A 56,294-nucleotide genomic window follows, 5' to 3' on the forward strand; every position below is an offset into this window, starting at 1 on the left:
CAACATCCTGGCCAGAAAGCTGGCCAGGATCGCTTGGGGCGTCTTCAAGAGCGGCCGGGACTTTGACCCGGCCATGCTGAAAGTGGGTCAAGCCTGCTTCCAGCAGGCTTGACCACGAACATAGGATCTCGGCTCTACAGGGTGCTGCGCAGCCGCCTTACGCGTCGCGGTTGCCGCGACGCATCACGCGTTGTTTCTCGATCGCCCAGTCGCGGTCCTTGGCGGCATCGCGCTTGTCGTGGTTCTGCTTGCCCTTGGCCAGTGCGATCTCAAGCTTGATCTTGTTCTTGCTCCAGTACATCGCGGTAGGCACGATCGTGTAGCCGTCGCGCTCGACCTTGCCGATCAGCTTGTCGATCTCGTTCCGGTGCAGCAGCAGCTTGCGCTCGCGGCGGTCCTCGGCGACCACGTGGGTGGAGGCCTGGATCAACGGGGTGATCTGTGCACCGATCAGGTAGATCTCGCCGCGCTTCACATAGGCGTAGGCGTCGATGATGTTGCCACGGCCTGCGCGGATCGACTTGACCTCCCAGCCCTGCAGGGCGAGGCCGGCCTCGAAGCGCTCTTCGATGTGATACTCGTGGCGGGCACGCTTGTTCAACGCGATGGTTTTGTTGGCCGTCGCGCTCTTTGCTTTATCCTTGCCGCTGTTCTTGCTCATTTCCGTATTGTCTCCGATTCGGGCCCGCCCGGTCGATTGCCGAAACGTCCTGTATTCATGCCTACTATCCGCCGCAGCGCCCTGGTCGAACATTCGGCTGCGCGCATGTTCGACCTGGTCAACGATGTCCAGGCCTATCCGCGCCGTTTCCGCTGGTGTTCGGCCGCCCAGATCCTGGAGCAGGGCGAGGACCGCCTGGTGGCACGCCTGGACCTGGGCCTGGGTTCGTTCAGCACCTGGTTCCAGACCGAAAACACCCTGCAGCGCCCACACAGCATCGATATGCAGCTGCGCGATGGACCGTTCAAGCGGCTGCACGGCCGCTGGGAATTCCATGCGCTGGCCGAGGACGCCTGCAAGGTCACCCTCACCCTGGAGTTCGAGCCCAGCTCGCGCCTGCTCGGTCCGGCGCTGGCGATCGGCTTCCAGGGCCTGGCCGATCGGATGGTCAACGATTTCGTCCGCGTCGCCGACGAGGGCTGAGCGATGATCGAGGTCGAGGTGGTACTGGCCTGGCCGCAGCGGGTGCTGTCGTGCCGACTGAAACTTGAGGAGGGTGCCACCGTGGCCGACGCCATTGCCGCTGCGGCGCTGGAAGGCAGTGCCGATTGTCCGGCCGCTGCCGTGCACGGCGTCCTGGCGCGTCCGCAGCAGGTGCTGCTGGATGGCGACCGCGTCGAGCTGTTGCGCCCGCTGCTGGCCGATCCCAAGGACAACCGCCGGCGTCGCGCGCTCGGCGGTTGATCCCGGCAACCCGTCCCTGCGGACGGGGCTGGGCGCTTAACGGCCCTTCTTCTTCTTGTCCTTGGGCAGGTTGCGGCCGAACTGGCGCACGGTCTGCTGGGCCAGGGCCTTGTCGTTGCCCGGGAAGTAATCGCCCTCCCAGCGGGTCACGGTGTCATTCTCGAAGAACACCACGAAGTTCTTCACTTCGGTACGGCCCAGGCGGTTCACGCGCTGGCTGGACGTGTAGTCCCAGCGCTGGGCGTGGAACGGGTCGGGAATGGACGGGGTGCCCAGCAGCGCGGTGACCTGCTGCTTGCTCTGCCCGACCTGCAGCTTGGCCACGGCATCTTCCCGGATCAGGTTGCCCTGATAGATGGGTTGCTTGTAGATGATGCCGCACCCGGTGGTGGACAGGGCGACGGCGGCGACCAACAGGAGATTGCGCATCGGGACTGGCGGTTGGGGAAATCAAACCGATGATACACTCCCGGCGTGCCACCGCGACCCAATCCGAGGCAGCTGGCGCTAAATCGCCAATGAACGGAGACCTATGGAAACCCACGACCTGCGTAAAGTCGGCCTGAAGGTGACCCATCCGCGGATGCGGATCCTGGCGCTGCTCGAGCAGCGCAATGCCCAGCACCACCAGCATCACATGACCGCCGAGGACATCTACCGCCAGCTGCTCGAGCATGGCGACGAGATCGGCCTGGCGACCGTCTACCGGGTGCTGACCCAGTTCGAGGCTGCCGGCCTCGTGCTCAAGCACAATTTCGAGGGCGGCCAGGCCGTTTACGAACTGGACCGTGGTGGCCACCACGACCACATGGTCGACGTGGACAGCGGCAAGATCATCGAGTTCGAGAGCCATGAGATCGAGGAGCTGCAGCGCAAGATCGCGGCCGACCATGGCTACGAGCTGGAAGAGCACTCGCTGGTGCTGTACGTGCGCAAGAAGCGGAAGTAGGCCGTTCAGGCCCGCTGGATGCGACGAAACCCCGGGCCTGCCCGGGGTTTTTCGTTGCTTACGGTAGATTCCCGCCACGCCTGGATGATCCCATCAGGAGGTCCAGGTCCACCGCCTCGGCCATCGCCCGGTTCCCTGCATCACCCGGATGCAGGTGATCGCCGGAGTCGTAGGCGGCGGCCATCCGTAACGGCTCGGCCGGGTCGCGCAGCGCCGCGTCCAGGTCGATCACCGCGTCGAACGGGCTGTCCGTACGCAGCCAGGCATTGAGTTGCCGCCGCAGGGCGTCCTTGTCCGGGTGGTAGTAGTCGTCCAGCGGCGTGCCGGGCAGGGCACCAGCGAACGGTGGCAGGGTGGCGCCGATTATCCGCACACCACGCCTGCGGGCCTGTTCTGTCAGGGTGCGATAGCCCGCCTGCAGTTCGGCCAGCGTTGGCCTGGCCTGGCCCCGGGCGAACGCCGTGCCGGGCCAGCTGATGTCGTTGATGCCGATCAGCACGATGACGCTCGCCACGCCGGGTTGATCCAGTGCATCGCGCTGGAAACGGGCCAGGGCGGACTCACCCATGCCGTCGCTCAGCAGCCGATTGCCGGAAATGCCCGCATTGACCACCGCCACCCCGCGCGGGGCGAGGCGCGCGGCCAGATGGTCGGTCCAGCGCTGGTCCTGGTCGAGGCTGGCCGTGGCGCCATCGGTGATCGAGTCGCCGATCACCACCACGCTGCGCGCGCTGGCGTTGGCCTCGACCTCGATACCGGCCAGGAGCAGGCGCGCGGTGGTGCTGCTGGCAGCGCGCAGCGCCTGGGCCCGGCTCTGGTCGCCAGCGGCGATCCAGCTGGTCTGGCGACCGTCCCAATGGAACGTCTGGACCGCCGCCGGCCCCGGCACGAAGACACTGACCTGCAGCGCCTGCCGGTCATCCGTGGCAAGCGCCAGCGGATCGCTCAGCCGTTCCTGGCCGGGGCCGATCACCACGCTGGGCTGGCCGTCGAAGCTGAGCGGGTGAGGCGCGCCGCCCATGCGTGCGGAGATGCTGGCCGCTCCGATCCGCAACGGCTGGGTACCGTAGGCATTGCTCAGCCGCACCCGCAGCCGCGCCCCGCCCAGGCTGATGCGCGCGGTCTGGCGGAAAGTCTTGTCATGCAGCGCGGCCGGAACCAGGGTTGGGAAGAGGAAATCCGCGCCCCAGACCGGTTGCGGGCTGGCCTGCCAGCTGGCGACCCAGTGCGGGGCCGTGGCCGCGCTGGCAGCGCCGGACAGGGCAATCAATGCGGCGGCGGTGAACTGGCTCAAGCGGTTCATCGGGCAATCCCGGGAAGGAGGAATTGCCATGGTGATTCTCCGGCCATCTGTGAACTAGACTGCGTATGGACAATCATCTGTGAACTGGATTCATCGTCATGGCGCGACCCGACATCAACCGATCCGGCGAGCTGGAAGTGTTCGTGCGGGTCATCGAGACCGGCGGCTTCTCCGCCGCCGCGCGCACGCTCGACATGACGCCGTCTGCGGTGAGCAAGCTCGTGGCACGATTGGAGCAGCGGCTGGGCACGCGATTGCTGCAGCGATCCACCCGCCAACTGCAGCTGACCCCGGAAGGTTGCGCGTTCTACGAGCGGGGCCTGCGGGTGCTGGCCGATCTGGAAGAAGCAGAGCGCTGCGCCAGTGCCCATGCCGAACCGCGTGGACGCCTGCGGGTCAACTCCAACGTTCCGTTCGGCCAGCATTTCCTGTTGCCGCTGCTGCCGGCGTTCCTGGCGCGCAACCCGCAGGTGGGGGTGGACCTGACCCTCAATGATGAAGTGATCGACCTTCTGGAGCAGCGCACCGACGTTGCGGTAAGGGCCGGTCCGCTGAAGAGCTCCAGCCTGGTGGCGCGACGGCTGGGCGCGACGCGGATGATGATCGTGGCCGCGCCGGCGTACCTGCAGCGGCACGGGATGCCGCGCAACGCCGACGAACTGCAGTCGCACAACCGGCTGGACATCGGCCATGCGCGTGCGATGCAGGGCTGGCCGCTGCTGCAGGAGGGGCGAGAGCGGATGGTGCTGCCCAGCGGCAACGGCCGTGCCAGCAACGGCGATGCACTGCGCCAGCTGGTGCTGGGTGGTCTGGGCATGGCCCGCCTGGCCGCGTTCCAGGTGCAGGACGACGTCGCCGCCGGGCGCCTGCTGCCGGTGCTGGAAGAGGCCAATCCGGGTGACCTGGAAGAAGTGCACGCCGTGTTCCTGGGGCAGGGCGGTTACCTGCCGCTGCGGGTGCGCGCGTTCCTCGATTTCCTGGTGGAACAGGTCGATCTGACGCAGCCACGGGGGTAGGGCCGGCCGCTGGCCGGCAACCTCACGATCTTCGCCCACCCGTGTTGGGTTGCCGGCCAGCGCCCGGCACTACCGCGCGGAAGCCGGGCCTATGCCCGGCTCGGGCGGCGTTACACCTGCAGCAGCTTGCGCGCAGCGGCGCGCGCTTCCTTGCTCACTTCCACGCCACCCAGCATGCGCGCCAGCTCTTCTTCGCGCGCCTTGCTGTCCAGCTTTTCCACGGCGCTCTGGGTCATGCCTTCCACCGGCGCCTTGCTGACCCGGTAATGGGCATGGCCCTTGGAGGCGACCTGCGGCAGATGGGTCACGCACAGCACCTGGCGCTTCTCGCCCAGTGCGCGCAGCTTCTGGCCGACGATGTCGGCCACCGCGCCGCCGATGCCTGAATCCACTTCGTCGAACACCATCGTCGGCACCGCGTCCAGATCCAGCGCGGCCACTTCAATGGCCAGCGAGATGCGTGACAGTTCACCGCCCGAGGCCACCTTGCGCAGGGCGCGCGGCGGCTGGCCGGCGTTGGCGGCGACCAGGAACTCCACGCGTTCGGCGCCCTGTGGGTCGGGCTTGCCGGCGTCCTGGGGTTCCAGCTCGATCAGGAACTGGCCGCCGCCCATGCCCAGCTCGGCGATGATGCTGGTGGTGGTGGCCGACAGTTCGGCGGCGGCGCTGCGGCGGCTGGCGGTCAGCACTTCAGCCTGCACGCGCCAGGCGGCGGCGGCCTTGTCGATCTCGCCGGCCAGGCGCTGCAGGCGCTCGTCGGCGCCGCGCAGTTGCTCCACTTCGGCATGCATGCGCTCGCGTTGCGCGCCCAGCTCGTCCATCGGCACGCGGTGCTTGCGGGCCAGGTCGTGCAGGCGGCCGAGGCGGCGCTCGTTCTCCTCGAACTGTTCCGGGTCGGCATCCAGATCGTCGTGCACGCGGTCAAGCAGCGACAGGGCTTCGTGCAGCTGGATCGAGGCATTCTCGATCAGGCCGTCCACCTCGCCCAGCCGTGGGTCGTGTTCGATCAGGCGCGACAGCTCGTGGCGCACCTGCTGCAACAGGTCCAGCGCGGAGCTGCCGTCGTCACCGTTGAGCTGGTTGCTGGCCGCCTGGCAGGCACTCAGCAGGGCGCTGGCGTGGGCCTGGCGACGGTGGCTGGCGCCGAGTGCCGCGATCGATTCCGGCTCAAGGTCTTCCCGGTCCAGTTCGCGCAGCTGGTGCTCGAGGAAGCCGATCCGGTCACTGACGTCGCCCTGTTGCGACAGCGCCAGCGATTCATCGACCAGTGCCTGCCAGGCCGCGGCGGCGCGCCGTACCTGGCGGCGTTCGTTCTCGTTGCCGGCATAGGCATCCAGCAGCGCCAGCTGCGACGGGCGCGTCAGCAGGGCCTGCTGTTCGTGCTGGCCGTGGATCTCCACCAGCAACGAGGCCAGGTCGCCCAGCTGGGCCAGGGTCACCGGGCGGCCGTTGATCCAGGCCCGGGAACCGCCGTCGGCGCGGATCACGCGGCGCAGCTGGCATTGGTCCTCGTCGTCCAGCTCGTTGTCGGCCAGCCACTGGCGCGCAGCCTGAAGCTGGTCCAGCACGAACTCTGCGGAAAGCTCGGCGCGGGCGGCGCCATGGCGGACCACGCCGCTGTCGGCGCGCAGGCCGGACAGGAAGCCCAGCGCGTCGACCATCAGCGACTTGCCGGCGCCGGTCTCGCCTGAAACCACGGTCATGCCTGGCCCGAACTCCAGTTCGGTAGCGCGGACGACGGCGAAATCCTTGATCGAAAGATGTCTGAGCATGGGTAAGGGGGTATCAGCAGCCGCGCAACGCTAGCACGCGGGCGCGGGAGGTCCAATGACTTGCCAAGGTGATGCGCCGCCATTATCTAGTGTCCGTGTCTCACAGGTTGATTCCATGCACGGTTCTCCCGACCAGCTTGCCCCGCGTGCGCGCCATCTGCTGCGCACGCTGATCGCGCGTTATATCCAGGACGGTGAGCCGGTGGGCTCGCAGACGCTGGCACGCGTGGCCGGGCTGGAGGTCAGCCCGGCCACCATCCGCAACATCCTCGGCGACCTGGAGGACCTGGGCCTGCTGGCCTCGCCGCATACCTCGGCCGGGCGGGTACCGACCGCGCACGGCTACCGGGTATTCGTCGACAGCCTGCTGCAGATGCAGCCGCCGGGCGAGGGCGAGCTGGCCCGGCTGCGCCAGGAGCTGGCCGGCGGTGGCAGCACCCAGGCCCTGCTCGGCAGCGCTTCGGAACTGTTGTCGGCGATGAGCCACTTCGTCGGCGTGGTCAGCGCGCCGCGGCGGGAGCAGTTCGCCTTCCGCCAGATCGATTTCGTGGCGCTGGACGGACGGCGGGTGCTGGCGATCCTGGTGTTCGCCGACAACGAGGTACAGAACCGGGTCATCGAGACCCGGCAGGAGTTTGCGCCGGGGCAGCTGGAGCAGGTCGCCAACTACCTCAATGCGCATTTCGCCGGCCTGCCGCTGGCCGAGATCCGCACCCGCCTGCTGCTGGAACTGCGCGATGCCCGGTCCGAACTGGAACAGCTGCTGGCGCACAGCATCGAACTGGCCGAACAGGCCCTGCAGCCGCCGGCCGACGACATGCTGGTGGCCGGCCAGACCCGGCTGATGGGGGTGCAGGACCTGTCTGACCTGGAGCGCCTGCGCGAACTGTTCGAGCTGTTCTCCAGCAAGCGCGAGATCCTGCAGCTGCTGGAGCGGACCATCCAGGCGCCGGGCGTGCGCATCTTCATCGGCGAGGAGACCGGGATGATGCCGCTGCAGGGCGTCTCGCTGGTCACCGCCCCGTACACCGCCAACGGCCAGGTGCTGGGCGTGCTGGGCGTGATCGGTCCCAAGCGGATGGCCTACGACCGCGTGATCCCGCTGGTCCAGGCCACCGCCGATGTGCTCGGCGCGGCCTTTTCACCGGCCTCGCGCACGCCGGGAACATCCGACGCTTGAAACGCAGCATCCCGCCCACACTAGGGTGGTTGGAGGCGGAGTTTGACCGCCAGGGACCCAGACATGAACCACGAACAGCCAGATATCGAATCCCAGCAGAGTGCCGCCGATGCGGCCGCCACCGCCGGCGTCAACGACGAAGTCGAGCGCCTGCGCGCCGAAATCGAACAGGTCAAGGCCGATGCCCTGCGTGAGCGCGCCGACCTGGAGAACCAGCGCAAGCGCGTTGCCCGTGACATCGAACAGGCCCGCAAGTTCGCCAACGAGAAGCTGCTGGGCGATCTGCTCCCCGTGTTCGACAGCCTGGACGCCGGCCTGAAGGCCGCCGGCGACGACCCGCACCCGCTGCGCGAAGGCCTGGAGCTGACCTACAAGCAGCTGCTCAAGGTCGCTGCCGACAACGGCTTGGTCCTGCTGGACCCGATCGGCCAGCCATTCAACCCGGAACACCACCAGGCGATCAGCCAGGCCCCGACCCCGGGCGCCGCCCCGGGCAGCGTGGTGACCGTGTTCCAGAAGGGCTACCTGCTCAACGAGCGCCTGCTGCGGCCGGCGCTGGTGGTGGTGGCCGCCGAGTGATCCCGCGGGGCCGGGCGGCGGACAGCCACCGCCACCCGACCCGACGCTGAACGCGCCGGATGACCGGAAACACAGCGTTCGGAGGATGGCTTGAATGTTCCACGAGCCTCCCCCACATCGTATTCATCCACCGGCCGAACGGCCGGACTGACCCCAACAAGCATCCTCAGGAGTCTCCCCCATGGGCAAGATCATTGGTATCGACCTCGGCACCACCAACTCGTGCGTGGCGATCATGGACGGCGGCAAGGCCCGCGTCATCGAGAATTCGGAAGGCGATCGCACCACCCCGTCGATCGTCGCCTACACCAAGGACGGCGAAGTCCTGGTCGGTGCCTCGGCCAAGCGCCAGGCCGTGACCAACCCGAAGAACACCTTCTACGCGGTGAAGCGCCTGATCGGCCGCAAGTTCACCGATGGCGAGGTGCAGAAGGACATCGCCCACGTCCCGTACAGCATCCTGGCCCATGACAATGGCGACGCCTGGGTGGCCACCAGCGACGGCAAGAAGATGGCGCCGCAGGAAATCTCGGCCAAGGTGCTGGAAAAGATGAAGAAGACCGCCGAGGACTTCCTCGGTGAGAAGGTCACCGAAGCGGTCATCACCGTGCCGGCCTACTTCAACGACAGCCAGCGCCAGGCGACCAAGGACGCCGGCCGCATCGCCGGCCTGGACGTCAAGCGCATCATCAACGAGCCGACCGCGGCCGCGCTGGCCTATGGCCTGGACAAGGGCGACAACAAGGATCGCAAGATCGTGGTGTACGACCTGGGCGGCGGCACCTTCGACGTCTCGGTGATCGAGATCGCCAACGTCGACGGTGAAAAGCAGTTCGAAGTGCTGGCCACCAACGGCGACACCTTCCTGGGCGGCGAAGACTTCGACAACCGCGTCATCGAGTACCTGGTTGAAGAGTTCAACAAGGACCAGGGCATCGACCTGCGCAAGGACCCGCTGGCCCTGCAGCGCCTGAAGGACGCTGCCGAGCGCGCCAAGATCGAGCTGTCCAGCGCCCAGCAGACCGAAGTGAACCTGCCGTACGTCACTGCCGACGCGTCGGGTCCGAAGCACCTGAACATCAAGCTGACCCGCGCCAAGCTGGAAGCGCTGGTGGATGACCTGATCAGGAAGTCGATCGAGCCGTGCCGCGTCGCCCTGAACGATGCCGGCCTGCGTTCGAGCGACATCAGCGAAGTGATCCTGGTCGGCGGCCAGACCCGCATGCCGAAGGTGCAGCAGGCCGTGACCGAGTTCTTCGGCAAGGAACCGCGCAAGGACGTCAACCCGGACGAAGCCGTGGCACTGGGTGCGGCGATCCAGGGCGGCGTGCTGGGCGGCGACGTCAAGGACGTGCTGCTGCTGGACGTGACCCCGCTGTCGCTGGGCATCGAGACCATGGGTGGCGTGTTCACCAAGATCATCGAGAAGAACACCACCATCCCGACCAAGGCCTCGCAGGTGTTCTCCACCGCCGAGGACAACCAGTCGGCCGTGACCGTGCACGTGCTGCAGGGTGAGCGCGAACAGGCCCGCTTCAACAAGTCGCTGGCCAAGTTCGACCTGTCCGGCATCGAGCCGGCCCCGCGCGGTCTGCCGCAGGTGGAAGTGTCCTTCGACATCGACGCCAACGGCATCCTGCATGTGTCGGCCAAGGACAAGAAGACCAACAAGGAACAGAAGGTCGAGATCAAGGCCGGTTCGGGCCTGTCCGAGGAGGAGATCGCGCGCATGGTCGCCGACGCGGAAGCCAACCGCGAAGAAGACAAGAAGTTCCAGGAGCTGGTGCAGGCCCGCAACCAGGCCGACGCCCTGATCCACGGCACCCGCAGCGCGATCACCGAGCACGGCAGCAAGGTCGGCGGCGATGTCATCGGCAAGGTCGAGGCAGCGCTGGCTGACCTGGAAACCGCGATGAAGGGCGACGACAAGGCACAGATCGAAGCCAAGTCGAAGGCACTGGAAGAAGCTGGCCAGTCGCTGTTCGCTGCTGCTTCGGCCGACCAGGGCGGTGCCCCGGGTGCCGACGCCGGCAATGCCGGCAAGGCGCAGGACGACGTGGTCGACGCTGAGTTCACCGAAGTCAAGGACGACAAGAAGTCCTGATCCGGACCGACGCGGGACGCTGGCCACCAGCGTCCCGTTGTCGCATCAGGGTCCTGACCGCCCACCGGCGTGTCGGGGCGCCCGACGCAAGAGCGGACCTGGTTCCGCTCTTCCGCTTTGACGAATCCCGACGTTCCGGAACCCGATTCACGATATGAGCAAGCGCGATTACTACGAAGTGCTGGGCGTTGCCCGCACCGCCACCGACGAAGAGCTGAAGAAGGCCTACCGTCGCTGCGCGATGAAGTTCCACCCGGACCGCAACCCGGGCGATACGGCGGCCGAAGCCTCCTTCAAGGAGTGCAAGGAAGCCTACGAAGTACTGTCCGACGGCAACAAGCGCCGCATGTACGACAGCCACGGCCACGCCGCGTTCGAGCACGGCATGGGCGGCGGTGGTCCGGGCGGCCCGGACATGAACGATATCTTCGGCGATATCTTCGGCAACATCTTTGGTGGCGGCGGTGGTCCGCGCCAGGCCCGTCGCGGCGCCGACATCGGCTACGTGATGGAGCTGGACCTGGAAGAAGCCGTGCGCGGCGTCGAGCGCCGCATCGAGATTCCGACCCTGGCCGAGTGCAGCGACTGCGATGGCAGTGGCTCCGAGGACGGCAAGGTCGAGACCTGCAACGTCTGCCATGGCCGTGGCCAAGTGCGCATCCAGCGCGGCATCTTCGCCATGCAGCAGGCCTGCCACAACTGCGGCGGCCGTGGCCAGATCATCGCCAAGCCCTGCAAGACCTGCCATGGCAACGGCCGTGTCGAGGAAGACAAGGTGCTGTCAGTGAAGGTGCCGGCCGGCGTCGATACCGGTGACCGCATCCGCCTGCAGGGCGAGGGTGAAGCCGGGCCGGCCGGTACGCCGCCGGGCGACCTGTACGTGGAAGTGCGCGTGCGCGAGCATGCGATCTTCCAGCGCGATGGCGACGACCTGCACTGCGAAGTGCCGATCCGCATCTCGCAGGCGGCACTGGGTGACACCGTGCGCGTGGCCACGCTCGGCGGCGAGGCGGAGATCCGCATCCCGGCCGAGACCCAGACCGGCAAGCTGTTCCGCCTGCGTGGCAAGGGCGTACGTTCGGTGCGCAGCCGCAGCGAGGGTGACCTGTACTGCCGTGTGGTGGTGGAGACCCCGGTCAACCTCACCAACGAGCAGCGCAAGCTGCTGGAGCAGTTCGAAGCCACCTTCGTTGGTGAGGAAGCGCGCAAGCATTCGCCGAAGTCGGCCACCTTCATCGATGGCGTGAAGGGCTTCTGGGACCGCATGACGTCCTGAGTTCTCAACGCAAGCATTGAACGGTAGCGCCGGGCCATGCCCGGCGTTTTCGTATGCGGTCAGCGGAAAAACGCCGCAGGTGTCTGCCCCAGCTGCCGCTTGAACATGCTGGTGAACGCGCTTGGGCTGTCGTAACCCATCGCCAGCGCGACATCGATGACCTTGTCGCCGACGGCCAGCCGTTCCAGTGCGGCCAGCAGCCGCGCCTGTTGTCGCCACTGCCCGAAGGTCATGCCCAGTTCGCTGGCGAAATGGCGCTGGATGGTTTTCACGTCCACCTGCAGGGCCTGCGCCCAATCCTGCAGCGTGGCGTCGTCGCCGGGATGCTTCTGGATGTGCTGGCAGATCCGCTGCAGGCGCGGGTCGGTGGGCGAGGGCAGGTGCAGCGGCAGCACGTCCATGCGGTGCAGCTCGTCCAGCAGCAGGCGCACCACGCGGCCGTCGCGGCTGTCGTCCACATGCGCGGTCTCGATCAGGCTGGCGGCCAGCAGCAGCTCGCGCAGCAGCGGCGCCACCTGTACCGCGAACGCTTCGTCCGGCAGCTGCGGCGCGAAGTCCGGCTCCACGTACAGGCTGCGCATGTGTACTTCGGCGATGCAGTCCACCGCATGGGCCATGCCGGCCGGGACCCAGATCGCGCGGGTTGAAGGCACTACCCAGCGGCCGCCGTCTGCACGCACCACCATCAGTCCGGACATGGCGAACACCAGCTGGTGACGCCGGTGCCGGTGGGGCGCGATGTGGGTCCCGGGCTTGTAATGGCGGGCGCGGCAGGTCACTGGGCGGTGCACCGGAACCTCGTTCCACGGCGCGGTCTCGCGGACCTGGCAGGGGATGTCCTTTTTGCGATATGCCATGACCCGAACGCGGCAGAAGGGAGGGGGAGGTCACCGTAGCATGCGTGGCTCGCCCCCAACCTGACTGTATCCATGTCGACCCTGGCTTCTCCCGCAACCACCTCACGCCCGGTGGCCCCCGGCGTGCTGGCCGCCATCTCCACCTCGCATGTCGTCAACGACATGATGCAGTCGCTGATCCTGGCCATCTATCCAGTGATCAAGGGCGGCTTCAACCTCAGCTTCACCCAGATCGGCCTGATCACGCTGACCTACCAGCTCACCGCCTCGATCTTCCAGCCGTTGATCGGCATGGCTACCGACCGCCGCCCGGCGCCGTACTCGCTGCCGATCGGCATGGCCTCGACCCTGTGCGGCATGCTGCTGCTGGGCTTCGCACCGAACTACGCGGTGGTGCTGATGGCGGCGGCGATGGTCGGCATTGGTTCGGCCATCTTCCATCCGGAAGCCTCGCGCATCGCGCGGCTGGCCTCGGGCGGTCGCCATGGTTTCGCGCAGTCGGTGTTCCAGGTCGGTGGCAACTTCGGTACCGCGCTGGGCCCGCTGATTGCAGCGGCGGTGATCGTGCCGTATGGCCAGCATGCCGCATCGTGGTTTGCCGGCGCCGCCCTGATCGGCATCGCATTGCTGACCTATGTGGGCCGCTGGTATGCACTGCACCTGGGCACACCGCGTCCGGCCAGTACCGCGTCGATGGCCCTGCGGCATCCGTCGCGCACCGTGGCCAAGGTGCTGGCGATCCTGCTGGTGCTGATCTTCAGCAAATACTTCTACATGGCCAGCATCGGCAGCTACTTTACCTTCTACCTGATCCACCACTTCGGCATTCCGGTGGCACAGGCGCAGCTGCATCTGTTCGCGTTCCTGGTGGCATCCGCCGCCGGTGGCTTCCTCGGCGGCCCGCTGGGTGACCGCATCGGCCGCAAGCCGATCATCTGGACCTCGATCCTGGGCGTTGCGCCGTTCGCACTGATGCTGCCGCATGCCGATCTGTTCTGGACCACGGTGCTGGCGGTGCTGATCGGTTTCGTGCTGTCCTCTGCGTTCTCGGCCATCGTGGTCTATGCGCAGGAAATGATGCCGCACCGGATCGGCATGGTGTCCGGCCTGTTCTTCGGTTTCGCGTTCGGTATGGGCGGGCTGGGTGCCGCCGTGCTGGGCCTGCTGGCGGACAAGACCAGCATCGAGTACGTCTATCAGCTGACTGCGTTCCTGCCGCTGCTGGGCATCGTGGCGGCGTGGCTGCCGCCGTCGCGGCCTGCTGCTCACTGAGGGGTTTTGGTTTGCAGGGCTTGCAGCCCTGCACCCGCAGAGGCAACGGCAACAGCCGAAGCGCGCTATCCGTGGGGTGGCGGGGTGGGTCCGGTGGCGGGGGCCGCTGCAAGTACGTCCATGTAAGCTCGGTCGCCGCATCCATGCGGCTCACGCCCCCGCCACCGGACCCACCCCGCCTTCGACGGTTTTCCGCGATCTGTTGGAACAGCGTCCGGCACTGGTAGGTGTCGACCTTGGTCGACACGGTAGATCCATGCCATGCGTGGATGAATTCATTCGATATCTGACAGATGTGTCGACCAAGGTCGACACCCACCAACAGCCGCAGTTACCAACAGCCGCGTGAACCTGTCGAAGGCGGGGCGGTGTCGGAGTGCGGGGTGTCAGCCGCATGGATGCGGCTGCCAAGCCTACACGGACGTACTTGCGGCGTCCCCGCACTCCGACACCGCCCCGCCACCCCACGGATAGCTCGCTTTTGCCGTTGCCGTTGCCGTTGCCGTTGCTTGCAGCTTCGGCAGGTGCAGGGCTGCAAGCCCTGCCGAAAACCCCCTTGGGCGTAGAATGCGGCCATGAGCGAATCCCTTGATAACCACCTGGTCCACGGCCGCCGCCAGCGGCCCGACGGTCCGTCGCCGATCGATGTCATCTCGGTCCAGTCGCAACTCGTCTACGGTCATGCCGGCAACAGCGCGGCAATCCCGCCGATGCGCGCGCTGGGCGTGCGTGTGGCAAGCATTCCGACGGTGCTGCTCAGCAACGCGCCGTTCTACGACACCACGCGTGGCCGCGTGCTGCCGGCCGACTGGTTCGCCGACCTGCTGCTCGGCAGCCACGAGCGCGGCCTGCCGCAACGCGCGAAGATGCTGGTGTCCGGCTACTTCGGCAGCACCGCCAACGGTGCCGCCTTCGCCGACTGGCTGGACGCGATCCTGCCGGGCTGCCCGCAACTGCGTTATTGCCTGGACCCGGTGATCGGTGACACCCACACCGGCCCGTACGTGGAACCGGGCCTGGAAGCGATCTTCGCCGAGCGCCTGCTGCCCCATGCCTGGCTGGTGACCCCGAACGCCTTTGAACTCAATCGCCTGACCGGCATGCCAGCGCTGGCCGAGGCCGATGCCATCGCCGCCGCGCGCACGCTGCTGGATCGCGGCCCGCATTGGGTGATCGCGCACAGCGTGGGCGGCACCCCGGGTGAACTGGTAACCCTGGCCGTTGGCCGCGAGGAAACCTGGCGCTGGACCTCGCCGTTGCTGCCAGTGGACGTGGCAGGCACCGGTGATGTGCTGATGTCGCTGGTGGTGTCGTTCCTGCTGCGCGGCGAATCGATGCAGCAAGCTATCTCGCGCGCGATTGCCGGCACCCATGCGGCGCTGGAGGCGACCCTCGACAACGGCTTCGAAGAGTTCGACGTGATTGCTGCAGCGCCGGCGGCGCTGGCCGAAGGAACGCGCTTCCGCGCCGAACGCGTGGCATGAGCGGCCTGGACCCACGCACGCCGCGCACGGTCGGCATCATCGGCAGTGCCGGCGCCTACGGGCGCTGGCTGACCCGCTTCTTCCAGCAGCACATGCAGCTGCAGGTGATCGGCCACGATCCGGCCGATCCGGACTCGCATACGCCGGAACAGCTGCTGGCGCAGGCTGACGTGTTGGTGTTCTCGGCACCGATCCGGCATACGCCGGCTCTGATTGCCGCGTACGTGCAGCAGTCGGCCGGCCGCGAGCAGGACCGGCTGTGGCTGGACGTGACCTCGGTAAAAGAAGCGCCGGTGCAGGCGATGTTGGCCTCTCAAGCCGAAGTGGTCGGCCTGCACCCGATGACCGCGCCGCCCAAGGCGCCGACCCTGAAGGGCCGGGTGATGGTGGTCTGCGAAGCGCGGCTGCGGCACTGGCAACCGTGGGTTGATACGCTGTGCACGGCGTTGCAGGCTGAGTGCGTGCGCGCCACGCCGCAGCATCACGACCAGATGATGGCGCTGGTGCAGGCGATGGTGCATGCCACCCACCTGGCCCAGGCCGGCGTGCTGCGCCAGTACCAGCCGCAGCTGGGCGACCTGGCCGCGATGATGCCGTACCGGTCGGCATCGTTCGAACTGGATACGGCGATCATCTCGCGCATCCTGTCGCTGAACCCCGCGATCTACGAGGACATCCAGTTCGGCAACCCGTACGTGGCGCCGATGCTGGAGCGCTTGGTCGGCCAGCTGCAGGCCCTGCAGGCCCAGGTCGGGCAGGGCGACGACACTGCACGCAGTGCATTCCGTGAGCAGCTGTTGTTGGCCAATCGCAATGCCTTCGGCGAGCAGGAACTGGCTGACGGCAACTACACGTTCGAACGCGTGGGTTACCTGTTGGCGGACCTCACCGAGCGCAACGCGCTGTCGGTGCATTTGCCGGAGGACCGGCCGGGCTCGCTGCGTGAACTGTTGAACGTGTTCGAGCAGCACCGCATCAGCCTGGCCTCGATCCATTCCTCACGCACGCCCGGGGGCGAGGTGCATTTCCGTATCGGATTCGTGGCCGGCAGTGATCCGACGGCGATCCGTCGGGCAGCGGCCGAGGTGGACGCCAGCGGCATCGGACGGGTGCTGGGCTGAGCACATTCATCCACAGGTGGTGTGGATGGTTTATGAGCAAAGGTGTGGATAACCGCGCGCAGCCCTTGGCAGCCAAGGCTGTCAAGATGCCTGGTGAAAAATTGACCATGCTTTTTTGTAGCGTCGAGCCATGCTCGACCGCCTTTGGCAAAAAGCATGTCGACCAAGGTCGACACCCACCAGAGCGGGGCGGAATGAAATCCGGTAGCGCCGGGCATGCCTGGCGAGCCTCAGATCGTCAGCCTCAGCTCACCGCCGCTTGTTGTGAATTCGCGGCCATTGCGCACCAGCTGGCGCCCGTCATCCAGCTCATAGCGTGGCGTAGCTTCGGAGTGGTGCCCGCTGCCACTCGCTTCGGGCTTGAACTCGATGATGATGTGGCTTTCGCCGTTGCTGTCGACGGCGGGGAACTGACGGAACGACATCGTGCACCTCCTTCAGCGGATGCTGCTGTTGCGCGGCCAGCTTGGCCGCGCCGATGTTAGCCGGATGTCATCAATCGATGAACTGCAGGCGTGCCAGTTCAGCGTACAGTCCGTCTTCGGCCAGCAGCTGTGCATGCGTGCCCTCGGCGACGATGCGGCCCTGGTCCATCACCACGATGCGGTCGGCCTTGAGCACGGTGGCCAGGCGGTGGGCGATGACCAGCGTGGTGCGACCCGCCATCAACCGTTCCAATGCCTGCTGCACGCTGTGTTCGCTCTGTGCATCCAGCGCGCTGGTGGCTTCATCCAGCAGCAGGATCGGCGCATCCTTCAGCAGCGCGCGGGCAATCGCCACACGCTGCTGCTGGCCACCGGAAAGGCGGGCACCGCGCTCACCCAGCTCGCTGTCATAGCCCTGCGGCAACGCGCGCAGGAAAGCATCGGCCTCGGCGGCACGCGCGGCATCCTCGACTTCCGCGTCGCTGGCCTGCAGGCGGCCATAGCGGATGTTGTCGCGTGCACTGGCCGCGAACAGCGTCGGCTGCTGCGGCACCAGCGCCAGCTGCGCGCGCAGCTCGGCCGGGTCGACCTGGCGCACGTCGATGCCGTCCACGTCGATGTGGCCGCTGGCTGGGTCATGGAAGCGCAGCAGCATCGAAAGCACCGTGCTCTTGCCCGCACCTGACGGACCCACCAGCGCTACGGTCTCGCCGGGGCGCACATGCAGGTTGAAGTGGTCCAGTGCGGCCTGGTCTGGTCGCTGCGGGTAGTGGAACACCACGTCGTCGAATCGTATCTCGCCACGCAGCGGTTGCGGCAACGCGTGCGGCTGGGCCGGCGCGCGGATCTCGATGTCTTCCTGCAGCAGCTCGCCGATGCGGCCCATGCCGCCGGCGGCGCGCTGCAGCTCATTCCATACTTCGGCCAGCGCGCCCACCGAACCGCCGCCGATCAATGCATACAGCACGAACTGACCCAGCGTGCCGGCGCTGAGGCGGCCGTCGATGACGTCGTGCGCGCCCAGCCACAACACGCCGACGATGGCGCCGAACACCAGCAGGATGGCGCTGGCGGTGACCAGCGACTGCGCGCCGATGCGGCGCCGAGCGGCACCGATGGCATCACCGAGTGCCTTGTCAAAGCGTCCGCGTTCATAGGGTTCGCGCGCATGTGCCTGTACCGTGCGCACCGCTCCCAGCGTCTCACTGGCCAGGCTGTTGGCGTCGGCGATGCGGTCCTGGCTGTTGCGTGCGACGGTGCGCAGCTTGCGTGCGCCGATGATGATGGGCAGCACCGCCAGTGGGATGCCAAGCAGCGACCACGCCGCCAGCCGGGGACTGGTCACAAACAGCATCGCCAGGCTGCCGATGACAGTGACCGTGCTGCGCAGAGCCACCGACATGGTCGAGCCGACCACGCTGCGCAGCAGTTCGGTGTCTGCGGTCAGGCGCGAAACCAGCTCTCCGCTGCGGCTGCGGTCGTGGAAGCCGGCGCCCAGCTGGATCAGGTGGGCATACAGCTGGCTGCGCAGGTCGGCCACGACTTTCTCGCCAAGCAGCGACACGAAGTAGAAGCGCGCGGCCGTGCCCAACGCCATCACTACCGCCACCAGCATCAGCAGGGCGAACGCACGGTTGATCTGGCCGCCGCTGCTGAAACCATGATCGATCATCTGCTTCACCGCCGGAGGCAGGCTCAGCGTGGCGGCCGAAGACACCGCCAGGGCCAGCAGCCAGGCGGTGAACAGCCCGCTGTGGCGGCGTACGAATGGCCACAGCGTGCGCAGGCTGCCGAGGCGCCGCAGCGGCGGGGTCGAAGCGGGGGCGTCGTCCTTGTCAGTCATCCTGGTCGTCTTCTATGCGGATACGGTCACGGGTGGCGTCGCGCAGGCGGATTTTCAATGCGTCGACCTGATCGGCAGGCAGTTCGATCCGCAGGCACACACCGTTGGCATCGAACTGTTCATCGCGCTTTTCCGCGCTGAAGGCGGGCAGGGTGGCGTGCAGGGTGCCGAGGTCCTCAAAGCCAGCCAGCAGCTGCAACCGGGCCAGCGCCACCAGCGGCAGGCGCGGGGCGGTGCGCAGGCACTCGGCGGCGGCGCCACCGTAGGCGCGTACCAGGCCACCGGCGCCGAGTTTGATGCCGCCGAACCAGCGCGTCACCACCACCATCACCCGGTCGAAGCCCTGCCCGTCGATCGCCGCAAGGATCGGACGTCCAGCCGTGCCGGCCGGCTCGCCATCGTCGCTGGAACGATAGTCCTGGCCGTGCCGGTAGGCCCAGCAGTTGTGGGTGGCATCGGTCACCGCGACCTGCTGCAGGAACGCCATGGCCGCTGCGGCGCCGTCGATGGGCGCGGCCTGGGTGATGAAACGGCTGTGTTTGACTTCCAGCGTGTGGCTGACCGGCTGGGCGAGGGTATTCAGCATTCCCGTCATTCTACGGGGTTGCCGGGTGTTCCCGTCCGCTTCAATCGTCCAGCAGCGGCCGCAGGTCGCGCGGCAGGCGCGCTTCCGGGTACTGCTGCATGTAGCGCTCCAGGCTGGCACGGGCCAGATCGCGCTGGCCGTCGTCGCGTCGTGTGCGGATTTTCTGCAGCCACTGCCGGCGCGGCAGTCGTGCGTCGGCGTCCACTTCGGCCTGCACGGCATCCGCGCTCAGGCGCGCATCGCTGCCGCGGCGCATGATGCCCGGTGCGGAACGGCTGGGAGCCTCACGCTTCATCGAGGTGATCTCCACCCGATCCAGCGCCTGCGCCCGCTCGACCTCTGCTGCATTGGCGGCCGGTGCGCTGGCCGCGCGTGCTTTCAGTGCCCCGGACGCTGCCGGCGCGAGGGCCGGTGCCGGTGTGGGTGCCGAGTAGGCGGCGGGTGCCGGTGGCGCAGGTGGCGCAGGCGGCGCCGCTGCCGGTGCGGGCGGGAGGGCCGCAAAGGAGACATCGGCGGCCGCATCCGCAGCCATCGATCGTGCTGCCTGGGCCGACGCTTCATCGGGTTCGGCCGGAACGGGCTTGGACGCCCGCGCGATGGCCGGTGCCGGGGCGGCGGCAACGGGGGCCGCCTCGGGTGCTGCGGGCGCAGTAGCAGGATCCGCTGCCACCAACGCGCTGTCGGCTGCGCGGTTGCCAGCGGCCTGATCGGCAGCCGCGCTGTCTTCTGCCGCAGCCGGTGCCGCAGCCACGGCCGCCTCACCGGCCGGAATCGGCGGCGGTTCCGGACGCAGCTGCCAGGCGATGCCGATGGCGAACACCATCGAGGCGGCGATGCCGAACACGGCCGGCCAACGCGGGCGTGTGCGCTGCGTGCGCGGCGCCTCCGGAGAGGCCACTGCATCGGCAGGCGGAGCATCCACGGCGGCACGGGCCGCGGCCAGAATGGCGGTGTCCAGTTCAGCCGGCGGTGCCTGTTCGGCGCGACGGCCGAGCAGCCGGGACAGCTCGCGTTCTTCCGGCGTCAGTGGTTCGTCTCGGTTCATGCGTTCAATCCCGCACGCAGCTTGTCCATCGCATAGCGCAGCCGCGATTTCACGGTTTCCCGGCCTACGCCGGTGATCTGGCCGATCTCCTCCAGGCTCAGTTCCTGATCCAGCCGCAGCTGCAGCACTTCGCGCTGCTCCGGCGGCAGTTGTTCCATCGCCAGCTGGATGCGGCGACGTTGCTCGAATTCGGATAGCTCGCCCTCCGGGGTCTGCCCATCCTCGATCGCGGCCAGGCGCAGATCGGCGTCGGCCGGCGCGGCGGGGCGATGACGGGCGGCACGCCAATGGTCATTCAGGCGGTTGTGGGCGATGCGGAACAGCCAGGTGCTGAACGCGGCCTCGGGCTGCCAGCCGGCGCGGGCGCTGATCACCCGCTGCCAGACGTCCTGGAAGATCTCCTCGGCCAGCGCGTTGTCGCGCAGTTGCCGCAGCAGGAAGCCGAACAGGCGCTTGCGGTGGCGCGCATACAGGCTTTCGAAGGCGCGCAGGTCGCCACCGGCCCAGGCCAGCATCAAGGCTTCATCGGTTGGCAGTGCGCTGGCTTCCACGGCGTACAGGGTAAGGCCTGCGGGCGATGGCGCATAGCCGGTGGCGGGGGCGGACAGGGCGAGGGTCATGGCTCTGATGGGGCTACGGACAGCAGGAAAAACGTACGGGTGCACGATTCGGGGTTTACGGGCTTCCATTGCCCCCCGGGTGGCGCGCTATGCTCGGCGGCTCAGGGGAGGCGACGCACAGACGGCGCCAAGAGATTGTCATTTGTCCACGCATGCTGAACCGGCGGAAGAGTCACCACACGAGGCCGTGCTGAGCACGGCGCTGGTGCGCGCGTTGCATGCGCTTTTGCCGGAAACGGCCGTGGTTCGCGTTGGCTGGGACGACCCGCAGCTCGGTCGTGGCCAGGGCGGCTGGCCGTCGCCAGCAGTTGCCGGCCAGGTGGCCGCGGAGCCGGGAATCGGCGAGGGTCAGCATGGCTGGGAATACGACGGTGCGCGGTTGCTGTTGTCGGTAGCCGGGGCGGCGCCTTCGCCTGCATGGTGGGGGGTTGCCCGGCAGGCAATGGAACTGGCGCTGCAGCGCGGCCGCCAAGCCGGCCAGATCAAGGCACTGGAAGAGGCCGAGCGGCTGCAGCAGGCCCTGTTCCAGATTGCCGATCTGGCCGGTGCCGATCTGGAAATGCCCGAGATGCTGCGCCACGTGCATGGCGTGCTCGGCACGCTGATGTATGCCGAGAACTGCTACATCGTGGAATACGACGATGTGCGCGACCAGATCCGGTTCCTGTACTTTGCCGATCAGGTCGATGACTTCGTCGCCGATCCCACGCAGAGCCATGACGCCAGCGAGATGCCGCGCAGCCTGACCGTGGCGCTGCTGCGCCATGGCAAGCCGCTCAGTGGCCCTTCGCGCAAACTGCTGGCGCAGGTGATGGAACAGGAGCATGACCCGCAGCGCGGTCCCGAAAGCCTGGACTGGCTGGGCGTGCCGATGCTGCGCGACGGCCGCGTCTGCGGGGCCATCGTGGTTCAGAGCTATGAACAGGCCGCCCGCTACGGCGAGGCCGAGCGCGCACTGCTGGGCTTCGTCGCCCAGCACGTGCAGACCGCGATGGATCGGCGCCAGGCGCAGGTCCGGTTGGAACAGCAGGTGGCGCGGCGCACCCAGGAACTGCAGCGGGCCAACCACAGCCTGCAGGACGAGGTAGCCGAGCGTCGTCGTGCCGAACAGCTGCAGACCGCCCTGTACAACATCGCCGAAATGGCGATGTCGGCCGACAGCCTGGCTCAGTTCTACGGGCAGGTGCACGGCGTGGTCGGGCGCCTGCTCGACGCGCGCAATTTCTACATCGCCCTGGTCAACCCGGCCGGCAACGGCCTGGATTTCGTGTATTCGGTGGACGAGCACAATGCCAGCCGCGCGCCACGGCCCTTCAGCCGGGGCCTGACCGAATACGTGGTGCGCAACCGGCGCCCGCTGCTGGCCTCGCGCGCGCAGATCGATGCGCTGCTGGCCAGTGGCGAGGTGCGTGAATCCGGTGCACGTTCGCACTGCTGGCTGGGCGTGCCGCTGCTGCGCGACGACGAAGTGGTCGGCGCGATCGTGGTGCAGAGCTACAGCGAAAACAGCACGTTCAGCGTTCACGACCAGCGCCTGCTGACCTTCGTCGCCCAGAACATCGGTACCGGCCTGGCCCGTCAACGCGACCAGCAGCGGCTGCGTTCGGCGCATGCCGAACTGGAAAAGCGCGTGGAAGAACGTACCCGCGAGCTGGCCGAGGTCAACGAAAAGCTGCTCGGGCAGATCGGCGAGCGGCTGCGGGCCGAGCAGCGGCTCACCCATCAGGCCATGCACGATGCGCTGACCGGCCTGCCCAATCGCCTGCACCTGCTGGATCGACTGCAGGATGCGCTGGTGCTGGCCAGGCGTGAGGGTGGCCCGGTGTTCGCCGTACTGTTCCTCGATCTGGATCGCTTCAAGCTGGTCAACGACAGCATCGGGCATGCCGCCGGCGATCGCATGCTGGAGGAAGTGGCCAAGCGCATCGTATCGATGGCCGGCGCCGACGACGTGGTGGCACGGCTGGGCGGTGATGAATTCGCGGTGCTGCTGCAATGCCCGCAAGGTCTGGCCCAGGCACTGGATTTCGGCCAGCGGCTGCTGCTGGCGTTGCAGGAATCGATGTGGATCGCCGGGCGCGAACTGTTTCCGTCCGGCAGCCTGGGCATTGCCCTGTGGAATCCGCGCTACCGCACCGGAGAAGAGCTGCTGCGCGATGCGGATGCGGCCATGTACCGGGCCAAGGCGCAGGGCCATGACCGCTGTGCGATTTTCGACGAGGACATGCGCGAAGAAGCCATGCGCAGCCTGGACCTGGAAGCCGACCTGCGCCGTGCGATCAACAACCGCGATTTCGTACCGTTCTACCAGCCGATCGTGCGCTTGTCCGACGGTGAAGTGGTCGGCCACGAGGCGCTGCTGCGCTGGCAGCATGAGCGCCGTGGCCTGCTGCTGCCCGGCGCGTTCCTGGAGCTGGGCGAGGAAAGCGGCCTGATCGAGCAGGTCGACTGGCTGATCTACGAACAGGTGATCATTGGCCTCGCCGAAGGCGGGCACAGCTATGTATCGGTCAACGTATCACCGCGGCATTTCCGCTCTGCAGAGTTCAGCGGCCGCCTGTTCGGCCTGCTGGACGCATACGGGGCCGATCCGCAGCGGCTGCGGCTGGAAATAACCGAGGTGGCGCTGCTGGATGATGCCCCGCACACCCTGCGCATCCTGCAGGGGCTGCGCGAGCGCGGCATCCAGGTGCAGCTGGACGATTTCGGTACGGGCTTCTCCGCGCTGTCCTACCTGCACCGTTTCCCGATCAGCACGTTGAAGATCGACCAGAGTTTCATCGCTGGCCTGCATGGGCCGGAAGTGCAGAGCACGCGCGCGCTGGTCGAGGGCGTGCTGTCGCTGGCGCGCACGCTGGGCATCGAAACCATCGGCGAAGGAATCGAGACCGAGGCGCAGCGGCAGACCCTGCGCGAACTGGGTTGCGACTACGGCCAGGGCTACCTGTTGGGGCGGCCCGCCCCGTGGTCGCACGCGGCGGCCTGAGCCCACCGCGTGCGGCTGCATCAACGCAGGGCAGCGCGACGCTTCTCGTCGATCCACTTCGAGGCCTGGGCCGGCTGGTAGTTCTGCATCCACTCCAGCATCGCTTCGATGTCCGAGCCGTACCACAGGTCCTGGCGCTGGTCCGGGTGCAGGAAGCGCTCTTCCACCATGCGATCGATCATGCCGATCAGCGGGGCGTAGAAACCTTCCACATCGAGGAAGGCGCACGGCTTGTTGCCGATGCCCAGCTGGCGCCAGGTCAGCATTTCAAAGATCTCTTCCATGGTGCCGAAGCCGCCGGGCAGGGCGACGAAGCCGTCAGCAAGATCGAACATGCGCGACTTGCGCTCATGCATCGAACCGACGATCTCCAGTTCGGTCAGGCCGCGGTGGGCCACTTCCCAGTCGGCCAGCTGGCGCGGGATCACGCCGGTCACCTCGCCGCCAGCGGCGAGCACGGCATTGGCCACGGTTCCCATCAGGCCGACGTTGCCGCCGCCATACACCAGGCGCAGGCCGTCGCGGGCAATGCGGTCGCCCAGGGCAATGGCGCGTTCGGTGTAGGCCGGCTTGCTGCCAGCGTTGGAACCACAGTACACACAGATCGATTTCATGGATCTTCCTGTCTCTTGGCCGGAAACGAAAACGCCCCGTCGCCAACCGCAGGGCGGTCGGGGACGGGGTGTCCTTGGATTATGAGCCCTTCTGTAGAGCCGAGCCATGCTCGGCTGCTCTTCGTTCAGATCGCGGCAAAGGCCGAGTCGAGCATGGCTCGACTCTACAAACGCCAAGCAGGCTTACGCGGCAGCGGCCTGTTCGCGGCGCGGGCCTTCACGCAGGGCACGGCCGACCATCCCCACCAGCAGGTCCAGCTCCTCGCTGTCCATGCCGAAGTGCGGGGTGAAGCGCAGCGAGTTCTCGCCACCGTGGATCACGTTGATGCCGTGCTGGCGCAGCCATTCTTCGGTGGAATTGGCGCCGTAGCACTTGAACTGCGGCGCCAGCTCGCAGGAGAACAGCAGGCCGGTACCCTGCACCTTGGTGATCAGGCCGCCCAGCTCGTTCTTCAGCTGCTCCAGCTTGCGTACGGCTTCGGCGCCACGTTCGGCGATGTTGGCGCGCACCTGTGGGGTCAGCTGGGCCAGCGTGGCGCAGGCCACGTCCAGCGCACGCGGGTTGCTGGTCATGGTGTTGCCGTAGATGCCCTTGCGGTACAGCTGCGCGGCATGCTCGGTCACCGCCAGCACCGACAGCGGGTACTGCGCGGCGTTCAGCGCCTTCGAATAGGTTTCCATGTCCGGCGGGTCCAGGCCTTCGAAGCCCGGGTAATCGACCACCGAGAGCACGCCATGCGCGCGCAGGCCGGCCTGGATCGAGTCGAGCAGCAGCAGGCTGCCATGCGCACGGGTCAGTTCGCGGGCCACGGCGTAGAACGACGGCGGCACCGAGCGGCCCGGGTCGCCTTCGCCCATCACCGGCTCCAGGAACACCGCCTCGATGAACCACTGGTTGCGTGCGGCGTCCTCGAACACCTTGCGCAGGCCGGCCTCATCGTACGGCGCCACGGTGATCACCGAATCCTCGCCACGGTAGCTGGCCAAGTGCTGCATGTAGCTCTTGCGGCTGGAATCGGAATACAGGGCAGGGCGGTCGGTACGGCCATGGAAGCTGCCCTTGACCACCACGCGCTTGATCGCAGCGCCAGCGTGGCGCGCACCCGGGTCGGTCTGCAGCTTGGCGTTGACGTCGGCGATGCGCGCGGCCAGGCCGACCGCTTCGGAGCCGGAATTCAGGCACATGAAACGGGCGAATGGGCAGCCGCCACGGCGATGGCCGATCTCGGCGCGCAGGGCGGTGATGAAGCGCTGCTGCGACAGGCTGGGGGTCATGATGTTGGCCATCACCTGCGGGCGGGCCATTGCCTCCAACACGGCGTCCGGGGTGTGCCCGAAGCCGAGCATGCCGTAGCCGCCAGCGTCGTACAGCACGGCGCCCTTCAGGGTGACCACCCACGGGCCGCGCGCAGCCAGTGCCACGTACGGGGTCACCGCGTCATCGGCGTAGAAGTTGACGAAACCATCCTGCATCGCGTCGATCTGCGCCTGTTCGTCCTGCGCCAGCAGCGGCCCCAGGTCGGCCTGCACGCGCGCGAATTCCTCGGCGGCGGCGTCCACCGCGGCGATCAGCTGCGGGTGGTTGGCGGACAGGGCGGTCAGCGTGGCGTCGTCCAGGCCGGAGGTGAGGCGGGTGCCGGGCTGGGCGCGCAGGGGGGCGAGGCGTTCGATGAAGCTCATTGCAGATCTCCTGAAACGATGGGTCGCACGGGCCTTCAAATGCAAAACGCGCGTCATCACGCGCGCTTGGGGGCAGGCTCGTGCAGCGGACTTCCAACTCGATGCTAGCACTTGTTTTTTTGCGCGATAACCCCGCAGAAACCTGCTGCATAGCAGCATTTTGCGCGACGTTCGCCGCGAAGCGAGCCGGCTCGCAGACGCTGGACGTACAATGCGCGCCATTGTCGACCTGTTGCCGCCCACTGCCTTGAAGAAGTCCGATTTCCACTACGACCTGCCGGCTGAACTGATCGCGCAGGCTCCCTTGGCCGAACGTTCCGCCAGCCGCCTGATGCTGGTGCCGGCCGCACCTGCGCCCTTCACCGATCTGCAGGTGCGCGACCTGCCGTCGCTGCTGCAGCCGGGCGACCTGCTGGTGTTCAACGACACCCGCGTGATCCCGGCGCGCCTGTTCGGGCAGAAGGCCAGCGGCGGCCGCGTGGAGATCCTGATCGAGCGCCTGCTCGGTGGCCAGCAGGCCCGTGCCCAGGTCGGCGCCAGCAAGTCGCCGAAGGCCGGCAGCCGCATTGCGCTGGATGCCGGTGGGGAGGCCGAGGTGCTGGGTCGCGACGGCGAGTTCTACGTGCTGCAGTTCCACGTGCCTGAGTCGCTGGAGCAGTGGCTGCTGCACGCTGGCCGCCTGCCGCTGCCGCCGTACATCCAGCGTGAGCCGGGCGTGGACGATCGCGAGCGCTACCAGACCGTGTTCGCGCGCGAAGTGGGCGCGGTGGCGGCACCGACCGCCGGCCTGCATTTCGACGAACCGCTGCTGGCCGCGCTGAAGGAGAAGGGCGTGGACTTCGGCCATGTCACCCTGCACGTCGGCGCGGGCACCTTCCAGCCGGTGCGCGCCGATGACCTGAAGGACCACGTGATGCACCGCGAGTGGCTGAACGTCGGCGCCGAACTGGTGCAGCAGGTGCGGCGCACGCGCGCCGCCGGCGGCCGGGTGATCGGCGTCGGCACCACCGTGGTACGCGCGCTGGAAAGCGCGATGCGCGATGGCGAGCTGCTGCCGTTTGCCGGTGAAACGCAGATCTTCATCACCCCGGGCTACCGCATCCGCAGCGTCGACGCGATGGTGACCAACTTCCACCTGCCGGAAAGCACGCTGCTGATGATGATCTCCGCGTTTGCCGGCAAAGAACGCGTGTTCGAGGCCTACCAGCATGCGATCGAGCAGCGCTACCGCTTCTTCAGCTACGGCGACGCGATGCTGCTGTTCCCGCAGGCGGGGTAGGGGGCTGACCTCTGCCTGATAGTGGTGGCTGCGCACCGTTGGTGCGCACTTGCAGGTGCCTGGAGACCAGGAAAGCCACGCAAGGCGTGGCTCTACTGCCCAGGTAGATCCACACCATGCGTGATGAATCCGGTAGCCCCGGCCATCCCGGGCAAACCGCTCCGCCGGGCATGGCCCGGCGCTACCGGAGCAGGGAGGGCGGTTTTGGGAGACAATGGGCAACTATTTGCCCGAATGACCGCTCCATGTCCCGATTGCAGTTCCAGCTCCAGACCCGCGACGGCCGTGCCCGCCGTGGCCGCCTGACCTTCCCGCGTGGCACGGTGGAAACGCCGGCCTTCATGCCGGTGGGGACCTATGGCTCGGTCAAGGGCATCCTGCCGGACCAGGTGCGGGCGCTGGGCGCCGAGATCATCCTCGGCAACACCTTCCACCTGTACCTGCGCCCGGGCCTGGACATCATCGCCGACCACGGCGGCCTGCACGGCTTCTGCCGCTGGGATGGCCCGATCCTGACCGATTCGGGTGGTTTCCAGGTGTTCTCGCTGGCCCACCGCCGCAAGATCACCGAGCAGGGCGTGACCTTCGCCTCGCCCACCGATGGTGCCCGCGTGTTCCTGGGCCCGGAAGAGAGCATGAAGATCCAGAAGGTGCTCGATTCGGACGTGGTGATGATCTTCGACGAGTGCACCCCTTATCCGGCCACCGAGGATGTGGCGCGCCGCTCGATGGAGCTGAGCCTGCGCTGGGCCCAGCGCAGCCGCAACGCGCATGACGAGCTGGGCAACGATGCGGCCCTGTTCGGCATCGTCCAAGGGGGCGTGCACACCGACCTGCGCAGCCGCTCGGCCGAGGCCCTGCAGGCGATCGGCTTCGACGGGTATGCCATCGGCGGCCTGGCCGTGGGCGAGCCGGAGCACGAGCGCAACGCCATGCTCGACCACCTGGACCCGGAGCTGCCGGGTGACCGACCGCGCTACCTGATGGGCGTGGGACGGCCGGAGGACCTGGTCGAGGGTGTCGCACGTGGCGTGGACATGTTCGACTGCGTGATGCCGACCCGCAATGCGCGCAACGGCCATTATTTCACCTCGTTCGGCACCGTCCGCATCCGTAATTCCCAGTACGCGCGCGACATGGACCCGATCGAGCCGGGCTGCGGCTGCGTGGCCTGCACCGGTGGCTATACCCGTTCCTACCTGCGCCACCTGGACCGCTGCAACGAGATGCTGGCGCCGATGCTGGGCACCCTGCACAACCTGTTCTATTACGAAAAGCTCATGGCCGACATCCGTGCGGCCATCGAGGCGGGAACCTTCCTGGCCTTCCGTGAGTCTTTCTACGCGGCACGCGGGGCGGTGGCCCCGCCCCTCTAACCCGGACGCCCCTGCCAAACGGTCCAAGGACGAACGCCCGGGGCCGTGGCATACTTCAAGGCTGACCCAGATCCGCGGTCGACACCCCCGCCCCTCAAGGGACGGGAGCGCCGCCCAACCAAAGGACCAACGATGAACCTGCTTGCTTTCCTGATTCCCGCCGCCCACGCCCAGGCCGCCGGCGGCCAACCGCAGGGCATGGGCCTGACCACGCTGCTGTTCCCGATCATCCTGATCGCCATCATGTACTTCCTGATGATCCGCCCGCAGATGAAGCGGCAGAAGGAGCACAAGGCCATGCTGGAGAAGATCAAGCGTGGCGATGAAGTGCTGACCAACGGCGGCATCGCCGGCATCGTCACCGACATCGGCGACAACTTCATCACCATTGAAGTGGCTGACAACGTGCGCATCCGCGTGCAGAAGGGCGCTGTCGGCAACGTGCTGCCGGCCGGTACCCTGAAGTCGGCCCAGTAAGCCACTCCCTTTCCGAAGCACAACCGCGGCGCCGGGGATGGCGCCGCGCGGGACCCAAGCAATGCTCGAATTTCCACGCTGGAAGTACGTCGTCATCCTGATCGTACTGGCGCTCAGCGCGCTGTACGCGCTGCCCAACATCTACCAGAAGGACCCGGCCATCCAGATCACCGCCAACCGTGGCGGGCAGATCGACGATGCGCTGCGCGACCGTGTGCTGGCCGACCTGAAAAAGGCCGGCATCGCCACCATCGGTGCCGAAAAGGAAGGGGAAAGCCTGATCGTCCGCCTGTCGGACCTGAAGTCGCAGTCCGCTGCCAGCGACGTCCTGCGTGACACCGTCGGCGAGAAGTACACCGTGGCGCTGAACCTGGCTTCGACCGTGCCGGACTGGCTGGCCAACCTCGGCGGTCGCCCGATGGTGCTGGGCCTGGACCTGCAGGGCGGCGTGCATTTCGTGCTGCAGGTCGACCAGAAGGCTGCCCTCGACAAGCGCCTGGATGCCTATACCGAAGACGTGCGCAGCACGCTGCGCGACGCCCGCATTCCGTACCAGTCGGTGGAACGCCGTGCCGACAACAGCATCGTGGCCAACCTGAGCCCGTCCGCCGGCGACGACGCCGCGCAGCGTGCGCGCGCCGCCCTGGTGAAGGCGCAGCCGACGCTGGGCTATGACGTCAGTGGCAACCGCATCACGGTCACCGTGCCGGAGACCGAGATCACCCAGATCGCCAATGGCGCCATCGAGCAGAACATCAACACCCTGCGCAACCGTGTGAACCAGTTGGGCGTGGCCGAACCGATCATCCAGCGGCAGGGTGCGGACCGCGTGGTCGTGCAGCTGCCGGGTGTGCAGGACACCGCCGAAGCCAAGCGCATGATCGGCGCCACCGCCACCCTGGAGTACCGCGCGGTGGTCGAGGGCAATGCGCAGGACGCCATCAATTCCGGCCGCATCCCGCCGGAGGCGAAGGTGTACCAGCGTCGTGACGGCCTGGGCCCGGTGCTGCTGAACAAGCGCGTGATCGTCACCGGTGACCAGATGGTCGGCGCGCAGGCGGTGACCGATCCGAACAGTGGCTCTCCGGCCGTCAGCGTGACGCTGAACAATGTCGGCGGCCAGCGCATGTTCGACTTCACCAGCGCCAACGTGAACAAGCCGATGGCGGTGGTTTACACCGAGCGCGTGCCGACCGTGACCGTCGTCGACGGCCAGGAAGTGCGTGGCTTCAAGGTCAACGAGGAAGTGATCTCGGTGGCCAACATCAATGGTGTGTTCGGCAAGAACTTCCAGACCACCGGCCTGCAGAAGAAGGAAGCCGAGGACCTGGCCAAGCTGCTGAAGTCGGGTTCGCTGGCTGCGCCGATGGACTTCGTCGAAGAGCGCGTGGTCGGCCCGAGCCTGGGCGCCGAGAACGTCAAGAACGGCATGCGCGCGGTCGTGTTCGCATTCCTGTTCACCCTGGTGTTCTTCAGCATCTACTACCGCATGTTCGGTGTGATCACGTCGGCGGCGATGCTGTTCAACCTGCTGATCGTGGTGGCGGTGATGTCGCTGTTCGGCGCGACCATGACCCTGCCGGGCTTCGCCGGCCTGGCGTTGTCGGTCGGCCTGTCGGTGGACGCCAACGTGCTGATCAACGAGCGTATCCGAGAAGAGCTGCGTGCCGGCGTGCCGGGCAAGACCGCGATCGTGACCGGTTACGAGCGTGCTTCGGGCACCATCCTCGACGCCAACCTGACCGGCCTGATCGTCGGTGTGGCGCTGTTTGCATTCGGTACCGGTCCGCTGAAGGGCTTCGCGCTGACCATGATCATCGGTATTTTCGCCTCCATGTTCACCGCGATCACCGTGTCGCGTGCGCTGGCGACGCTGATCTACGGCCGCCGCAAGAAGCTCCAGAACGTGGCCATCTGACGGGACGACACGCACATGAAACTGTTTCCGCTGCACATCCTCCCGAACGACACCAAGATCGACTTCATGCGCTGGCGCCATGTCGCCATGGCAGTCACCATCGTGGTGTTCCTGGCCTCGGTCGCCATCATCGGCATCAAGGGCTTCAACTACGCACTGGACTTCACCGGCGGCACCCTGATCGAAGCCCGCTTCGACAAGGCGGTGGACGTCGAGCAGGTCCGCACCAAGCTCGAGCAGAACGGCTTCGAAGGCGCGCAGGTGCAGAGCGTCGGTGGCAACACCGATCTGCTCATCCGCCTGGCGCCGCACGGCGAGCATGCGCCGGGCACCGGTGATGCCGCTGCCGAGGACAAGGCCACTGCCGCTGCCGTGGTGAAGGCACTGTCCACGGCTGACAACCAGGCCACCGTGCTGCGCAACGAGTTCGTCGGCCCGCAGATCGGCAAGGACCTGGCGATGAATGGCCTGTACGCCACCATCTTCATGCTGGCCGGCTTCCTGATCTACATCGCGGTGCGCTTCGAATGGAAGTTCGCGGTCACCGCCAGCATCGTGGCGATGTTCGACCTGATCGTGACGGTGGCTTACGTGTCCCTGCTGGGCCGTGAGTTCGACCTGACCGTGCTGGCCGGCTTGCTCTCGGTGATGGGCTTTGCGATCAACGACATCATCGTGGTCTTCGACCGCGTCCGCGAGAACTTCCGCAGCCTGCGCGTGGACTCGATGGAAGTGCTGAACCGCTCGATCAACCAGACGCTGTCGCGTACGGTGATCACCGCGGTGATGTTCTTCCTGTCCGCGCTGGCCCTGTACCTGTACGGTGGCAGCTCGATGGAAGGCCTGGCCGAGACGCACATGATCGGTGCAGTGATCGTGGTGCTGTCCTCGATCCTGGTGGCGGTGCCGATGCTGACGATCGGTTTCCTGCGCGTCAGCAAGCAGGACCTGCTGCCGAAGGCGAAGGACGTCGAGGCCTTGGCCCGTCGCCCGTAAGCGTCCCGCTGCACGCAACACGCAGAGAACCCCGCGCAAGCGGGGTTTTTTGTTGGCAGGGCTTGCAGCCCTGCACCTGCAGAGGCAACAGCAACAGCAACAGCAACAGCGGGCATTCCGTGGATTGGTGGGGCGGTGTCGGAGTGCGAGGGCGCCGCAAGTACGTCCCTGTAGGCTTGGCAGCCGCTTGCTCGTGCGCGCAGTCCTGCGCGCACGGCAAGGCCGGGGTTGGGCGTCCTGCCCAACCCGCCCGAGGCATGCCTCGGGCCCATGCGGCTGACACCCCGCACTCCGACACCGCCCCGCCTCTGACAGATCCCCACGGCTGTGGGTAGGTGTCGACCTTGGTCGACACATTTGTCAGATATCGAAACAATTCTGGGGTCAGATCCGTTTTCCTTCGAAAAACGGATCTGACCCCAAGAGCTGTTCCGACAGATCGCGGAAGACTGTCAAAGGCGGGGTGGGTCCGGTTGCGGGGGTGTCCGCGGCATGGATGCGCGGCCAAGCCCCCATGGACGGGTTAACGGCGTCCCCCGCAACCGGACCCACCCCGGCATCCCTCAGTAGCCCGGCTTTTGACGTTGCTGTTGAGGTTGCCGGCCAGCGGCCGGCACTACCGCAGGTGCAGGGTGCAACCCTGCAAAGAAACCCCACCCTACGCCAGCGTCGGTTGTGCATTCGGCCCCCGCACACTACGATCCTGCGGTTCGCGCGCACAGGCGCGCGCCCGTATTCCTGCTGAGCGCCCCGTGCGCCGCATCTGCCAACCCGAGGTATCCATGGTCATCAAACCGCGTGTCCGCGGCTTCATCTGCGTCACTACCCACCCGACTGGCTGCGAAGCCGCGGTCAAGCAGCAGATCGACTACATCCGCGCGCGTCCGCCCATCCAGAATGGTCCCAGGCGCGTGCTGGTCATCGGTGCCTCCACCGGCTACGGCCTGGCCGCACGCATTACCGCCGCGTTCGGCAGTGGCGCGGCAACGCTGGGCATCTTCTTCGAACGCCCGGGCAGTGAATCCAAGCCGGGTACCGCCGGCTGGTACAACTCGGCCGCGTTCCACAAGTACGCCGACGAAGCCGGCCTGTATGCCAAGAGCATCAACGGCGATGCCTTCTCCGATGAAGTGAAGGCCAAGACCATCCAAATGATCAAGGCCGATCTGGGCCAGGTCGACCAGGTCGTCTACAGCCTGGCGGCGCCGCGCCGCAAGCACCCCAAGACCGGCGAGATCATCAGCTCCACGCTGAAGCCGATCGGCGAGCCGATCACCCTGCGTGGCCTGGATACCGACAAGGAAATGATCACCGAGACCACTCTGCAGCCTGCCACGCCGGAAGAGATCGCCGGCACCGTTGCGGTGATGGGTGGCGAAGACTGGCAGATGTGGATCGACGCGCTGGCCGATGCCGGCGTGCTGGCCAACGGCTGCACCACCACGGCCTTCACCTACGTGGGCGAAGAGATCACCCAGGCGATTTACTGGAACGGCTCGATCGGCGCCGCCAAGAAGGACCTGGACACCAAGGTGCTGGGCCTGCGCGAGAAGCTGGCGAAAATCGGCGGCGACGCGCGCGTGTCGGTGCTGAAGGCCGTGGTGACCCAGGCCAGCTCGGCCATTCCGACCATGCCGCTGTACCTGTCGCTGCTGTTCAAGGTGATGAAGGAAAAGGGTACTCACGAAGGCTGCATCGAGCAGCTCGACGTGCTGTACGACATCCTTTACGGCGGCAGGGCCGATGGCACGGCGGTCGACCGCCTGCGCCACGATCTGGTCGATGGCGATGGCCACACCGTTGCGCTGGTCGACGAGGAAGGCCGCCTGCGTGCCGACTACAAGGAAATGGCGGCGGACGTGCAGGGCAAGGTGGTCGCGCTGTGGCCGCAGGTGACCAACGAGAACCTGTACGAAATCAGCGACCTGGCCGGTTACAAGGCCGACTTCCTGCGCCTGTTCGGTTTTGGCGTGGAGGGCGTCGACTACGAGGCCGACGTCAATCCGGACGTGAAGATCGACAACCTGGTCGACATGACCTGATCAACGAAAAGGCCGGCGAAAGCCGGCCTTCTCTTTGTGTAGAGCCGAGCCATGCTCGGCTGCTCTTCGCTTGAGTCCCGCAGCCGAGCATGGCTCGGCTCTACAGAGAGGCATCACCCAAACTCGAACCCCATCTCCGGCAACGCCGGGCCGACGAAATCGCCCTGCACGTAATCCACGCCGGCACTGAACAGCAGGGTCATCGAATTGGCGTCGCTGACGAACTCGGCGATGGTGCGGATACCGGCCTCCTGCGCGCGTGCGGTGATCTGGCTGATGCGATCGATGTTCTCGCGGGTGGCCGCCAGATCGCTGGTGAAACCGCGGTCCAGCTTGAGGAACTGCGGCTGGAAGTGGGCGAGCAGCTGGAACGAATCCAGTCCGGAACCGAACTGTTCCAGGCCGATGCGGCAGCCCAGGGGCGCCACTTCAGCAAGGAACTGCTGCGCACTGCGCAGGTGGGTGAACACCTTGGCTTCCGGCGCATGCAGCCACAGCCGTTCGCCGGGTAAACCCTGCGCCTGCAGCTCGCGGCGCAGGGTGGCGATCATCTGCGGGTCATCGAACGATTCCGGCGTGACCTTCACCAGCACCTGGGTGGCATGACCCGCACGCGCGCGTTCACCCAGCACCGCGATCGCCTGCGAGACCACCCAGCGGTTGATGTCGGCCAGCAGCCCGTGCTCTTCGGCGATGCCCAGGAACGCGGTCGGGCTCAGCAGTTCGCCATTGTGTTCCAGGCGCAGGTAGGCCTCGTAAAGCTCCAGTGGCTCGCCCTGCAGGTTCAGCACCGGCTGGTAGTGCAGCTGGAAGCCGTCGCCAGCCAGCGCCTCGCGGATGCGGGCGACCCAGCGCAGCACGCGCTCTTCCTCGACCCGGTCGGCGGCGGCCGGGTCGAAGATGCGGCAGGTGTTGCCCAGTTCGGCGGCGGCCTGCGTGCATTCGCTCGCGCGTGCCAGCACCTGGCCGATGCTGGCGATCTTCTCGCCCACCTGCACGCCACCGATGCTGACCGTTACCGTGGCCGAACGCGCGCCGATGCTGAAGACGTGTGCGGCGTAGGCTTCGCGGATGCGCTCGGCCAGCGCCACGGTCTGCGCGTAGGGCCCGGCCTGCAACACGGCGAAATTGTGTTCGCCGAAGCGGGCCAGTTGCGCGTCCGCGCCAACTACTTCGGCCAGCAGGCCGGCGAGGGCGCCGATCAGCGTATCGGCCGAGGCCAGGCCGATGTCCGGCAGCAGGCGCGCATAGTGGTCCGGCTCGATCAGCAGCAGTCCGAACTGGCCCTCGCTGCGCCCGGCCTGTGCCACTGCGCTTTCCAACTGCAGCATGAAGGTCGGTCGGTTGAGCAGGCCGGTCACCTGGTCACGCTGGCGCAGGTCCTCGACCTCGCGTGCCAACTCGGGATCGAACTCCATGCGGCGGCGGAGCACCACCTGCAGGCAGGATTCGCCCTCGTAGGTGGCGGCGGTGAATTCCATCGTCGCCGGGAACGCACTGCCATCCTGGTGGCGCGCGTCGAGCTGGTACTGCGGCGGCGGCGCTTCGCCGCGGCTGAGGCCCTTCAGCAGCTGCTTGAAGCCTTCCACGTGCTGCGCGGCAACCATGTCCAGCAGCGAGATGCCTTCGATATCGTCGAAATGCTCGTAACCGAACATCTCCAGGTAAGCGTCGTTGGCACGGATGTGCATGCCTTCATGCACGTAGGCGATGGGATCGCGCGAGGAGGCAATCAGCGCATCGCAGCGGCGCTCGGTCTCACGCATCTGCGCCTCGATGCGGCGCAGGCCACGCCGTGCCTGCAGGTCCACCCACTGGTCACGGACCACGGCCAGCAGGTGCTCGGAACGCTGGCGCAGGGCGAGGGCACGGATGCCATGGCTGCTGGCCTGTACCAGTTCGTCTTCGTCGATGCGCTCGGCCAGCAGTACCAGCGGGATGTCCTTGCCGCTGGCGGCAATATGCTGGGCCACCAGCGGCAGCGGAATGCCCTGCGAAGGCGAGGCCAGCACCAGGTCGATGGCCTGGCTGGCCAGCACCTGGGCCAGCTCGGCAGCATCCTGCGGGCGCCACGGACGCACCGCGATGCCGCTGTTGCGCAGGGTGCTGACGATGGCTTCGGCATTCTCGCCGCTGTCATCGACGATCAGCAGGCGGATGGTGATGTCGTTCGCGTTCTGCATGCACTGCTCCCCAATCTGCAAATCTAGATACACGATGCGCGCCGAACCGTCCATGCGCGCACCCCTTGCGCGCAACGAACGGCGATGTGGTTCACACCACGCCACCGGCCGCGTGGCCGCTGGCCCAGGCCCACTGGAAGTTGTAGCCGCCCAGCCAGCCGGTCACATCCAGCACCTCGCCGACGAAATGCAGGCCGGGTACGCGCTTGGATTCCATTGTCGAGGACGACACCTCGGCGGTATCCACGCCGCCCAGGGTGACTTCCGCGGTGCGGTAGCCCTCGGTGCCGCTGGCCACCAGCGGGAACGCGCCCAGCAGCTGCGCGGCCTGGCGCAGCACCGGCTCGTCCAGCTGACGCACCGGGCGGTCCGGCAGCCAGTGCTCGCACAGGCGCTGCGCCAGCCGCTTGGGCATCACGTCGCCCAGCACGGTGCGCAGCTCGGCGGCGGGCCGCTCGCGCTTCATCTGGCGCAGCCACTCGCCCGCATCCTGGCCGGGCAACAAGTCCAGCTCCAGCGCATCGCCGGGCTGCCAGAACGAGGAGATCTGCAGGATGGCCGGGCCGCTCACGCCGCGGTGGGTCAGCAGCATGAAGTTCTGGAAACTCTTTCCGTTGCAGCGCGCCTCGACCGGCAGTGCGACGCCGCTGAGGTCGGCCAGCCGCTCCTGGTGCTTGCCGCTCAGCGTCAGCGGGACCAGCCCGGCGCGGGTCGGCAGCACCTGGTGGCCGAACTGGCGGGCAATTTCGTAGCCGAAGCCGGTGGCGCCCATGCTCGGAATCGACAGGCCGCCGGTGGCAACCACCAGCGAGGCGCAATGGAACAGGCCCTGCGTGGTGTGCACGCGGAAACCATCGCTGCCGTGCTCGATGCGCTGCACGCTGCATTCGGTGCGGATCTGGGCACCGGCCGCCTGGCATTCGTCCACCAGCATCTTCACGATCTGCTTGGACGAGATGTCGCAGAACAGCTGGCCCAGTTCCTTTTCGTGATAGGCGATGCCGTGCTTGCTGACCAGCTCGATGAAGTGCCAGGGCGTGTAGCGCGCCAGCGCGGACTTGCAGAAGTGCGGGTTGGCCGACAGGAAGTTGGCCGGGGTGGTGCCGGTGTTGGTGAAATTGCAGCGGCCGCCGCCGGACATCAGGATCTTCTTGCCGACCTTGTTGGCATGGTCGATCACCTGCACCTGGCGACCGCGCTGGCCAGCCGTGATCGCGGTCATCAGCCCGGCCGCGCCGGCGCCGATGACCACCACGTCGCAGCGGATCGTGCTCATGCCTTGGCGCGCTTGCGCCAGTCCGGGATCACGTCAAGCTGCATCTGATCGTTGAGCAGCTGCACTTCACCGTCCTGGATCAGCACGCTCCAGCGCATCGCGCGCTGGATCTGCTGGCCCCACAGTTCTACGAAGGCACCGTCGAGGTCGACCACCGACAGGTTGTCGAAGCGCGCCAGACCCTTGCCCTGCTTGCCCCACCAGATCTCCGAGGCGTTGCCGCCGTAATTGATCACCTGCACTTGGCGGCTGCGGTTGCTGGCCTTGCGGATGCGCGATTCGTCCGGATGGCCCAGGTCGATCCACTGCAGGATGTCGCCGGTGTAGTCGTGTTCCCACAGGTCCGGCTCATCGTCGGTGCTCAGGCCGCGGCCGAACTCCAGGCGATCGCTGGCATTGAGAGCGAAGGCGAGCAGGCGCACCATCAATCGTTCGTCGGTCTCGGACGGGTGCTGGGCCAGGGTCAGGTTGTGGGTCGCGTAGTAGCCGCGATCCATGTCGCTGATCTGCAGTTCGGCCTTGCGGATGGTGGCGGTAAGAGCCATGGGGGATCCGTGGACTAAAGACGTCAATGATAGAGGTTTGCTCGAAGGGTGTCCGTTGCCGGGCTGTCTGCGCAGCGTCAACGGTGGCACTCTTGGCGCTCTTTCCCGTGGCCGGAATGGACGCCATGACCCTGCCCAGCCACCTGCAGCTGCCCCCCGGCCACTGGCCCAGCCTGCTCGATGGCCTGTGCGCGCGTTTCCCGCGCATCGGTCGCGCGCAATGGCAGGACCGCTTCGCCCGAGGCCGTGTGCAGGATGCGCAGGGCAGGGCACTGGCGCCGGACATGCCCTGGCAGGTGGGGCTGGAAATCCAGTACTTCCGCGAGGTTGCCGACGAGCCGGTGATTCCCTTCGCCGAGACCCTCCTGCATCTGGATGAGCACCTGCTGGTGGCCGACAAGCCGCACTTCCTGCCGGTAACGCCGGCCGGTGGGTATGTGCGCGAAACCCTGCTGTCGCGCCTGGTCGCCCGCACCGGCAACACGGATCTGGTACCACTGCACCGCCTGGACCGGCTCACGGCGGGGCTGGTGTTGTTTTCGACCCAGCCGGCGACACGCGATGCCTATCAGCGCTTGTTCCGCGAGCGCCGCATTGAAAAGACCTACGAGGCGCTGGCACCGGCGCTGCCTGGGCTGGCGTTCCCGCTGCTGCGGCACAGCCGGCTGGCGCCAGACGAGCCGTTCTTCCGCATGGCTGAAGTGCCGGGCGAGCCCAATGCGCGCAGCCGGGTCGAACTGGTCGAAGCCGAGGGGGCGATCTGGCGCTACCGGCTGCTGCCGGAAACCGGCCGCAAGCACCAGCTGCGGGTGCACATGGCGATGCTGGGTGCGCCCATCGTGGGCGACGACCTGTATCCGCAGCTCAGAGTGCGCCCGGAGGGGGCGGACGAGCCGCCCCTGCAGCTGCTGGCGCAGGGCTTGGCCTTCAATGATCCGTTGAGCGGGGAGCGACGGCGCTTCCGCAGCCAGCACCGCTTGGTGCTGCCGGGTCAGGGCGACTAGGCCCGGTCAGCGGGCCGGGCGCCGCGCCAGCCAGCGGTCCAGCTCGGCGGCGAACAGCTGCCGGTCGCGCTGGCCCAGTGGTGGCGGGCCGCCGGTCTGGACCCCGGCGCCGCGCAGTTCTTCCATGAAATTGCGCATCGACAGCCGCTCGGCCATGTTGTTCGGGGTGTACAGCTGACCGCGCGGGTTCAGCGCCACGGCCTTCTTCTCCAGCACCAGCGCGGCCAGCGGAATGTCCTGGGTGACGACCAGGTCTCCAGCGGCGACCCGTTCGACGATGGCGCTGTCGGCCACGTCCAGGCCTTGGGGGACCTGGATCGAGCGCAACCAGCGCGACGGCGGGGTGCGGATCCACTGGTTGGCAACCAGGGTCAGTTCGATCCCGACCCGTTCAGCGGCCCGGAACAGGATGTCGCGAATGACGGCGGGGCAGGCGTCCGCGTCCACCCAGATACGGGGGAGGGCCAGTTCAGCTTGGGTTTCAGCTTCAGTCATTTACCCAGTGTAGGGTAGGAAAATCCTGAATGGGGGCTCAGGGTTAGCCTCGACCGGCTGCCAACCCTTGCCACGTCTAGCGGGCGGGGCCAGCCCATGAACGCCCCGGCTATCGCTTTTTGCAGAAAACACGCGTATCGTTGGCCCCACTGTGTTTGCTAGGGTCACCGTGAATCGTGGCCTGGTGCAGTTGATCTCACGATCCGCTCATCGATCCGCTTTACCAACGCCTGCAACTCAGTCTCGGCCCCGATACCCGGTGGCTGCGATTTTTTCAACATGTGTTTCAGGAGTTAGTCAAATGTCTGATCGTCAGACCGGCACCGTCAAGTGGTTCAACGACGCCAAGGGCTTCGGCTTCATCACCCCGGAAAGCGGCCCGGACCTGTTCGTGCACTTCCGTGCCATCCAGGGCACCGGCTTCAAGACCCTGCAGGAAGGCCAGAAGGTTACCTTCATCGCCGTCCAGGGTCAGAAGGGTATGCAGGCTGACCAGGTGCAGGCGGTCTAATCCGTCTGCTGCCGTTTGGTAGCCAGAACGCCGGAAGCGAGAGCTTCCGGCGTTTTTTATTGCCCGTTGTTTTTTTGTAGAGTCGAGCCACGCTCGACTGCTCTCAAAGCCACTCGAGCATGGCTCGACTCTACAAAGGGCATGCACTGCGCGCGGTACGATGTGGGCCTCCCCAAGGATCATCCCCATGCGCATTGTCCATCACCTGGAAAACTCCCGTTCCCTGCGCGTGCTGTGGATGCTGGAGGAGCTGGGGCTGGACTACGAACTGCGCCGTTATCCCCGTGATCCGAAGACGCTGCTGGCACCGCCCGAGCTGCGCAGGGTGCATCCGCTCGGCAAGTCCCCCGTGCTGCAGGACGGTGAGCTGGTACTGGCCGAGTCCGGCGCGATCCTCGACTACCTCGCGGATCGCTATGACACCCAACGCCAGCTGTCGCCGTCCCCGACACCGGCCGATGGCGCCGAGCGCATCGCCTACCGTTACTGGCTGCACTACGCCGAAGGCTCAGCGATGCCGCCGCTGCTGTTGACCCTGGTGATGGGCCGCATCCGCAACGCGCCGATGCCGTTCTTCGCCCGCCCGATCGCGCGCAGCATCGCCGACAAGGCCGAACGCGGCTTCATTGGTCCGCAGCGGCGCCTGCACCTGGACTGGATGGAGCGCCGCTTGGCCGAGAGCCCGTGGTTCGCGGGTGATCGGTTCAGCGCAGCCGACATCCAGATGAGCTTTCCGATCCAGGCTGCGGCCGCGCGCGGCGGTGGCCTCGACGACAAGCCGGCGCTGCGCGGCTTCCTCAAGCGCATTGGCGAGCGCCCGGCCTACCAGCGCGCCGAGGCCCACGGTGGACATCTGCAGGCGCTGAGCGGCAATTGAGGCCGTCGGCCGTCGCCCCCATCTTCTACACCATGGATAACGACAGCCCCCGTTTCGACAATCGCCTGCTGAATGCCCTGCCGGGTGACCCAGAGTCCGGCCCGCGCAGGCGTGAAGTGCTGGGCGCCGCCTGGTCGCCGGTGATGCCGACGCCGGTGGAGGCGCCCACTTTGCTGGCCTGGTCGCCGGAGGTGGCGGCGATGCTCGGCTTCGATGCCGATGAAGTGGAGAGCGATGGCTTCGCCGATGTGTTCGGTGGCAATGCGCTGTACCCCGGCATGCAGCCGTGGGCGGCCAATTATGGCGGGCATCAGTTCGGCCACTGGGCGGGGCAGCTGGGTGATGGCCGCGCGATCTCGCTGGGCGAACTGGTCGCGCCCGATGGGTGTCATTGGGAGCTGCAGCTGAAGGGTGCCGGCCCCACCCCGTATTCGCGGGGCGCCGATGGCCGCGCGGTGCTGCGCTCGTCCATCCGCGAATTCCTGTGCAGCGAGGCGATGCATCACCTGGGCGTGCCGACCACGCGCGCGTTGTCGCTGGTCGGCACCGGCGAAGACGTGGTGCGTGACATGTTCTACGACGGTCATCCCCGCGCCGAACCCGGCGCCATCGTGTGCCGTGTATCGCCGTCGTTCCTGCGCTTCGGCTCATTCGAACTGCCGGCCTCGCGTGGTGAAACTGGCTTGTTGCGGCAGCTGGTCGACGCGTGCATCGCCCGCGACTTTCCGGAGCTCGAAGGGCAGGGCGAGGCGCTGTACGGTGACTGGTTCGCGCAGATCGCGGTGCGCACTGCCGAGATGATCGCGCACTGGATGCGCGTCGGCTTCGTGCATGGCGTGATGAACACCGACAACCTGTCCGTGCTAGGCCTGACGCTGGATTACGGTCCCTATGGATGGGTCGAGGACTTCGATCCGGACTGGACGCCGAACACCACCGATGCCCAAGGCCGGCGCTATCGTTTCGGCACCCAACCGCAGGTGGCGTACTGGAACCTGAGCCGACTGGCGCAGGCGTTGTCGCCATTGTTTGCCGATGTCGAACCGTTGCAAGCGGGACTGGCGGCGTACCAGTCCACGTTCGTTGCCTGCACCCGTCGCGATGCAGCGGCCAAGCTCGGCCTGGCAGCGGCGGATGATGAGGACCTGCAGCTCTACCTGCGCTGGCAGCAGCTGATGCAGGACGGCAGCATGGACATGACGCTGGCCTGGCGCGCGCTGATGCGCGTTGATCCAACGTCGCCCGATGTGGGCGTGCTTGACGCGGTGTACTACGACGAGGCGCGCCAGCAGTCGGTGCAGGCACCGCTGCAGCAGTGGTTGCAGGACTACGCGGCGCGACTGCGCGTGGATCCGCTGTCGGCCAGCGAGCGCACGGCGAAAATGGCCGCGGCCAATCCGCTGTACGTGCTACGCAACTGGCTGGCCCAGGAGGCCATCGATCGCGCCGAGCAGGGCGACCTGGGCGGTGTTCACGCATTGCAGGACGTACTGCGTGACCCGTATACCGAACGCGCCGGGCTGGAGCACTTTGCCGGCAAGCGCCCGGCGTGGGCCGACAACCGCGCCGGCTGCTCGATGCTGTCCTGCAGTTCCTGAGGGTGGGTTTCGGCAGGGCTGCGCCCTGCACCTGCAGAGGCAAGGGCCGAATCCAAAGCCAAAGCCAGAGCCAAAGCCAGAGCCAAAGCCAAAGCCAGAGCCAAAGCCAAAGCCAGAGCCAAAGCGGCTCTGGATTGTCGATGGTCTGGCGGGGCGGTGTGGGGCTGCAGGACACGCCGTAAACCCATCCTTGGGGGCTCGATGGCGCCATCCATGGCGCCAACGGTCCTGCAGCCCCACACCGCCCCACCTCCGACAGATTCCCGCTGCTGTGGGTAGGTGTCGACCTTGGTCGACACGGTCGATCCACGCCATGCGTGGATGCTTTTCGTTCAATTCTCGAAATATTCGATTTCGATGAAAGTTCATCCACGCATGGCGTGGATCTACGACAGATCGCAGGAATCTGTCGAAGGCGGGGTGGGTCCGGTTGCGGGGGCGTGAGCCGCATGGGCCCGAGGCATGCCTCGGGCGGGTTGGGCAGGACGCCCAACCCCGGTCTTGCCGTGTGCGCAGGAAAGCGCACACGAGCAAGCGGCTGCCAAGCCTAGACGGACGTACTTGCAGCGCCCCCCGCAACCGGACCCACCCCGCCATCCCTCGGAATGCGGCTTTTGTTTTCGCTTTTGCTTGCGCGGTGGCCTCTGCAGGTGCCGGGCGCAGCCCGGCCGAACACCCCAACAGGCAGCCGGCGCCCGGAACAGGTACCCTATGCCGCCATCAGATAGCCAACGTGACATGACCGACGCCCTCGTCGCTCCGCAGTGGGCCTCCCGCCTGCGCGACATCGCCGACTTCCCCAAGCCCGGCATCCTCTTCAAGGACATCATGCCGCTGCTCGCCCATGGCGAGGACTTCCGCGGTGCCATCACCGCGATGGCCGACCGTTGGCGCGACCAGAAGCTGGATGCCGTGGTGGGCATCGAATCGCGCGGCTTCATCCTCGGCGCCGCGATGGCGCTGGAACTGGGGGTGGGCTTCGTGCCGGTGCGCAAGCCGGGCAAGCTGCCGGGCCAGGTGCTGCGCGAGGAATACACGCTCGAATACCGCAGCGACTGCATCGAGGTGCATGCCGATGCACTGCCGGCCGGTGCCCGCGTAGCAATCATCGATGACGTGCTGGCCACCGGCGGTACGCTGGTCGCTGCCTTGTCGCTGGTGCGCCGCCTGGGTGTCGAGGTGGTGGGTGCCGGCGTGTTGGTCGAACTGGACGGACTCGGCGGCCGCGCGCGCTGGGAAGCGGACCTGCCGCTGCACACCGAACTGGTGTTCTGAGCGTGTCGCCGGGCGTGGCCCGGCGCTACACACGGCATGCCGGTAGCGCCGCGCCACGCCCGGCGACCACCCTGTTCCTTACATCATCCGCACGCGGAAACGACGGCCCTTGATCTTGCCGGCTTCCAGCTTGGCCACGGCCTTGTTGGCCTGCTCACGGGCGATCGCCACGTAGGAGCGGGTCGGGAAGATCGCAATCTTGCCGATGAACTTGGCTGACAGGCCGGCGTCGCCGGTCAATGCGCCGAGAATGTCACCCGGGCGCAGCTTGTCGGTCTTGCCGCCATCGATGCGCAGCGTGCGCATCGCTGCCTGCGGCAGCTCGGCCGGGCGCGCCGTCGCCAGCGGCGTCTTCTGCCAATCCAGCGGTTGCCCCATCTGTGCTTCGATGGCTTCGGCGCGGGTCTTCTCGCGGCCGGCCACCAGGCTGATCGCCAGGCCACTGGCACCGGCACGGCCGGTACGGCCCACGCGGTGCTGGTAGCTCTCCACGTCGGTCGGCAGCTCGTAGTTGATCACCGCGGCCAGCTCTTCCACATCCAGGCCGCGCGCGGCCACGTCGCTGGCGACCAGCACGTTGCAGCTGCGGTTGGCCAGCAGCAGCAGCACTTCCTCGCGGTCGCGCTGCTCCATGTCGCCGTGCAGGGCCAGTGCCGAGAAGCCGAACTGCTGCAGCGAGTTCGCCACTTCGTCCACGTCCTTGCGGGTGTTGCAGAACACCACCGCCGATTCCGGCGTGTACTTCAGCAGCAGGCCGGCCAGCGCCTTCTGCCGGTGCGCCGGTTCCACTTCGCAGAACATATGGCGGATGGCCGGGGCCTGGTCGGCGCCTTCCACGGTCACTTCCACCGCGTCGCGCAGCAGGTCACGCGCCATGGCGCGGATGCTGTCGGGGAAGGTGGCCGAGAACAGCAGGCTCTGGCGATCCTTGTGGGTGCGGCCGGCGATCTCGCGGATCGGTTCCTCGAAGCCCATGTCGAGCATGCGGTCGGCTTCGTCCAGCACCAGCGTGCGTACCGCACCCAGATTCAGCGCGCGCTTGCGTGCCAGCTCCTGCACGCGGCCGGGCGTGCCGACCACTACGTGCGGGTCGTGGCCTTCCAGCGACGCCAGCTGCGGGCCCAGCGGCACCCCACCGACCAGCAGCAGCAGCTTCAGGTTGGGGATGCCGGTAGCCAGCTTGCGGATCTGCTTGCCGACCTGGTCGGCCAGTTCGCGGGTCGGGCACAGCACCAGCGCCTGCACGCGGATCAGGCTGGGGTCGATGGCCTGCAGCAGGCCCAGGCCGAAGGCGGCGGTCTTGCCGCTGCCGGTTGGCGCCTGTGCGATCACATCGCGGCCATCGAGGATGGCCGGCAGGCTCTGCGCCTGCACGGGGGTGAGGGTGGTGTAGCCGAGGGCATCCAGGCCGGGCTGCAGGGCCGGGCTCAGCGGCAGGGTCGAGAAGTCAGTCATGGCGCATTGTACCTGCCTGCGCGGCCGGTCCCGCCTGATGGGGTGGGGTCGGCCTCCTTTCCGCAGGAAAGGGCTCTGACCCCCAACTGGGCCCGCCATTCACGCATGGCGTGGATCTACGGGTGGGTGCCGACGGCTGGTCGGCACGCTCCTGCTCAGCCCAGCACCGCCAGCACGCCCTGATGAATCGCCAGGCCACCGAAGAGCAGCCAGGCGAACAGGATCAGCGCCAGCAGCAGCGGCCTCAGGCCCGCCTGGCGCAGCGCCGAGACGTGGGTGGTCAGGCCCAGCGCGGCCATCGCCATCGCCAGCAGCACGGTATCCAGCTGCACCAGCCCGGCCTGCAGGCCGGCCGGCAGCAGGTGCAGCGAGTTGAACCCGGCCACCGCCACGAAACCGAACGCAAACCACGGCACCACGATGCGTGCCTTGCTGCCGTCGGCGCTGGCCTTGCCGCCACGCGCCAGCCACAGCGACAGGGCGACCAGGAACGGTGCCAGCAGCATCACCCTCACCATCTTGGTGATCACGGCAGTATCAGCCGCAGCTTCGTTGACCGCACGGCCGGCTGCCACCACCTGTGCCACTTCATGCACCGTCGCACCGGTGAACAGGCCGTACTGCCGCGCGTCCATCACCAGCCAGCCGTGCGATTGCACCAGCGCATACAGCGCCGGGTACAGGAACATCGCCAGCGTGCCGAACACCACCACCGTAGAGACCGCCACCGTGACCTGCGCCGCACGGCCACGCACTACCGGTTCGGCGGCCATCACTGCCGCTGCACCGCAGATTGCGCTGCCGGCGCCGATCAACATCGCCGCCTCGCGTTCCATCTTGAACACGCGCACGCCCAGCCAGCAGGCCAGGCCGAAGGTGCTGGCCACTACCAGCACGTCCATCAGCACGCCACTGACGCCGACGTGGCCGATGTCCTGGAAGGTCAGGCGCAGGCCGTACAGTACGATGCCGGCACGCAGCAGCCAGTGCTTGGAAAAGCCCACGCCCGCCGCGCTGCTCGGTGCCAGCCGCGGGTAGAAGGTGTTGCCGACCACGATGCCGGCCACGATGGCCACGGTCAGCGCGCTCAAGCCGTGTGCCTGCAGCCAGGGCAGCTCGGCCAGGTACAGCGACGCCGCCGCGATCAGGCCCACCAGCAAGAGGCCGGGCAGGCGCGGCTGCCAGCGCTGGCGCAGGGCAGGCAGGGACCAGGGGGAGAGAGCGGGGGCGTTCATGGCAACGGCAGGTCTGGAATGGCCAGGCAAGCGTGCGCCTGCATGGCTGACCTGTAAAACGAATAATATGGGTGAAATCTACCTATTAAGCGGGTAAATGACATGCGCTTGACCTTGCGCCAGCTTCAGGTCTTCGTCGCCATCGCCGATCACGGCAGCACCACCGCCGCTGGCCAAGCCATCGCGCTATCGCAGTCGGCCAGCAGTGCTGCGCTGCAGGAACTGGAGGCACACTTCGGTACCCCGTTGTTCGACCGCATCGGCCGCCGCTTGGCCCTGAACGGCCACGGCCGCGCGCTGCTGGAGCCGGCCCGCACGCTGCTGGTCAACGCCGCCGACCTGGAGCGGCAGCTGGCCGCCGGCGGCGATCCGGGGCAGGGCGCGCCGCTGCGGCTGGTGCTGGCCGCCAGTACCACCATCGGCAACTACCTGTTGCCGCCGCGCATCGCCGAGCTGCTGCGACAGGCGCCGCAGGCCGAGGTTGATCTGCGCATCGACAACAGTGCTGGCGTGGTCGCCGCCGTGCAGCGCCTGGACGTCGACGCCGGCTTGATCGAAGGCCCGTGCCACGAGCGTGGCCTCCAGGTCACGGCCTGGCAGCAGGACCCGCTGGTGATCGTCGCCGCCGCCGACGCCCCCGCACGCTGGTCGCTGGACGAACTGCGCCGTGCACGCTGGCTGTTGCGCGAGCCCGGCTCGGGTACCCGCGAAGCGGTGGAGCAGGCGTTGTTGCCGCACCTGCGCGGCTTCGCCCAGACCCTGCAGCTGGGCAATACCGAGGCGATCAAGCAGGCCGCCATCGCCGGCCTCGGCCTGGCCTGTCTTTCGCGTCACGCGCTGGAAGAGCCATTGGCCCTGGGCCGCCTGCGCGTGCTTGAAACCCCGCTGCCGGCCCTGCAGCGCACGCTGTGGCTGGTACGGCATCCCGGCAAGCAGTGGCTGCCGGGGTTGCAGGCGTTGCTGGGGGAGGTGGAGGGGTAGAAGCGCCGTTTGTAGAGTCGACCGTTGGTCGACTATCGCGCGCAGCGGGGGCTTTTCGCGGGTCTCAGGGAAGAGCAGTCGACTGAAAGTCGACTCTACCGAAGACATCGTCGGGGGACATCGCGCACAGGGCGGAATCGCAGGCCGGCACGCCGCCGAGATTCCGGCTGACCTCCCCAGCCCTTACACTATGGGGATGCCTCTGATTACTCTGCAGAACGTCGACTTCAGCGTCGGCGGCCCGTTGTTGCTGGAAAAAGCCGAACTGTCGATCGAGCCGGGCGAACGCATCGCCCTGATCGGCCGCAACGGCGCCGGCAAATCCACCCTGCTCAAGCTGCTGTCCGGCGACCACAAGCCCGATGACGGCGAAGTCCGCGTGCAGCAGGGCGTGCGCGTCACCCGCCTGGAGCAGGAAGTGCCGCACGGCGCCGCCGGCTCGGTGTTCGACGTCGTCGCCGATGGCCTCGGCGAGCTGGGCCAGTGGCTGGCCGAATTCCACCACCTCAGCCATGCCGAAGTCTTCGATGGCGAAGCCCTCGGCAACGTGCAGGCCAAGATCGATGCCGCCAACGGCTGGGGCCTGGACCAGCGCGTCAGCGAAACTCTGACCAAGCTCGACCTGGATGGCGAGGCCGAGTTCGGCCGCCTGTCCGGCGGCATGAAGCGCCGCGTGCTGCTCGCCCGCGCGCTGGTGTCCAGCCCCGATGTGCTGCTGCTGGACGAACCGACCAACCACCTGGACATCGAGGCCATCGACTGGCTCGAAGCGTTCCTGAAGGGCTGGAGCGGCAGCGTGGTGTTTGTCACCCATGACCGTCGATTCCTGCGTGCCCTGGCCACCCGCATCGTCGAGATCGACCGCGGCCAGGTCACCAGCTGGCCAGGCGACTGGGCCAACTACGAGCGCCGCCGCGAGGAACGCCTCAACGCGCAGGCGCAGGAAAACGCCCGCTTCGACAAGCTGCTGGCGCAGGAAGAAGTCTGGATCCGGCAGGGCATCAAGGCCCGTCGCACCCGCGACGAAGGCCGCGTGCGCCGCCTGAAGGCGATGCGCGTGGAGCGTTCGCAGCGCCGTGATCTCAGCGGCAACGTCAAGATGGAAGCCGCGCAGGGCATCAGCTCCGGCAAGAAGGTCATCGACGTCAAGGACATTTCGTTCGCCTTCGGCGAGCGCACCATGGTCCGCGATTTCACCACGACCATTCTGCGCGGCGACCGCATCGGCCTGATCGGCCCCAACGGCAGCGGCAAGACCACGCTGTTGAAGCTCCTGCTGGGCGAGCTGCAGCCGGCCAAGGGCGAAGTCAACGCCGGCACCAACCTGCAGATCGCGTATTTCGACCAGTACCGCGCGGTGCTCCGCGAAGACTGGAGCGCGATCGAGAACGTCGCCGAAGGCCGCGATTTCCTCGAGTTCAACGGCAAGCGCAAGCACGTGCATGCCTACCTGCAGGACTTCATGTTCACCCCGGAACGTGCGCGTGCGCCGATTACCCGCCTGTCCGGTGGCGAGCGCAACCGCCTGCTGCTGGCCAAGCTGTTCGCGCAGCCGTCCAACCTGCTGGTGATGGACGAACCGACCAACGACCTGGACGTGGAAACCCTGGAGCTGCTGGAAGAGCTGCTGGGCGAATACACCGGCACCCTGCTGCTGGTCAGCCACGACCGTGACTTCATCGACAACGTGGTCACCTCCACGCTGGTGATGGAGGGCGATGGCGTGATCGGCGAGTACGTGGGCGGTTACAGCGACTGGCAGCGTTATGCGGCCAGCATCGCAGCGCCTGCCGCGGCCCCTGCGGCCAAGCCGGCGGCCGCTGCGCCGGCCACCCCGGCTACCGCAGCTCCGGCCGCACCCAAGCGCAAGCTGGCCTACAAGGAAGCGCGCGAACTGGAGCAGCTGCCGAAGACCATCGAGAAGCTGGAAGGCGATGTCGAAGGCCTGACCTCGGCGATGAACGACCCGTCGTTCTACACCCGCAGCAGTGCTGAAGTGACGGCGCACACCCAGCAGCTGGCCAAGGTGCAGGCCGAGCTGGATGCCGCGTACGCGCGCTGGGAAGAGCTGGAAGGCTGAGCGTTGACCGGCGCCAGCGATCGCGCCGATTGATGTAGAGCCGAGCCCACGCTCGGCTCAGCAGATCCACGCCATGCGTGGATATCCGGAATCTGTGCGGACCAACGGTCCGCACCTACCAACCGACGGTCCGCACCGACCGGGGGGCCGGCCGTCATTTGACCCCGTGCAGATCCCGCAGCTGGCTCGGCCGGCTGCCGAAATACGCCGCCAGATCGGCGATGTCCTGATCGCTGAGGTCCTTCGCCTGCGGCGTCATCAGCGCATGCTGGCGTTCACCGGCGCGGTAGGCCTGCAGTGCATGCGCCAGGTAGTCGCCGTACTGCCCACCCAGCTTCGGGTAGGTTGGATCGATCGGCGCATTGCCATCGGCCCCGTGGCAGTCGATGCAGCTCTGGTTGGTGGCCTTGCCCTTCACCTTGGCGCGGGCTTCACCGGCGGCCTCGCGGCCTGCGGGCAGGCCGGCCGAAGACGAAGAGCCGTGTTCGCCGCTGGCGTGGCCCGGGTCGGCGGCGGATTTCTCGCTGTTTTCCACCTGCGACTGCGAACAGGCGGCCAGCAGCAGGGCAACGGACAGGGCGATGGCATGACGCATCGGATGCGCGGCTTTCGACATGGGCGGGCCTTACTTGACGGTGGACAGGTAAACAGAGAGATCAGCGATCTCCTGTTCGCTGAAGCTCATCGACTGCGCCTGCATCGTTGGATGCCGGCGCTTGCCCTGGCGGTACTCGGCCAGGGCCTGGGCCAGGTACTGCTGGGTCTGGCCGCCGATCTTCGGCACCCGGTAGCTGGGGTAAGCGTTCTTGTAGCCGGTGATGCCGTGGCAGCCCTGGCAGGTGTAGGCCAGCACGCGGCCATTGTCGAAGTTGCCGGTGGGCGCGGCAGGAGCCGGGGCCGGAGCGGGTGTGGCAGGAGCAGGAGCGGGCTGTGCGGCGGCCCCAAGGGGCAGGAGGACGGCCAGAGCGAGACAAGCGGCGAGCGGCTGCGGGCGCATGGTGTCGTTTCCGGGGATTCGGGTCTGGTCGTTCCGGCGTGGGGTACGGAACGACCCGAGTATAGCCTCAGGTTTCATCTAGCTGAAATGGGGTCGGGCCGACCAGCGGCGTGAAGACACCATGACCTTTGGGATATGGTGTTGCCGTGAAGTGGTGCATTACTTTGCTACCACACCTGTCCACGCATCCTCCAGGGACCTGACGATGTCGCACCCAACCTTCCTGTCTGGCCGTCGCAGCGGAATCTGCGCTGCCGCACTGCTGATCTCCACCTCCCTGCTGCTGGGCGGTTGCGCCGCAGGGCCCAATTCCGAAGCCAAGGCCGCCGACACCAAGGAGGAGAAGAAGGTCGATGCGGTCCCGGTCGAAGTGGCCGTGGCCAGCCATCGCGCGGTCGCGGCCAGTTACACAGGCACCGCCGCGCTGGAACCACGCGCCGAGTCGCAGGTGGTGGCCAAGACCTCCGGTGTGGCGCTGGCGGTGCTGGTCGAGGAAGGCCAGCGGGTCACCGCCGGCCAGCCGCTGGTGCGCCTGGACCCGGACCGCGCACGCTTGGCCGTAGCCCAGAGCGAAGCGCAGATGCGCAAGCTGGAGAACAACTACCAGCGTGCACAGAAACTGGTTGGTCAGCAGATGGTCAGTGCGGCCGATGTCGACCAGCTGCGTTTCGACCTGGAGAACGTCCGCGCGCAGTACCGCCTGGCCACGCTGGAACTGTCCTATACCACGGTGGTGGCGCCGATCTCCGGCGTGATCGCCTCGCGCTCGATCAAGACCGGCAACTTCGTCCAGATCAACACGCCGATCTTCCGCATCGTCGACAACTCGCGCCTGGAAGCCACCCTCAACGTGCCCGAGCGCGAGCTGGCCACGTTGCGCGCCGGTCAGCCGGTAACCCTGGCCGCCGACGCGTTGCCGGGCCAGAGCTTCACCGGCACCGTCGACCGCATCGCGCCGGTGGTGGATTCGGGCAGCGGCACGTTTCGCGTGGTCAGTGCCTTCGATGGCGCCGCGCACGCGCTGCAGCCCGGCATGTTCGGGCGCATCCGCATCGATTACGACCAGCGTGCCGATGCGCTCGTGGTGCCGCGCCTGGCGCTGCTCGACGACGGTGAGCCGGCGGTGTTCCGGGTGCGCGAAGGCAAGGTCGCACGCGTTCCGGTCAAGCTGGGTTACGCCGAGGGCCCGTGGGTGGAGATCCGTGATGGCCTGGCGGCCGGTGATCAGGTGGTCACCGCCGGCAAGGTCGCGCTGCGCGACGGCACCGCAGTGCAGGTGATCGCCGATCCGAAGGCAAAGGCGAAGACGGTCGCAGCGGCCGCCAAGCCGGCAGACAAGGCCGGGAGCAAGCAATGACCGCCCCGGGCCACGACCACGGTGCCTCGCCGGCGAGCGACGGCGCCGCCGCCGGCATGCGCGGCGGCCTGGTGGAATTCGCCACCCGCCGCCGCGTGACCATCGCCATGTGCACGGTCACCCTGCTGCTGTTCGGGCTGATCGCGCTGGGCAACCTCAAGGTCAACCTGCTGCCCGACCTGAGCTACCCGACGCTGACCGTGCGCACCGAGTACACCGGTGCGGCGCCGACTGAAATCGAAACCCTGATCACCCAGCCGGTCGAAGAAGCGGTGGGCGTGGTCAAGAACCTGCGCAAGCTGAAGTCGGTCTCGCGCACCGGCCAGAGCGATGTGGTGCTGGAGTTCGCCTGGGGCACCAACATGGACCAGGCCAGCCTGGAGGTGCGCGACAAGATGGAAGCGCTGAACCTGCCGCTGGAGGCCAAGGCCCCGGTACTGCTGCGGTTCAATCCATCCACCGAGCCGATCATGCGTCTGGTGCTGTCGAGCAAGGACGCGCCAGCCACCGATGCCGATGCGATCCGCGAGCTGACCGGCCTGCGCCGCTATGCCGATGAAGACCTGAAGAAGAAGCTGGAGCCGGTCACCGGCGTGGCAGCGGTCAAGGTCGGTGGCGGCCTCGAGGACGAGATCCAGGTCGACATCGACCAGCAGAAGCTGGCCCAGCTGAACCTGCCGATCGACACCGTCATCAAGCGCCTGAAGGACGAGAACATCAACATCTCCGGTGGCCGCCTGGAGGAGGGCTCGCAGCGCTTCCTGGTGCGTACCGTCAACCAGTTCGCCGACCTGGAGGAAATCCGCAACCTGCTGGTCACCACCCAGGGCTCGAACGGCAGCGCGGCCGACTCGGCGTTGCAGCAGATGTTCAACATCGCCGCGTCGACCGGGTCGGCGGCCGCCATCGCGGCGGCCTCGGCGGCACAGAGCGCATCGTCCGGTAGTGGCTCCAGCGTGGTCGCCAACGGCGTGCCGGTGCGCCTGAAGGACGTGGCCACCGTGCGCCAGGGCTACAAGGAGCGTGAAGCGGTGATCCGCTTGGGCGGCAAGGAATCGGTGGAACTGGCGATCTACAAGGAAGGCGACGCCAATACCGTGTCCACCGCCGAAGCGCTGCGCAAGCGCCTGGAGCAGATCAAGGGCACGTTCCCGTCCGATGTCGAGATGACCACCATCGAGGACCAGTCGCGCTTCATCGAGCACGCCATCGCCGACGTCAAGAAGGATGCGGTGATCGGTGGCCTGCTGGCGATCCTGATCATCTTCCTGTTCCTGCGCGATGGCTGGAGCACCTTCGTGATCAGCCTGTCGTTGCCGGTCTCGATCATCGCCACGTTCTTCTTCATGGGCCAGCTCGGCCTCAGCTTGAACGTGATGTCGCTGGGCGGCCTGGCGCTGGCCACCGGCCTGGTGGTGGACGACTCGATCGTGGTGCTGGAGAGCATTGCCAAGGCGCGTGAGCGTGGCCTGGGTATCCTGCAGGCGGCCATCGTCGGTACCCGCGAAGTGAGCATGGCCGTGGTCGCCTCGACCCTGACCACCATCGCGGTGTTCCTGCCGCTGGTGTTCGTCGATGGCATCGCCGGCCAGCTGTTCCGCGACCAGGCAATGACCGTGGCGATCGCCATTGCGATCTCGCTGCTGGTGTCGATGACCCTGATCCCGATGCTGAGCTCGCTGAAGGGACGGCCGCCGCTGGCGTTCCCGGAAGAGGCACCGAACGAACCGTGGCAGCCGCAGAACCGTTGGCAGAAGCCGGTGGCGCTGGGGCGCCGTGGTGCCGTGGCGACCGCGCGCTGGAGCTTCTATGCACTGGCCTGGCTGGTCGTGCGGGCGTGGCGTGGCGTGGTGGCGGTGGTTGGCCCGGTGATGCGCAAGGCCAGCGATCTGGCGATGAAGCCCTATGCCGGTGCCGAGCGCGGCTACCTGCGCCTGCTGCCGAGCGCGCTGGCGCATCCCGGCAAGGTGCTGGGCGTGGCCACGATCATCTTCGTGGCGACCATGGCACTGGTGCCGATGCTCGGTGCCGACCTGATCCCGCAGCTGGCGCAGGACCGTTTCGAAATGACGGTGAAGCTGCCGGCCGGTACGCCGCTGAAGCAGACCGATGCGCTGGTGCGCGAGCTGCAGCTGGCCCACGGCAACGGCGAGGGCGTGGCCTCGCTGTATGGCGTCAGCGGCAGCGGCACCCGCCTGGATGCCAGCCCAACCGAGAGCGGCGAGAACATCGGCAAGCTGACCGTGGTGATGGAAGGCGGCGGCGACGCGCGTACCGAGGCGGAGATCACCGAGCGCCTGCGTGACACCATGGGCCAGCATCCGGGTGCACAGGTCGACTTCGCGCGCCCGGCGTTGTTCAGCTTCTCCACGCCGCTGGAAATCGAGCTGCGTGGGCAGGACATGGCGACGCTGGAAGTGGCCGGCCAGCGCCTGGCGGCAATGCTGCGCGGCAACGCGCACTACGCCGACGTGAAGTCCACGGTTGAAGAGGGCTTCCCGGAAATCCAGATCCGCTTCGACCAGGAACGTGCCGGTGCGCTGGGCCTGACCACCCGCCAGATCGCCGACGTGGTGGTGAAGAAGGTGCGCGGCGACGTGGCGACCCGCTACAGCTTCCGCGACCGCAAGATCGACGTGCTGGTGCGTGCCCAGGAAGGCGACCGTGCCAGCGTGGAGAGCATCCGCCGGCTGATCGTCAATCCGGGCAGTACCCGTCCGGTGACGCTGGACGCGGTGGCCGACGTGGTCGCCACCACTGGTCCCAGCGAGATCCATCGCGCTGACCAGACCCGGGTGGCCGTCGTGTCGGCCAACCTGCGCGATATCGATCTGGGCGCGGCCATGCGCGAAGTGCAGCAGATGGTGGCCGAGCAGCCGCTGGGCGCGGGTGTCGGCCTGCACATCGGTGGCCAGGGTGAGGAGCTGGCGCAGGCGGCGAAGTCGCTGATCTTCGCCTTCGGCCTGGCCATCTTCCTGGTCTACCTGGTGATGGCCTCGCAGTTCGAGTCGCTGCTGCATCCGTTCGTGATCCTGTTCACCATTCCGCTGGCGCTGGTCGGTGCCATCCTGGCGCTGGCACTGACCGGCAAGCCCATCTCGGTGGTGGTGTTCATCGGCCTGATCCTGCTGGTAGGCCTGGTCACCAAGAACGCGATCATCCTGATCGACAAGGTCAACCAGCTGCGCGAGGCCGGCGTGGCCAAGCACGAGGCCCTGGTGGAAGGGGCACGCTCGCGCCTGCGGCCGATCATCATGACCACCCTGTGCACGCTGTTCGGCTTCCTGCCGCTGGCGGTGGCGATGGGCGAGGGTGCCGAAGTGCGCGCGCCGATGGCGATCACCGTGATCGGTGGCCTGCTGGTGTCGACCCTGCTCACCCTGCTGGTGATCCCGGTGGTATACGACCTGATGGATCGGCGCGGTGATGCCTACTACCGCGAGCGTGGCCGCAAGCACGTCGGCGAGATCGAGCCGGGTGCAGCAGGCAGCGCGGCGGGTGCGGAGGAACCGGCATGAGTGTTGCCGAGTTCTCCATCCGCCGTCCGGTCACCACCATCATGTGTTTCGTGTCACTGGTGGTGATTGGCCTGATCGCCTCGTTCCGGCTGCCGCTGGAAGCGCTGCCGGACATCTCCGCGCCGTTCCTGTTCGTGCAGATTCCGTACACCGGTTCAACCCCGGAGGAAGTGGAGCGGACCATCATCCGCCCGGTGGAGGAATCGCTGGCGACGATGACCGGCATCAAGCGGATGCGCTCGTCGGCGACCTCCGAGGCGGCGCTGATCTTCATCGAGTTCAGCGACTGGGACCGGGACATCGCCATCGCCGCGTCCGATGCACGCGAGCGCATCGATGCGATCCGCAGCGACCTGCCCGATGACCTGCAGCGCTACAACGTGTTCAAGTGGTCCAGCAGCGACCAGCCGGTGCTGAAGGTGCGCCTGGCCAGCACCACCGACCTGACCACCGCTTACGACATGCTCGACCGCGAGTTCAAGCGGCGCATCGAGCGCATCCCCGGCGTGGCCCGCGTCGACATCACCGGCGCGCCGCCGAACGAGGTGGAGATCGCCATCGATCCGAACCGGCTCAACGCGCATGGGTTGAGCATCAACGAGCTGAGCGAGCGCCTGCGCACGCTGAACTTCTCGATCTCGGCCGGCCAGATCGACGACAACGGCCAGCGCGTGCGCGTGCAGCCGGTGGGCGAGATCACCG

48 protein-coding genes and 1 pseudogene (1 of these 49 running past the window's edge) are annotated in these 56,294 nt (G+C 67.1%); 29 read left to right on the forward strand and 20 right to left on the reverse strand.

The annotated features are described in order from the left end of the window. Positions 1–112, forward strand: a pseudogene (locus AC5P7R_RS11605) (IS110 family transposase); the annotation flags it as partial. A gap of 45 nt (positions 113–157) precedes the next feature. On the opposite strand, the gene smpB reads toward AC5P7R_RS11605, so the two are convergent. Then, positions 158–661, reverse strand: a complete 504-nt coding sequence (smpB, locus tag AC5P7R_RS11610; protein WP_019661238.1) for an SsrA-binding protein SmpB — start codon at positions 659–661, stop codon at positions 158–160. Between the two features lie 57 nt (positions 662–718). Between smpB and AC5P7R_RS11615 the strand changes: the two genes are divergently transcribed. Beyond that, positions 719–1,144 carry a type II toxin-antitoxin system RatA family toxin gene (locus tag AC5P7R_RS11615; RefSeq protein ID WP_021202447.1) on the forward strand — a complete coding sequence of 142 codons (426 nt, stop codon included), beginning with the start codon at positions 719–721 and terminating at the stop codon, positions 1,142–1,144. Positions 1,145–1,147: 3 nt separating this feature from the next. After that, entirely contained in the window at positions 1,148–1,405 is a 258-nt protein-coding gene (locus AC5P7R_RS11620; protein WP_021202446.1) for an RnfH family protein, read from the forward strand. Between the two features lie 36 nt (positions 1,406–1,441). Here the strand turns inward: AC5P7R_RS11620 and AC5P7R_RS11625 are convergent, their stop codons facing one another. Then, the gene (locus AC5P7R_RS11625; protein ID WP_005409234.1) at positions 1,442–1,834 is read right to left on the reverse strand and encodes an outer membrane protein assembly factor BamE; all 393 of its coding nucleotides are present in this window, start codon (positions 1,832–1,834) and stop codon (positions 1,442–1,444) included. 103 nt (positions 1,835–1,937) lie between these two features. Between AC5P7R_RS11625 and fur the strand changes: the two genes are divergently transcribed. After that, entirely contained in the window at positions 1,938–2,354 is a 417-nt protein-coding gene (gene fur / locus AC5P7R_RS11630) for a ferric iron uptake transcriptional regulator (RefSeq protein ID WP_014646807.1), read from the forward strand. 58 nt (positions 2,355–2,412) lie between these two features. Here fur and AC5P7R_RS11635 read toward each other — a convergent pair whose 3' ends face one another. Next, positions 2,413–3,657, reverse strand: coding sequence for an SGNH/GDSL hydrolase family protein (locus AC5P7R_RS11635; RefSeq protein WP_227854408.1), 1,245 nt, complete (start codon positions 3,655–3,657; stop codon positions 2,413–2,415). Between the two features lie 98 nt (positions 3,658–3,755). Between AC5P7R_RS11635 and AC5P7R_RS11640 the strand changes: the two genes are divergently transcribed. Then, entirely contained in the window at positions 3,756–4,673 is a 918-nt protein-coding gene (locus tag AC5P7R_RS11640; protein ID WP_495213862.1) for a LysR family transcriptional regulator, read from the forward strand. A 110-nt stretch (positions 4,674–4,783) separates the two neighbouring features. On the opposite strand, the gene recN is transcribed toward AC5P7R_RS11640, so the two are convergent. Then, on the reverse strand, positions 4,784–6,445 hold the full coding sequence (recN, locus tag AC5P7R_RS11645) for a DNA repair protein RecN (RefSeq protein WP_134730524.1): 1,662 nt from the start codon (positions 6,443–6,445) through the stop codon (positions 4,784–4,786). Between the two features lie 115 nt (positions 6,446–6,560). Here recN and hrcA point away from each other — a divergent pair, with 115 nt between their 5' ends. The 4 genes from hrcA to dnaJ all read left to right on the forward strand — a co-directional run bounded on the left by hrcA (position 6,561) and on the right by dnaJ (position 11,584). Further along, a complete protein-coding gene (gene hrcA, locus AC5P7R_RS11650) occupies positions 6,561–7,625 on the forward strand; it encodes a heat-inducible transcriptional repressor HrcA (RefSeq protein WP_019661243.1) in 1,065 nt (354 codons plus the stop codon). Between the two features lie 63 nt (positions 7,626–7,688). Next, the gene (gene grpE / locus AC5P7R_RS11655; RefSeq protein ID WP_019661244.1) at positions 7,689–8,204 is read left to right on the forward strand and encodes a nucleotide exchange factor GrpE; all 516 of its coding nucleotides are present in this window, start codon (positions 7,689–7,691) and stop codon (positions 8,202–8,204) included. Positions 8,205–8,385: 181 nt separating this feature from the next. Beyond that, positions 8,386–10,308 (forward strand): molecular chaperone DnaK, encoded by a 1,923-nt coding sequence (gene dnaK / locus AC5P7R_RS11660; RefSeq protein WP_021202053.1) that lies wholly within the window; start codon positions 8,386–8,388, stop codon positions 10,306–10,308. 154 nt (positions 10,309–10,462) lie between these two features. Next, complete coding sequence (dnaJ, locus tag AC5P7R_RS11665) at positions 10,463–11,584, forward strand: molecular chaperone DnaJ (RefSeq protein WP_021202054.1); 1,122 nt, start codon at positions 10,463–10,465, stop codon at positions 11,582–11,584. Between the two features lie 59 nt (positions 11,585–11,643). On the opposite strand, the gene AC5P7R_RS11670 is transcribed toward dnaJ, so the two are convergent. Beyond that, positions 11,644–12,441: an AraC family transcriptional regulator gene (locus AC5P7R_RS11670; RefSeq protein ID WP_019661247.1), complete on the reverse strand. Its 798-nt coding sequence runs from the start codon at positions 12,439–12,441 to the stop codon at positions 11,644–11,646. A gap of 72 nt (positions 12,442–12,513) precedes the next feature. On the opposite strand from AC5P7R_RS11670, the gene AC5P7R_RS11675 reads away from it, so the two are divergent. The 3 genes from AC5P7R_RS11675 to AC5P7R_RS11685 all read left to right on the forward strand — a co-directional run bounded on the left by AC5P7R_RS11675 (position 12,514) and on the right by AC5P7R_RS11685 (position 16,318). Beyond that, the gene (locus AC5P7R_RS11675; RefSeq protein ID WP_180832333.1) at positions 12,514–13,713 is read left to right on the forward strand and encodes an MFS transporter; all 1,200 of its coding nucleotides are present in this window, start codon (positions 12,514–12,516) and stop codon (positions 13,711–13,713) included. Between the two features lie 575 nt (positions 13,714–14,288). Then, positions 14,289–15,197 (forward strand): pyridoxal kinase, encoded by a 909-nt coding sequence (gene pdxY, locus AC5P7R_RS11680; RefSeq protein ID WP_019661249.1) that lies wholly within the window; start codon positions 14,289–14,291, stop codon positions 15,195–15,197. Beyond that, positions 15,194–16,318, forward strand: a complete 1,125-nt coding sequence (locus tag AC5P7R_RS11685; protein WP_111104002.1) for a prephenate dehydrogenase — start codon at positions 15,194–15,196, stop codon at positions 16,316–16,318. The genes pdxY and AC5P7R_RS11685 overlap by 4 nt, the downstream gene beginning before the upstream one ends. A gap of 230 nt (positions 16,319–16,548) precedes the next feature. Here the strand turns inward: AC5P7R_RS11685 and AC5P7R_RS11690 are convergent, their stop codons facing one another. The 5 genes from AC5P7R_RS11690 to AC5P7R_RS11710 form a co-directional block, all read right to left on the reverse strand. Then, entirely contained in the window at positions 16,549–16,743 is a 195-nt protein-coding gene (locus AC5P7R_RS11690; protein ID WP_019661251.1) for a hypothetical protein, read from the reverse strand. Positions 16,744–16,813: 70 nt separating this feature from the next. Then, positions 16,814–18,586, reverse strand: a complete 1,773-nt coding sequence (locus AC5P7R_RS11695) for an ABC transporter transmembrane domain-containing protein (protein WP_021202639.1) — start codon at positions 18,584–18,586, stop codon at positions 16,814–16,816. After that, positions 18,579–19,172 carry an IMPACT family protein gene (locus tag AC5P7R_RS11700; RefSeq protein ID WP_053442855.1) on the reverse strand — a complete coding sequence of 198 codons (594 nt, stop codon included), beginning with the start codon at positions 19,170–19,172 and terminating at the stop codon, positions 18,579–18,581. The genes AC5P7R_RS11695 and AC5P7R_RS11700 overlap by 8 nt, the downstream gene beginning before the upstream one ends. Positions 19,173–19,212: 40 nt before the next feature. Then, complete coding sequence (locus AC5P7R_RS11705) at positions 19,213–20,217, reverse strand: hypothetical protein (RefSeq protein ID WP_478436411.1); 1,005 nt, start codon at positions 20,215–20,217, stop codon at positions 19,213–19,215. After that, positions 20,214–20,732: an RNA polymerase sigma factor gene (locus AC5P7R_RS11710; RefSeq protein WP_229301621.1), complete on the reverse strand. Its 519-nt coding sequence runs from the start codon at positions 20,730–20,732 to the stop codon at positions 20,214–20,216. The genes AC5P7R_RS11705 and AC5P7R_RS11710 overlap by 4 nt, the downstream gene beginning before the upstream one ends. A 247-nt stretch (positions 20,733–20,979) precedes the next feature. On the opposite strand from AC5P7R_RS11710, the gene AC5P7R_RS11715 reads away from it, so the two are divergent. Continuing rightward, the gene (locus AC5P7R_RS11715; RefSeq protein WP_019661255.1) at positions 20,980–23,823 is read left to right on the forward strand and encodes a bifunctional diguanylate cyclase/phosphodiesterase; all 2,844 of its coding nucleotides are present in this window, start codon (positions 20,980–20,982) and stop codon (positions 23,821–23,823) included. Positions 23,824–23,843: 20 nt separating this feature from the next. On the opposite strand, the gene AC5P7R_RS11720 is transcribed toward AC5P7R_RS11715, so the two are convergent. Continuing rightward, positions 23,844–24,437 (reverse strand): LOG family protein, encoded by a 594-nt coding sequence (locus tag AC5P7R_RS11720; RefSeq protein WP_019661256.1) that lies wholly within the window; start codon positions 24,435–24,437, stop codon positions 23,844–23,846. A gap of 183 nt (positions 24,438–24,620) precedes the next feature. Beyond that, on the reverse strand, positions 24,621–26,117 hold the full coding sequence (locus tag AC5P7R_RS11725) for an aminotransferase class III-fold pyridoxal phosphate-dependent enzyme (RefSeq protein ID WP_019661257.1): 1,497 nt from the start codon (positions 26,115–26,117) through the stop codon (positions 24,621–24,623). A 211-nt stretch (positions 26,118–26,328) separates the two neighbouring features. On the opposite strand from AC5P7R_RS11725, the gene queA reads away from it, so the two are divergent. The 6 genes from queA (at position 26,329) to fabV (ending at position 34,205) form a co-directional block, all read left to right on the forward strand. Beyond that, on the forward strand, positions 26,329–27,396 hold the full coding sequence (gene queA, locus AC5P7R_RS11730) for a tRNA preQ1(34) S-adenosylmethionine ribosyltransferase-isomerase QueA (RefSeq protein ID WP_227843907.1): 1,068 nt from the start codon (positions 26,329–26,331) through the stop codon (positions 27,394–27,396). A gap of 245 nt (positions 27,397–27,641) precedes the next feature. Next, a complete protein-coding gene (gene tgt, locus AC5P7R_RS11735) occupies positions 27,642–28,772 on the forward strand; it encodes a tRNA guanosine(34) transglycosylase Tgt (RefSeq protein ID WP_029379947.1) in 1,131 nt (376 codons plus the stop codon). Between the two features lie 132 nt (positions 28,773–28,904). Beyond that, positions 28,905–29,249, forward strand: coding sequence for a preprotein translocase subunit YajC (yajC, locus tag AC5P7R_RS11740; protein WP_006434333.1), 345 nt, complete (start codon positions 28,905–28,907; stop codon positions 29,247–29,249). 61 nt (positions 29,250–29,310) lie between these two features. Beyond that, entirely contained in the window at positions 29,311–31,167 is a 1,857-nt protein-coding gene (gene secD, locus AC5P7R_RS11745; protein WP_058981764.1) for a protein translocase subunit SecD, read from the forward strand. Between the two features lie 15 nt (positions 31,168–31,182). Then, positions 31,183–32,163, forward strand: a complete 981-nt coding sequence (gene secF / locus AC5P7R_RS11750; protein ID WP_021202635.1) for a protein translocase subunit SecF — start codon at positions 31,183–31,185, stop codon at positions 32,161–32,163. A 782-nt stretch (positions 32,164–32,945) separates the two neighbouring features. Further along, positions 32,946–34,205, forward strand: a complete 1,260-nt coding sequence (fabV, locus tag AC5P7R_RS11755; RefSeq protein WP_495213863.1) for an enoyl-ACP reductase FabV — start codon at positions 32,946–32,948, stop codon at positions 34,203–34,205. Positions 34,206–34,318: 113 nt separating this feature from the next. On the opposite strand, the gene AC5P7R_RS11760 is transcribed toward fabV, so the two are convergent. From AC5P7R_RS11760 to AC5P7R_RS11770, 3 genes are all read right to left on the reverse strand, one after another. Next, positions 34,319–36,388 carry an EAL domain-containing response regulator gene (locus AC5P7R_RS11760; RefSeq protein ID WP_111104613.1) on the reverse strand — a complete coding sequence of 690 codons (2,070 nt, stop codon included), beginning with the start codon at positions 36,386–36,388 and terminating at the stop codon, positions 34,319–34,321. Positions 36,389–36,479: 91 nt separating this feature from the next. Continuing rightward, positions 36,480–37,664 (reverse strand): BaiN/RdsA family NAD(P)/FAD-dependent oxidoreductase, encoded by a 1,185-nt coding sequence (locus AC5P7R_RS11765; protein ID WP_019661264.1) that lies wholly within the window; start codon positions 37,662–37,664, stop codon positions 36,480–36,482. Next, complete coding sequence (locus AC5P7R_RS11770) at positions 37,661–38,209, reverse strand: YaeQ family protein (protein WP_111099176.1); 549 nt, start codon at positions 38,207–38,209, stop codon at positions 37,661–37,663. The genes AC5P7R_RS11765 and AC5P7R_RS11770 overlap by 4 nt, the downstream gene beginning before the upstream one ends. A 125-nt stretch (positions 38,210–38,334) precedes the next feature. Between AC5P7R_RS11770 and AC5P7R_RS11775 the strand changes: the two genes are divergently transcribed. Next, positions 38,335–39,213, forward strand: coding sequence for a pseudouridine synthase (locus AC5P7R_RS11775; protein WP_021204711.1), 879 nt, complete (start codon positions 38,335–38,337; stop codon positions 39,211–39,213). Positions 39,214–39,219: 6 nt separating this feature from the next. Here the strand turns inward: AC5P7R_RS11775 and AC5P7R_RS11780 are convergent, their stop codons facing one another. Continuing rightward, the gene (locus AC5P7R_RS11780) at positions 39,220–39,708 is read right to left on the reverse strand and encodes a YaiI/YqxD family protein (RefSeq protein WP_021204710.1); all 489 of its coding nucleotides are present in this window, start codon (positions 39,706–39,708) and stop codon (positions 39,220–39,222) included. Between the two features lie 301 nt (positions 39,709–40,009). On the opposite strand from AC5P7R_RS11780, the gene AC5P7R_RS11785 reads away from it, so the two are divergent. The 4 genes from AC5P7R_RS11785 to AC5P7R_RS11800 all read left to right on the forward strand — a co-directional run bounded on the left by AC5P7R_RS11785 (position 40,010) and on the right by AC5P7R_RS11800 (position 43,969). After that, a complete protein-coding gene (locus tag AC5P7R_RS11785; protein ID WP_004153307.1) occupies positions 40,010–40,219 on the forward strand; it encodes a cold-shock protein in 210 nt (69 codons plus the stop codon). A gap of 187 nt (positions 40,220–40,406) precedes the next feature. Next, positions 40,407–41,096: a glutathione S-transferase family protein gene (locus tag AC5P7R_RS11790; RefSeq protein ID WP_111099177.1), complete on the forward strand. Its 690-nt coding sequence runs from the start codon at positions 40,407–40,409 to the stop codon at positions 41,094–41,096. A gap of 32 nt (positions 41,097–41,128) precedes the next feature. After that, entirely contained in the window at positions 41,129–42,694 is a 1,566-nt protein-coding gene (locus tag AC5P7R_RS11795; RefSeq protein WP_478436416.1) for a protein adenylyltransferase SelO, read from the forward strand. Positions 42,695–43,432: 738 nt separating this feature from the next. Then, entirely contained in the window at positions 43,433–43,969 is a 537-nt protein-coding gene (locus AC5P7R_RS11800; RefSeq protein ID WP_111202596.1) for an adenine phosphoribosyltransferase, read from the forward strand. A gap of 78 nt (positions 43,970–44,047) precedes the next feature. On the opposite strand, the gene dbpA is transcribed toward AC5P7R_RS11800, so the two are convergent. Continuing rightward, positions 44,048–45,424: an ATP-dependent RNA helicase DbpA gene (gene dbpA, locus AC5P7R_RS11805; RefSeq protein ID WP_180832320.1), complete on the reverse strand. Its 1,377-nt coding sequence runs from the start codon at positions 45,422–45,424 to the stop codon at positions 44,048–44,050. A gap of 155 nt (positions 45,425–45,579) precedes the next feature. Next, positions 45,580–46,659 (reverse strand): YeiH family protein, encoded by a 1,080-nt coding sequence (locus AC5P7R_RS11810; protein WP_171952116.1) that lies wholly within the window; start codon positions 46,657–46,659, stop codon positions 45,580–45,582. A gap of 102 nt (positions 46,660–46,761) precedes the next feature. Here AC5P7R_RS11810 and AC5P7R_RS11815 point away from each other — a divergent pair, with 102 nt between their 5' ends. Both AC5P7R_RS11815 and AC5P7R_RS11820 read left to right on the forward strand, forming a co-directional pair. Further along, positions 46,762–47,640, forward strand: coding sequence for a LysR family transcriptional regulator (locus AC5P7R_RS11815; RefSeq protein ID WP_227852179.1), 879 nt, complete (start codon positions 46,762–46,764; stop codon positions 47,638–47,640). A gap of 196 nt (positions 47,641–47,836) precedes the next feature. Then, entirely contained in the window at positions 47,837–49,720 is a 1,884-nt protein-coding gene (locus AC5P7R_RS11820) for an ATP-binding cassette domain-containing protein (RefSeq protein ID WP_019661288.1), read from the forward strand. 154 nt (positions 49,721–49,874) lie between these two features. On the opposite strand, the gene AC5P7R_RS11825 is transcribed toward AC5P7R_RS11820, so the two are convergent. Beyond that, positions 49,875–50,336: a c-type cytochrome gene (locus tag AC5P7R_RS11825; RefSeq protein WP_227854295.1), complete on the reverse strand. Its 462-nt coding sequence runs from the start codon at positions 50,334–50,336 to the stop codon at positions 49,875–49,877. 9 nt (positions 50,337–50,345) lie between these two features. Beyond that, entirely contained in the window at positions 50,346–50,717 is a 372-nt protein-coding gene (locus AC5P7R_RS11830; protein WP_021204158.1) for a c-type cytochrome, read from the reverse strand. A gap of 205 nt (positions 50,718–50,922) precedes the next feature. Between AC5P7R_RS11830 and AC5P7R_RS11835 the strand changes: the two genes are divergently transcribed. The 3 genes in view from AC5P7R_RS11835 to AC5P7R_RS11845 are tightly spaced (each overlapping or abutting the next) and all read left to right on the forward strand, a layout consistent with a single transcriptional unit that may run on beyond the window. Further along, entirely contained in the window at positions 50,923–52,074 is a 1,152-nt protein-coding gene (locus AC5P7R_RS11835) for an efflux RND transporter periplasmic adaptor subunit (protein WP_227854296.1), read from the forward strand. Then, a complete protein-coding gene (locus AC5P7R_RS11840; RefSeq protein ID WP_494540158.1) occupies positions 52,071–55,592 on the forward strand; it encodes an efflux RND transporter permease subunit in 3,522 nt (1,173 codons plus the stop codon). Before AC5P7R_RS11835 ends, AC5P7R_RS11840 begins: the two co-directional genes overlap by 4 nt. Then, positions 55,589–56,294: the 5' end (the start) of an efflux RND transporter permease subunit gene (locus AC5P7R_RS11845; protein WP_134730487.1), read on the forward strand. Its footprint extends 2,381 nt past the window's final position; only the first 706 of its 3,087 coding nucleotides appear in the window; the start codon lies at positions 55,589–55,591; its stop codon lies beyond the right edge, outside the window. Before AC5P7R_RS11840 ends, AC5P7R_RS11845 begins: the two co-directional genes overlap by 4 nt.

It is taken from the genome of Stenotrophomonas sp. YJH_SMC_27 (assembly GCF_059369815.1).

Excerpts from the sequence above, each read along its gene's own strand:
- AC5P7R_RS11835 (WP_227854296.1), top strand. The coding sequence starts at position 50,923 with ATGTCGCACCCAACCTTCCTGTCTGGCCGTCGCAGCGGAATCTGCGCT.
- fabV (WP_495213863.1), top strand. The coding sequence starts at position 32,946 with ATGGTCATCAAACCGCGTGTCCGCGGCTTCATCTGCGTCACTACCCAC.
- grpE (WP_019661244.1), top strand. The coding sequence starts at position 7,689 with ATGAACCACGAACAGCCAGATATCGAATCCCAGCAGAGTGCCGCCGAT.
- AC5P7R_RS11710 (WP_229301621.1), bottom strand. The coding sequence starts at position 20,732 with ATGCTGGCCTGGGCCGGTGGCGACCTGCGCGCCTTCGAAAGCCTGTAT.
- AC5P7R_RS11640 (WP_495213862.1), top strand. The coding sequence starts at position 3,756 with ATGGCGCGACCCGACATCAACCGATCCGGCGAGCTGGAAGTGTTCGTG.
- AC5P7R_RS11705 (WP_478436411.1), bottom strand. The coding sequence starts at position 20,217 with ATGAACCGAGACGAACCACTGACGCCGGAAGAACGCGAGCTGTCCCGG.
- AC5P7R_RS11780 (WP_021204710.1), bottom strand. The coding sequence starts at position 39,708 with ATGACTGAAGCTGAAACCCAAGCTGAACTGGCCCTCCCCCGTATCTGG.
- AC5P7R_RS11720 (WP_019661256.1), bottom strand. The coding sequence starts at position 24,437 with ATGAAATCGATCTGTGTGTACTGTGGTTCCAACGCTGGCAGCAAGCCG.
- hrcA (WP_019661243.1), top strand. The coding sequence starts at position 6,561 with ATGCACGGTTCTCCCGACCAGCTTGCCCCGCGTGCGCGCCATCTGCTG.
- fur (WP_014646807.1), top strand. The coding sequence starts at position 1,938 with ATGGAAACCCACGACCTGCGTAAAGTCGGCCTGAAGGTGACCCATCCG.
- tgt (WP_029379947.1), top strand. The coding sequence starts at position 27,642 with ATGTCCCGATTGCAGTTCCAGCTCCAGACCCGCGACGGCCGTGCCCGC.
- secD (WP_058981764.1), top strand. The coding sequence starts at position 29,311 with ATGCTCGAATTTCCACGCTGGAAGTACGTCGTCATCCTGATCGTACTG.
- dnaK (WP_021202053.1), top strand. The coding sequence starts at position 8,386 with ATGGGCAAGATCATTGGTATCGACCTCGGCACCACCAACTCGTGCGTG.
- AC5P7R_RS11840 (WP_494540158.1), top strand. The coding sequence starts at position 52,071 with ATGACCGCCCCGGGCCACGACCACGGTGCCTCGCCGGCGAGCGACGGC.
- pdxY (WP_019661249.1), top strand. The coding sequence starts at position 14,289 with ATGAGCGAATCCCTTGATAACCACCTGGTCCACGGCCGCCGCCAGCGG.
- AC5P7R_RS11815 (WP_227852179.1), top strand. The coding sequence starts at position 46,762 with ATGCGCTTGACCTTGCGCCAGCTTCAGGTCTTCGTCGCCATCGCCGAT.
- AC5P7R_RS11725 (WP_019661257.1), bottom strand. The coding sequence starts at position 26,117 with ATGAGCTTCATCGAACGCCTCGCCCCCCTGCGCGCCCAGCCCGGCACC.
- queA (WP_227843907.1), top strand. The coding sequence starts at position 26,329 with ATGCGCGCCATTGTCGACCTGTTGCCGCCCACTGCCTTGAAGAAGTCC.
- AC5P7R_RS11625 (WP_005409234.1), bottom strand. The coding sequence starts at position 1,834 with ATGCGCAATCTCCTGTTGGTCGCCGCCGTCGCCCTGTCCACCACCGGG.
- dnaJ (WP_021202054.1), top strand. The coding sequence starts at position 10,463 with ATGAGCAAGCGCGATTACTACGAAGTGCTGGGCGTTGCCCGCACCGCC.
- AC5P7R_RS11675 (WP_180832333.1), top strand. The coding sequence starts at position 12,514 with ATGTCGACCCTGGCTTCTCCCGCAACCACCTCACGCCCGGTGGCCCCC.
- AC5P7R_RS11615 (WP_021202447.1), top strand. The coding sequence starts at position 719 with ATGCCTACTATCCGCCGCAGCGCCCTGGTCGAACATTCGGCTGCGCGC.
- AC5P7R_RS11700 (WP_053442855.1), bottom strand. The coding sequence starts at position 19,172 with ATGCTGAATACCCTCGCCCAGCCGGTCAGCCACACGCTGGAAGTCAAA.
- AC5P7R_RS11770 (WP_111099176.1), bottom strand. The coding sequence starts at position 38,209 with ATGGCTCTTACCGCCACCATCCGCAAGGCCGAACTGCAGATCAGCGAC.
- AC5P7R_RS11825 (WP_227854295.1), bottom strand. The coding sequence starts at position 50,336 with ATGTCGAAAGCCGCGCATCCGATGCGTCATGCCATCGCCCTGTCCGTT.
- AC5P7R_RS11760 (WP_111104613.1), bottom strand. The coding sequence starts at position 36,388 with ATGCAGAACGCGAACGACATCACCATCCGCCTGCTGATCGTCGATGAC.
- AC5P7R_RS11775 (WP_021204711.1), top strand. The coding sequence starts at position 38,335 with ATGACCCTGCCCAGCCACCTGCAGCTGCCCCCCGGCCACTGGCCCAGC.
- AC5P7R_RS11695 (WP_021202639.1), bottom strand. The coding sequence starts at position 18,586 with ATGACTGACAAGGACGACGCCCCCGCTTCGACCCCGCCGCTGCGGCGC.
- dbpA (WP_180832320.1), bottom strand. The coding sequence starts at position 45,424 with ATGACTGACTTCTCGACCCTGCCGCTGAGCCCGGCCCTGCAGCCCGGC.
- smpB (WP_019661238.1), bottom strand. The coding sequence starts at position 661 with ATGAGCAAGAACAGCGGCAAGGATAAAGCAAAGAGCGCGACGGCCAAC.
- AC5P7R_RS11810 (WP_171952116.1), bottom strand. The coding sequence starts at position 46,659 with ATGAACGCCCCCGCTCTCTCCCCCTGGTCCCTGCCTGCCCTGCGCCAG.
- secF (WP_021202635.1), top strand. The coding sequence starts at position 31,183 with ATGAAACTGTTTCCGCTGCACATCCTCCCGAACGACACCAAGATCGAC.
- AC5P7R_RS11795 (WP_478436416.1), top strand. The coding sequence starts at position 41,129 with ATGGATAACGACAGCCCCCGTTTCGACAATCGCCTGCTGAATGCCCTG.
- AC5P7R_RS11670 (WP_019661247.1), bottom strand. The coding sequence starts at position 12,441 with ATGGCATATCGCAAAAAGGACATCCCCTGCCAGGTCCGCGAGACCGCG.
- AC5P7R_RS11685 (WP_111104002.1), top strand. The coding sequence starts at position 15,194 with ATGAGCGGCCTGGACCCACGCACGCCGCGCACGGTCGGCATCATCGGC.
- AC5P7R_RS11620 (WP_021202446.1), top strand. The coding sequence starts at position 1,148 with ATGATCGAGGTCGAGGTGGTACTGGCCTGGCCGCAGCGGGTGCTGTCG.
- recN (WP_134730524.1), bottom strand. The coding sequence starts at position 6,445 with ATGCTCAGACATCTTTCGATCAAGGATTTCGCCGTCGTCCGCGCTACC.
- AC5P7R_RS11785 (WP_004153307.1), top strand. The coding sequence starts at position 40,010 with ATGTCTGATCGTCAGACCGGCACCGTCAAGTGGTTCAACGACGCCAAG.
- yajC (WP_006434333.1), top strand. The coding sequence starts at position 28,905 with ATGAACCTGCTTGCTTTCCTGATTCCCGCCGCCCACGCCCAGGCCGCC.
- AC5P7R_RS11800 (WP_111202596.1), top strand. The coding sequence starts at position 43,433 with ATGACCGACGCCCTCGTCGCTCCGCAGTGGGCCTCCCGCCTGCGCGAC.
- AC5P7R_RS11690 (WP_019661251.1), bottom strand. The coding sequence starts at position 16,743 with ATGTCGTTCCGTCAGTTCCCCGCCGTCGACAGCAACGGCGAAAGCCAC.
- AC5P7R_RS11635 (WP_227854408.1), bottom strand. The coding sequence starts at position 3,657 with ATGAACCGCTTGAGCCAGTTCACCGCCGCCGCATTGATTGCCCTGTCC.
- AC5P7R_RS11820 (WP_019661288.1), top strand. The coding sequence starts at position 47,837 with ATGCCTCTGATTACTCTGCAGAACGTCGACTTCAGCGTCGGCGGCCCG.
- AC5P7R_RS11830 (WP_021204158.1), bottom strand. The coding sequence starts at position 50,717 with ATGCGCCCGCAGCCGCTCGCCGCTTGTCTCGCTCTGGCCGTCCTCCTG.
- AC5P7R_RS11790 (WP_111099177.1), top strand. The coding sequence starts at position 40,407 with ATGCGCATTGTCCATCACCTGGAAAACTCCCGTTCCCTGCGCGTGCTG.
- AC5P7R_RS11765 (WP_019661264.1), bottom strand. The coding sequence starts at position 37,664 with ATGAGCACGATCCGCTGCGACGTGGTGGTCATCGGCGCCGGCGCGGCC.